General features: G+C 58.2%; 56 protein-coding genes (1 of these 56 only partly in view). 22 read left to right on the forward strand and 34 right to left on the reverse strand.

The genetic code is table 11. The features are described from left to right. Window positions 1-569: 569 nt before the first annotated feature. From RX972_RS15430 to RX972_RS15440, 3 genes are all read right to left on the reverse strand, one after another. A complete protein-coding gene (locus tag RX972_RS15430) occupies window positions 570-2246 on the reverse strand; it encodes a GMC family oxidoreductase (protein WP_316876745.1) in 1677 nt (558 codons plus the stop codon). A 15-nt stretch (window positions 2247-2261) separates the two neighbouring features. Then, a complete protein-coding gene (locus RX972_RS15435) occupies window positions 2262-3299 on the reverse strand; it encodes an ABC transporter substrate-binding protein (protein ID WP_099268333.1) in 1038 nt (345 codons plus the stop codon). 289 nt (window positions 3300-3588) lie between these two features. Further along, window positions 3589-4542, reverse strand: coding sequence for a LysR substrate-binding domain-containing protein (locus RX972_RS15440; protein WP_316876693.1), 954 nt, complete (start codon window positions 4540-4542; stop codon window positions 3589-3591). A gap of 108 nt (window positions 4543-4650) precedes the next feature. On the opposite strand from RX972_RS15440, the gene RX972_RS15445 reads away from it, so the two are divergent. From RX972_RS15445 to RX972_RS15455, 3 genes are all read left to right on the forward strand, one after another. Next, complete coding sequence (locus tag RX972_RS15445; RefSeq protein ID WP_316876695.1) at window positions 4651-5736, forward strand: tartrate dehydrogenase; 1086 nt, start codon at window positions 4651-4653, stop codon at window positions 5734-5736. A 471-nt stretch (window positions 5737-6207) separates the two neighbouring features. Further along, window positions 6208-7038 (forward strand): DUF1206 domain-containing protein, encoded by an 831-nt coding sequence (locus RX972_RS15450; protein ID WP_027899336.1) that lies wholly within the window; start codon window positions 6208-6210, stop codon window positions 7036-7038. A gap of 111 nt (window positions 7039-7149) precedes the next feature. Next, window positions 7150-7479 carry a hypothetical protein gene (locus tag RX972_RS15455; protein ID WP_027899337.1) on the forward strand — a complete coding sequence of 110 codons (330 nt, stop codon included), beginning with the start codon at window positions 7150-7152 and terminating at the stop codon, window positions 7477-7479. A gap of 153 nt (window positions 7480-7632) precedes the next feature. Here the strand turns inward: RX972_RS15455 and RX972_RS15460 are convergent, their stop codons facing one another. The 4 genes from RX972_RS15460 to RX972_RS15475 form a co-directional block, all read right to left on the reverse strand. Further along, complete coding sequence (locus tag RX972_RS15460) at window positions 7633-8730, reverse strand: SMP-30/gluconolactonase/LRE family protein (protein ID WP_316876697.1); 1098 nt, start codon at window positions 8728-8730, stop codon at window positions 7633-7635. 139 nt (window positions 8731-8869) lie between these two features. Beyond that, window positions 8870-9607 carry an SDR family oxidoreductase gene (locus RX972_RS15465; RefSeq protein ID WP_231671281.1) on the reverse strand — a complete coding sequence of 246 codons (738 nt, stop codon included), beginning with the start codon at window positions 9605-9607 and terminating at the stop codon, window positions 8870-8872. Between the two features lie 226 nt (window positions 9608-9833). Next, entirely contained in the window at window positions 9834-10094 is a 261-nt protein-coding gene (locus tag RX972_RS15470; RefSeq protein WP_027901457.1) for a hypothetical protein, read from the reverse strand. Window positions 10095-10182: 88 nt separating this feature from the next. Then, window positions 10183-10617 (reverse strand): GNAT family N-acetyltransferase, encoded by a 435-nt coding sequence (locus tag RX972_RS15475; protein WP_027901458.1) that lies wholly within the window; start codon window positions 10615-10617, stop codon window positions 10183-10185. A 193-nt stretch (window positions 10618-10810) separates the two neighbouring features. Between RX972_RS15475 and RX972_RS15480 the strand changes: the two genes are divergently transcribed. Continuing rightward, window positions 10811-11458 carry a flagellar biosynthesis protein gene (locus tag RX972_RS15480; protein ID WP_316876699.1) on the forward strand — a complete coding sequence of 216 codons (648 nt, stop codon included), beginning with the start codon at window positions 10811-10813 and terminating at the stop codon, window positions 11456-11458. Between the two features lie 63 nt (window positions 11459-11521). Here RX972_RS15480 and RX972_RS15485 read toward each other — a convergent pair whose 3' ends face one another. After that, the gene (locus tag RX972_RS15485) at window positions 11522-13621 is read right to left on the reverse strand and encodes a TonB-dependent siderophore receptor (RefSeq protein ID WP_316876747.1); all 2100 of its coding nucleotides are present in this window, start codon (window positions 13619-13621) and stop codon (window positions 11522-11524) included. A 333-nt stretch (window positions 13622-13954) separates the two neighbouring features. On the opposite strand from RX972_RS15485, the gene RX972_RS15490 reads away from it, so the two are divergent. After that, window positions 13955-15595, forward strand: coding sequence for a methyl-accepting chemotaxis protein (locus RX972_RS15490; protein ID WP_027901461.1), 1641 nt, complete (start codon window positions 13955-13957; stop codon window positions 15593-15595). Between the two features lie 55 nt (window positions 15596-15650). Here the strand turns inward: RX972_RS15490 and rtcA are convergent, their stop codons facing one another. From rtcA to RX972_RS15510, 4 genes are read right to left on the reverse strand one after another with little or no spacing between them, the layout of a single operon-like run. Next, window positions 15651-16679: an RNA 3'-terminal phosphate cyclase gene (rtcA, locus tag RX972_RS15495; RefSeq protein ID WP_316876701.1), complete on the reverse strand. Its 1029-nt coding sequence runs from the start codon at window positions 16677-16679 to the stop codon at window positions 15651-15653. Window positions 16680-16703: 24 nt separating this feature from the next. Then, window positions 16704-17498, reverse strand: coding sequence for a nucleotidyltransferase domain-containing protein (locus tag RX972_RS15500; protein WP_316876702.1), 795 nt, complete (start codon window positions 17496-17498; stop codon window positions 16704-16706). A gap of 30 nt (window positions 17499-17528) precedes the next feature. Continuing rightward, window positions 17529-18869 carry a PBS lyase gene (locus RX972_RS15505; protein WP_316876704.1) on the reverse strand — a complete coding sequence of 447 codons (1341 nt, stop codon included), beginning with the start codon at window positions 18867-18869 and terminating at the stop codon, window positions 17529-17531. A gap of 4 nt (window positions 18870-18873) precedes the next feature. Beyond that, window positions 18874-20100, reverse strand: a complete 1227-nt coding sequence (locus RX972_RS15510; RefSeq protein WP_027901465.1) for an RtcB family protein — start codon at window positions 20098-20100, stop codon at window positions 18874-18876. A gap of 275 nt (window positions 20101-20375) precedes the next feature. On the opposite strand from RX972_RS15510, the gene rtcR reads away from it, so the two are divergent. Both rtcR and RX972_RS15520 read left to right on the forward strand, forming a co-directional pair. Continuing rightward, window positions 20376-21986: an RNA repair transcriptional activator RtcR gene (gene rtcR, locus RX972_RS15515; RefSeq protein WP_316876749.1), complete on the forward strand. Its 1611-nt coding sequence runs from the start codon at window positions 20376-20378 to the stop codon at window positions 21984-21986. Between the two features lie 36 nt (window positions 21987-22022). Further along, entirely contained in the window at window positions 22023-22769 is a 747-nt protein-coding gene (locus tag RX972_RS15520; RefSeq protein WP_231677000.1) for an NUDIX hydrolase, read from the forward strand. Window positions 22770-22781: 12 nt separating this feature from the next. On the opposite strand, the gene RX972_RS15525 is transcribed toward RX972_RS15520, so the two are convergent. Beyond that, a complete protein-coding gene (locus RX972_RS15525; RefSeq protein WP_316876708.1) occupies window positions 22782-23678 on the reverse strand; it encodes a serine hydrolase domain-containing protein in 897 nt (298 codons plus the stop codon). Between the two features lie 176 nt (window positions 23679-23854). Between RX972_RS15525 and RX972_RS15530 the strand changes: the two genes are divergently transcribed. Next, the gene (locus RX972_RS15530) at window positions 23855-24262 is read left to right on the forward strand and encodes an SRPBCC family protein (protein ID WP_027901468.1); all 408 of its coding nucleotides are present in this window, start codon (window positions 23855-23857) and stop codon (window positions 24260-24262) included. 125 nt (window positions 24263-24387) lie between these two features. Beyond that, on the forward strand, window positions 24388-25239 hold the full coding sequence (locus RX972_RS15535; RefSeq protein WP_027901469.1) for a CAP domain-containing protein: 852 nt from the start codon (window positions 24388-24390) through the stop codon (window positions 25237-25239). A gap of 130 nt (window positions 25240-25369) precedes the next feature. Here RX972_RS15535 and RX972_RS15540 read toward each other — a convergent pair whose 3' ends face one another. From RX972_RS15540 to RX972_RS15555, 4 genes are all read right to left on the reverse strand, one after another. Next, entirely contained in the window at window positions 25370-25501 is a 132-nt protein-coding gene (locus RX972_RS15540) for a YHYH domain-containing protein (RefSeq protein ID WP_122395202.1), read from the reverse strand. 89 nt (window positions 25502-25590) lie between these two features. Continuing rightward, window positions 25591-26028, reverse strand: coding sequence for a YqaA family protein (locus RX972_RS15545; RefSeq protein WP_122395154.1), 438 nt, complete (start codon window positions 26026-26028; stop codon window positions 25591-25593). Between the two features lie 25 nt (window positions 26029-26053). Then, on the reverse strand, window positions 26054-28108 hold the full coding sequence (locus tag RX972_RS15550) for a PAS domain-containing sensor histidine kinase (RefSeq protein ID WP_316876712.1): 2055 nt from the start codon (window positions 28106-28108) through the stop codon (window positions 26054-26056). Between the two features lie 577 nt (window positions 28109-28685). Further along, complete coding sequence (locus RX972_RS15555) at window positions 28686-29522, reverse strand: IclR family transcriptional regulator (RefSeq protein ID WP_122395151.1); 837 nt, start codon at window positions 29520-29522, stop codon at window positions 28686-28688. Window positions 29523-29772: 250 nt separating this feature from the next. On the opposite strand from RX972_RS15555, the gene RX972_RS15560 reads away from it, so the two are divergent. The 12 genes from RX972_RS15560 to moaA all read left to right on the forward strand — a co-directional run bounded on the left by RX972_RS15560 (window position 29773) and on the right by moaA (window position 41843). Continuing rightward, window positions 29773-30801, forward strand: a complete 1029-nt coding sequence (locus RX972_RS15560) for an ABC transporter ATP-binding protein (RefSeq protein ID WP_316876714.1) — start codon at window positions 29773-29775, stop codon at window positions 30799-30801. After that, entirely contained in the window at window positions 30798-31670 is an 873-nt protein-coding gene (locus RX972_RS15565) for an ABC transporter permease (RefSeq protein WP_122395149.1), read from the forward strand. Before RX972_RS15560 ends, RX972_RS15565 begins: the two co-directional genes overlap by 4 nt. A 3-nt stretch (window positions 31671-31673) precedes the next feature. Then, window positions 31674-32468, forward strand: a complete 795-nt coding sequence (locus RX972_RS15570; protein ID WP_027901476.1) for an ABC transporter permease — start codon at window positions 31674-31676, stop codon at window positions 32466-32468. A gap of 24 nt (window positions 32469-32492) precedes the next feature. Next, complete coding sequence (locus RX972_RS15575; protein ID WP_316876717.1) at window positions 32493-32783, forward strand: (2Fe-2S)-binding protein; 291 nt, start codon at window positions 32493-32495, stop codon at window positions 32781-32783. After that, complete coding sequence (locus tag RX972_RS15580; protein WP_099268312.1) at window positions 32780-34150, forward strand: NAD(P)/FAD-dependent oxidoreductase; 1371 nt, start codon at window positions 32780-32782, stop codon at window positions 34148-34150. The genes RX972_RS15575 and RX972_RS15580 overlap by 4 nt, the downstream gene beginning before the upstream one ends. 5 nt (window positions 34151-34155) lie before the next feature. Beyond that, a complete protein-coding gene (locus RX972_RS15585) occupies window positions 34156-35289 on the forward strand; it encodes an NAD(P)/FAD-dependent oxidoreductase (protein ID WP_231671300.1) in 1134 nt (377 codons plus the stop codon). Window positions 35290-35322: 33 nt separating this feature from the next. Further along, entirely contained in the window at window positions 35323-36375 is a 1053-nt protein-coding gene (locus RX972_RS15590; protein ID WP_316876719.1) for an ABC transporter substrate-binding protein, read from the forward strand. A 260-nt stretch (window positions 36376-36635) separates the two neighbouring features. Then, window positions 36636-37976 carry a sodium:proton antiporter gene (locus RX972_RS15595; RefSeq protein ID WP_316876721.1) on the forward strand — a complete coding sequence of 447 codons (1341 nt, stop codon included), beginning with the start codon at window positions 36636-36638 and terminating at the stop codon, window positions 37974-37976. Window positions 37977-38152: 176 nt separating this feature from the next. Next, entirely contained in the window at window positions 38153-38605 is a 453-nt protein-coding gene (locus RX972_RS15600; protein ID WP_099268308.1) for a response regulator, read from the forward strand. Next, window positions 38589-39611 carry a sensor histidine kinase gene (locus RX972_RS15605; RefSeq protein WP_231671254.1) on the forward strand — a complete coding sequence of 341 codons (1023 nt, stop codon included), beginning with the start codon at window positions 38589-38591 and terminating at the stop codon, window positions 39609-39611. The genes RX972_RS15600 and RX972_RS15605 overlap by 17 nt, the downstream gene beginning before the upstream one ends. Window positions 39612-39967: 356 nt before the next feature. Then, the gene (locus RX972_RS15610; protein ID WP_099268306.1) at window positions 39968-40786 is read left to right on the forward strand and encodes a formate/nitrite transporter family protein; all 819 of its coding nucleotides are present in this window, start codon (window positions 39968-39970) and stop codon (window positions 40784-40786) included. A gap of 58 nt (window positions 40787-40844) precedes the next feature. Further along, entirely contained in the window at window positions 40845-41843 is a 999-nt protein-coding gene (gene moaA, locus RX972_RS15615; RefSeq protein ID WP_027901483.1) for a GTP 3',8-cyclase MoaA, read from the forward strand. Window positions 41844-41966: 123 nt separating this feature from the next. Here the strand turns inward: moaA and RX972_RS15620 are convergent, their stop codons facing one another. The 14 genes from RX972_RS15620 to phnC form a co-directional block, all read right to left on the reverse strand. Next, window positions 41967-42314 carry a thioredoxin family protein gene (locus RX972_RS15620; RefSeq protein WP_316876723.1) on the reverse strand — a complete coding sequence of 116 codons (348 nt, stop codon included), beginning with the start codon at window positions 42312-42314 and terminating at the stop codon, window positions 41967-41969. A 99-nt stretch (window positions 42315-42413) separates the two neighbouring features. Further along, window positions 42414-43163, reverse strand: coding sequence for a phosphonate metabolism protein PhnP (gene phnP / locus RX972_RS15625; RefSeq protein WP_316876724.1), 750 nt, complete (start codon window positions 43161-43163; stop codon window positions 42414-42416). Then, window positions 43154-43720 (reverse strand): phosphonate metabolism protein/1,5-bisphosphokinase (PRPP-forming) PhnN, encoded by a 567-nt coding sequence (phnN, locus tag RX972_RS15630; protein WP_027901486.1) that lies wholly within the window; start codon window positions 43718-43720, stop codon window positions 43154-43156. Before phnN ends, phnP begins: the two co-directional genes overlap by 10 nt. Further along, window positions 43720-44910 carry an alpha-D-ribose 1-methylphosphonate 5-triphosphate diphosphatase gene (locus RX972_RS15635; RefSeq protein WP_316876728.1) on the reverse strand — a complete coding sequence of 397 codons (1191 nt, stop codon included), beginning with the start codon at window positions 44908-44910 and terminating at the stop codon, window positions 43720-43722. Before RX972_RS15635 ends, phnN begins: the two co-directional genes overlap by 1 nt. After that, window positions 44904-45620, reverse strand: coding sequence for a phosphonate C-P lyase system protein PhnL (phnL, locus tag RX972_RS15640; protein WP_027901488.1), 717 nt, complete (start codon window positions 45618-45620; stop codon window positions 44904-44906). The genes RX972_RS15635 and phnL overlap by 7 nt, the downstream gene beginning before the upstream one ends. A gap of 22 nt (window positions 45621-45642) precedes the next feature. Further along, window positions 45643-46461, reverse strand: coding sequence for a phosphonate C-P lyase system protein PhnK (phnK, locus tag RX972_RS15645; protein WP_027901489.1), 819 nt, complete (start codon window positions 46459-46461; stop codon window positions 45643-45645). Further along, complete coding sequence (locus RX972_RS15650) at window positions 46458-47342, reverse strand: alpha-D-ribose 1-methylphosphonate 5-phosphate C-P-lyase PhnJ (RefSeq protein WP_316876729.1); 885 nt, start codon at window positions 47340-47342, stop codon at window positions 46458-46460. The genes phnK and RX972_RS15650 overlap by 4 nt, the downstream gene beginning before the upstream one ends. Beyond that, window positions 47339-48415: a carbon-phosphorus lyase complex subunit PhnI gene (locus RX972_RS15655; protein WP_316876731.1), complete on the reverse strand. Its 1077-nt coding sequence runs from the start codon at window positions 48413-48415 to the stop codon at window positions 47339-47341. Before RX972_RS15655 ends, RX972_RS15650 begins: the two co-directional genes overlap by 4 nt. Then, on the reverse strand, window positions 48415-49023 hold the full coding sequence (gene phnH, locus RX972_RS15660) for a phosphonate C-P lyase system protein PhnH (RefSeq protein ID WP_027901492.1): 609 nt from the start codon (window positions 49021-49023) through the stop codon (window positions 48415-48417). Before phnH ends, RX972_RS15655 begins: the two co-directional genes overlap by 1 nt. Beyond that, window positions 49023-49478, reverse strand: coding sequence for a phosphonate C-P lyase system protein PhnG (gene phnG, locus RX972_RS15665; RefSeq protein ID WP_316876733.1), 456 nt, complete (start codon window positions 49476-49478; stop codon window positions 49023-49025). The genes phnH and phnG overlap by 1 nt, the downstream gene beginning before the upstream one ends. A gap of 14 nt (window positions 49479-49492) precedes the next feature. Beyond that, on the reverse strand, window positions 49493-50200 hold the full coding sequence (phnF, locus tag RX972_RS15670; RefSeq protein ID WP_027901494.1) for a phosphonate metabolism transcriptional regulator PhnF: 708 nt from the start codon (window positions 50198-50200) through the stop codon (window positions 49493-49495). Between the two features lie 206 nt (window positions 50201-50406). After that, window positions 50407-51204 (reverse strand): phosphonate ABC transporter, permease protein PhnE, encoded by a 798-nt coding sequence (gene phnE / locus RX972_RS15675; RefSeq protein WP_099268296.1) that lies wholly within the window; start codon window positions 51202-51204, stop codon window positions 50407-50409. Between the two features lie 58 nt (window positions 51205-51262). Then, the gene (gene phnD / locus RX972_RS15680; RefSeq protein WP_027901496.1) at window positions 51263-52267 is read right to left on the reverse strand and encodes a phosphonate ABC transporter substrate-binding protein; all 1005 of its coding nucleotides are present in this window, start codon (window positions 52265-52267) and stop codon (window positions 51263-51265) included. A 69-nt stretch (window positions 52268-52336) separates the two neighbouring features. Next, entirely contained in the window at window positions 52337-53170 is an 834-nt protein-coding gene (gene phnC / locus RX972_RS15685; protein ID WP_316876736.1) for a phosphonate ABC transporter ATP-binding protein, read from the reverse strand. Window positions 53171-53535: 365 nt separating this feature from the next. On the opposite strand from phnC, the gene RX972_RS15690 reads away from it, so the two are divergent. Continuing rightward, on the forward strand, window positions 53536-53937 hold the full coding sequence (locus RX972_RS15690; protein WP_316876738.1) for a DUF4124 domain-containing protein: 402 nt from the start codon (window positions 53536-53538) through the stop codon (window positions 53935-53937). Between the two features lie 33 nt (window positions 53938-53970). Here RX972_RS15690 and RX972_RS15695 read toward each other — a convergent pair whose 3' ends face one another. From RX972_RS15695 to RX972_RS15705, 3 genes are all read right to left on the reverse strand, one after another. After that, the gene (locus RX972_RS15695) at window positions 53971-54975 is read right to left on the reverse strand and encodes an alpha/beta hydrolase (protein WP_316876740.1); all 1005 of its coding nucleotides are present in this window, start codon (window positions 54973-54975) and stop codon (window positions 53971-53973) included. Between the two features lie 140 nt (window positions 54976-55115). Further along, window positions 55116-56447: an OprD family porin gene (locus tag RX972_RS15700; RefSeq protein ID WP_027901502.1), complete on the reverse strand. Its 1332-nt coding sequence runs from the start codon at window positions 56445-56447 to the stop codon at window positions 55116-55118. A gap of 62 nt (window positions 56448-56509) precedes the next feature. Next, window positions 56510-57397, reverse strand: partial view of an MFS transporter gene (locus RX972_RS15705; RefSeq protein WP_316876741.1) — the 3' portion only. Its footprint extends 648 nt past the window's final position; only the last 888 of its 1536 coding nucleotides appear in the window; the start codon falls outside the window, past its right edge — the gene reads right to left on this strand; it ends in the stop codon at window positions 56510-56512.

Consider the following 57397-nt stretch of genomic DNA (forward strand, 5'->3'; position numbering starts at 1 on the left):
CCGAATGAATTCGGTCCCACAGGATTCTGCGTCTTGCCCGAGTTACCGGTAGGAGCGAATTCATTCGCGAAAAGGCCAGTACATCCACAGCCTGTGTGTTGCCTGAAATACCGCCTCCCGAATGAATTCGGTCCCACAGGGTTCTGCGTTTTCCCCAGCTTACCGGTAGGAGCGAATTCATTCGCGAAAAGGCCAGTACATCCACAGCCTGTGTGGTGCCTGAAATACCGCCTCCCGAATGAATTCGGTCCTACCAGGTTCTGCGTCTTGCTCAGGCCAAAGGTAGGAGCGAATTCATTCGCGAAGGGGCCGGGACATCCGCAGGCTGTGTGTTGCCTGAAATACCGCCTCCCGAATGAATTCGGTCCTACCGGGTTCTGCGTCTTGCCCAGGTCAAAGGTAGGAGCGAATTCATTCGCGAAGAGGCCGGGACATCCACAGCCAATGTATTGCCTGAAATACCGCCTTCCCGAATGAAGGGGAGCGCCACCCCGGTCGGTCACACAGGTCGTCATTGTCATGATGGGAAAAGCTGTGTCTGTACCGACGCCTCGCGAACAAGTTCGCTCCTACCCGGCCTTGATCAAATCTGCGATCCGCTCGGCAATCATGATCGTGGGTACGTTGGTGTTGGCACACGGGATGGAGGGCATCAACGACGCATCACATACCCGCAAGGCGGTGACGCCAATCACTCTCCCATCACTGAGGGTGACGGCCTGTGGATCATCGGCCCGACCCATGCGACAAGTGCCTGATGGATGCCAGGTGCCACCGACATTTCGCCGGACAAACCCGGTCAGGGCCTGATCATCGGCGAGCAGTTTTTTCAGCGTCACTCCCTGAGTGACCAACCCGTGAACAAGCCACGTCCGAAACGGCCCGGCCACGTCCAGCAACAGGCTTAATGCGCCGCGCAACATGCCATTGATCAAGCCTGGCTGAGCGACTTTGGCGACCCGGGGCGAATAGCTGGACGGGAACGCCACGCTACGCAAGGCACCGAGTTGGGCGGCTGACAGCGTCCCGGCCCCAAACTTCAAGGCCTGCTTGAGGCGCTCCAGGTCCCGTGGATCAGAAAGCATGTTGAAGTCCACCTCCGGTTCCTGAGCTGGATCACTGGAGACCAGTCGCACACAGCCCCGGGAATAGGACTTGTTGACCCAGAAAAACATCGTGCCCAATCGATACCCCAGCGAGTGCCAACCGGATCGGGACAGAATCGCGCCATGCATGTCGCAAGGCACCGTATCCGGCAAACCCGAGGAAAAGCGCACAATGGCCTGCTCGTGGTGCTCGTTGACGAAAGCCGTGCGCCCCGCCTTGTTCAACAACGCAGACACCGCAATCGATGGATGCTCCATCAGATTGCCGCCGACTCCCGGACGATCCGCCACCACAAAAATCCCCAGTTGAATCAGCTCATCGGCAGGACCAATACCGCTGCGCATCAAAACTGCCGGGCTGTGGATCGCCCCGGAACAGACGATCACTTCTTTGGCGAATAGATCCATTGAGGTGCCATCCGCCTGCACAATACGCGCCCCTATCGCCTGATGGGACTTGAACAGCACGCGGTCGACCAGGCATTCAGTGCGCACTTTCAGATTGCTGCGCTGGCGGACCTCATCGGACAGATAACAGACCGACGTGGGAATGCGTTCCCCTTCCGGGCTGACGCCAATTGCCCCAACGAATACGCCCGGCTCCCAGGGCCCGTTCTGATCAGCTTTGGTAGCCAGTCCGGCCTCGCCCAGCACCGTCATCACTGCTTTGACGAAGGGAGAGAGAAACTCCTGCGCGGTGCGGCGGATCCGCAGTGGTCCTTGCTTGCCGTGCAACGGGCCTTCGAAATCAGTATCGTTTTCCAGCTTGCGAAAGTACGGCAGGCAATTGTCCCAGTTCCATCCCTCGGCACCGAGTCGCTGCCACTCGTCGTAGTCATCGGGCGCGCCGCGATTGGTCATCAAGGCATTGATTGCAGAGCCACCGCCCAGCAACCGTGCCTGTTCATAGCGACGTTCGGTGGAACGCTTGCCCATCAGCGCCGTCAGCTGTCGCCAGATATTGCGCGTGTCCAGGTAAGCACGCCCGGGATAGCGGCTGCGAATCTCGGCAGGCATGTTACCCGCCGAGATGTCCCGCCCCGCTTCCACCAGGCACACACGTTTGTCTGCATCCTCGGACAGCCGCGCAGCCAGCACACAGCCTGCCGAACCGCCGCCCAGAATCAGGTAATCGAGCACTTTCAAGATGCCGACCTACTGAACAAACTTGAGCCAGCGATCCTTGGCCGCAATGCCAGCGGCCGACGACCACCATTCTTCAGACATCAATGCCTGCCTGGCGGCGTTGTCCGGTGAGCTCGGTAACTCTTTGGCCCGCTCGGCAGTCAACTTGCCGGTGCCAAACGCAGCAGGGTTACCTGGCCCGTAATCGATATACATCGGCAGGTTGGCCTGCAGGTCCGGAGAGAGCGCTTCGTTGACGAACTTCACAGCAGTTGCGTAGTTCGGCGCGCCTTTGAGGATGCACAATTGGGTGTTTTGCAGAATGCCGTCGTTATAGGTAAAGGCGACGTCAGGATTGTCCTTGCGAACCGCACTGGCGCGACCGTTCCAGATCATCAGCATGTCGACCTCGCCATCGTTGAGCAGTTGTGCCGATTGCCCACCGGAGCTCCACCACACGGCGATATCCGGCTTGATCTGCTCCAGCCGTTTGTAGGCGCGATCAACATCCAGCGGGTAGAGTTTGTCACGAGGCACGCCGTCCGACAGCAGTGCCGCCTCCAGGGTCCCCATCGGGTCGTTACGTAATGAGCGCGTCCCCGGAAAATCCTTCACATTCCAGAAGTCGGCCCAGCTCTGCGGCACCTTCTTCAATGTTTTGGTGTTATAGCCCAGGACTGAAGAATAGAACTCATAAGCGACGGAGTAAGGCGTGCGATAGGCCTCCGGCATGGCTTGAACATTGGGCATCTTGCTCAGGTCGAGTTTTTCGATCAGCCCTTCGTTGCCGCCGCGGATGCAGTTGGACGGCGGCGTATCGATCACGTCCCAGACCGGCTTGCCCGCCGATCCCTGAGCCTTGACCATGGGCAAGGCGTCGGGAACGCTGTCTTGTTTGATGGTGATGTTCAGGCGCTTGGCTGCCGGATCAAGAATCGCCTTGGTCTGGGCTTCCTGATAAACCCCGCCTTGGGAAACGAAGGTGATTTCTTCTGCCGATACCGACATCGCGCACGATATCGAAACGCACAACAGGGATAAGACTGAACCCAATGAAACGGTTTTCATGGCAAATCTTCCTGAACGTAGAATGATTCGGCAGCTTAAAAACCCTTTTTCTGAACACCCTGCAAATCCAACGCATGCTCAGGTTTAAGTTTTATTGTTACCGAGCGGGTCGGCAGGACGTTACAAGAGCCGGGGCCTGTCCGGCAATGCACCAATAATCATTACTGACATGATCTGTCGTTATGACGAATCTGTGGGCGACTCTATGCTGGTCCTGAAGGACTGCGTACGCTCTGTGGGAGCAGAGCTTGCTCGCGATATGAACACCGCAGTTTCAAGCCAGACCGCATCATCGTTCATCGCGAGCAAGCTCGGCTCCCACAAAGACCTCTTCGCTACGTGCCGCAAACGGCAGTCGTTTAGCCAGTTCCTGCGCAAGGTAACGGGTGAACAGCGAGATGCGCTGCGGGATGTGGCGTCGGTGCTGGTACATCGCATAGATATCGCCGCGCGGCGGTTGATAATCGTCCAGTACCGCCACCAGCCGCCCACTTTCCAGATGCGCCTGCACATCCCAGCGGGAACGCAAAATCAAATCGTGGCCGTCAAGCGCCAGATTCATCGCCACTTCCCCGTCGTTGCTCGACAGCGTGCCACCGACCTTATGGGTGAAATCCTGACCGTCTTTCTGGAAACGCCAGATCGCGTAATCACTGCCGAACTGACGCAGCACGATGCAGTTGTGCTCGGCCAGATCCGCTACACGCGTCAACTTCGGCCGACCTTCCAGATATTGGGGTGACGCACAGAGAATTCGCGGATTCTCTAGCAGGCGGATACCGATCAGCCGCGAGTCCGGCGGCTCGCCCATGAACACGCCGATGTCGAACTGATCATCGAGCAAGCTGACCGGCTGGCTGGTCAGTTCCAGGGAAATCTCCAGTTCAGGATGCAGCCGGGCAAAGCTGGATACCACCGGTGCCAGATGCCGTCGCCCGAAACCCAGCGTGGCGTTGATTCGCAAACGACCATGCAACGTCGGCTGGCGACTGTTCAGGGCGCTTTCCAGCTCTTCGAGCTGCCGCAGGATCGGCCGCCCTCCCTCCAGATAGAGCACGCCCTCGGGGGTCAACGACAACCGGCGGGTGGTGCGCTGTAGCAGTTGCACGCCAAGCCGGGCTTCCAGCTGGCTCAAGCGCTTGCTCACCGCGGGTAGCGACAGCCCCATCTGCCGTGCAACTTCGGTCAGGCTGCCCCGCGTGGCCACCTGCTGAAAGAAGCTCAGGTCATCGATCATGCTCATGGATTGTTTCCTTGAATCTAAGAATGGCTTTCGCGATTGACTAATTATTAATCCAGAAACACTGCATACACTGAGCTTCGTCCACCATCAACCCTGGAGTCGCAACTCATGAGCAAGGCCCATTACAAAATTGCCGTCATCCCTGGCGATGGCATAGGCAAGGAAGTCATGCCCGAAGGCGTTCGCGTGCTGAACGTGGTGGCCGCGCAGCACAACCTGGAGTTGCAGTGGGACTGGTTCGACTTCGCCAGTGCCGATTACTACCTGGCCCACGGCAAAATGATGCCGGACAACTGGTTCGAGATTCTCAAAGGCTACGATGCGATTTACTTCGGCGCAGTGGGCTGGCCGGACGTGGTGCCTGATCACATTTCCCTGTGGGATTCGCTGCTGCAGTTCCGCCGCGAGTTCGACCAGTACGTGAACCTGCGCCCTTGCCGCCTCATGCCTGGCGTGAAAGCACCGTTGGCCAATCGCAAACCGGGTGACATCGACTTCTGGGTGGTGCGTGAAAACACTGAGGGCGAATACTCCAGTGTTGGCGGCAAGATGTTCCCGGGCACCGACCGGGAAATCGTCCTGCAGGAAACCGTCATGACCCGGGTGGGCGTCGACCGTATCCTGAAATTCGCTTATGACCTGGCCCAGAGCCGTCCGAAAAAGCACCTGACGTCTGCGACCAAATCAAACGGGATTGCGATCACCATGCCGTACTGGGACGAGCGCGTTGTGGAAATGGGCAAGAAATACCCGGACGTGAACGTCGACAAGTACCACATCGATATTCTCACCGCGAACTTCGTCCTGCATCCGGACTGGTTTGATGTCGTGGTCGCCAGCAACCTGTTCGGCGATATCCTTTCCGACCTGGGTCCGGCCTGCACGGGCACCATCGGCATCGCGCCGTCGGCCAACATTAACCCTGAGCGTAACTTCCCGAGCCTGTTCGAGCCAGTGCATGGCTCAGCTCCGGACATCGCAGGCAAAGGCATTGCCAATCCGATCGGTCAAATCTGGTGCGGCGCGATGATGCTTGAGCATCTGGGCCATTCGGAGGCCGGTGCGGCAGTGCTAACCGCGATTGAAACCGTGTTGGCCATGGGACCGGAAAACGCACCACTGACTGCTGATATTGGCGGCAAGGGCAATACCGAAGCGCTGGGCAAAGCCATCGCGGCTGCGTGTGAGCGATAAGGAAAGTCGGCATTTACTATTGAACAAAACGCAAACCACTGGATAGATACGATCTTGTGTGGGGAGATTCTATGTTGGCCTGCAAGCGTTGATCCTGGTGGGAGCGAATTCATTCGCGAAGAGGCCGGGACATTCGCCGCCTTTCTGCCGCCTGAAATAGTCTTCCCGAATGAAGTGGAGCGCCACCCCGGCCGGTCCCACAGGTCGATCATGAACTGAAGATCAGCGCCAACATGTGCGGTGCTTGCCCTGGGCGGCATTCCGACGATAAACACTAACGGGGTATGTCTTCGAGCTGCGTCTCATGTATCGCGGGCAAGCACCGCTCCCACATGGGAACCGAGTTGTGTCAGGGACACTGGGCGAGCTCCTCGGGGATGGTTTGTTTAGCACCGGCTACCCACCAATTAAACCGAACCCCGCGTGCCGACATCGGTCTGCTCCTGTATCACTTTCAGGAAGATCGCCTTTATGTCCCCGCAACGCAGCCTCACTCTCCTTGCCCGAAGCGGCTATGCCGCTCGCGGTGTGGTGTATTTGATCATTGGTATTTTTGCCCTGCTCGCCGCCCAGGGTTCGTCTCAGCCCAAAGACAGCCATAGCAGCCTTGAAGCGCTGTTGAGTCAGCCTTTTGGCAACGTCATGGTTGCGATTGTCGTAGTCGGCCTGCTGGCGTTTGCAGCCTGGCGAATCCTGCAGGCCACTCGCGACGTGGATCATCACGGCACAGAATTCAAAGGTTTGGTGATTCGCACAGGCCTGCTGGTCGGCGGCGTGACCTACGGCGCATTGGCCTTTTTTGCCTTGGGTCTGTTAATCAGCGCACTCAAAAGCTCCGGTGATTCAGGGGGCAAAACCCAGGACCTGCTTGCCACGATTTTGTCCTGGGATCATTCGAATATCCTTGTTTATCTGGTGGCACTGGTGCCGCTCGGCGTGGGCATCACCCACATCATCAAAGGCTGGAAGGCGTCTTTCGAGAAGTACTTCGAAGCCGACGAAGAAGTCATGCGCTACGTCCGTCCGGTGTCGCAATTCGGCCTGATTGCCCGAGGTGTGGCATTCATCGAAATCTCTGCGTTGCTGGCCATCAGCGGCTCCAGCTATCAGGCCATGCACCCGCCGGGTCTGAAAGACGCGCTTAACGGCCTGCAGGATCTTCCCGCTGGAGGCATCGTGCTGATGATCGTGGCCTTGGGACTGATCGCATTTTCGGTATACAGCTTCGCCGAAGCTGCCTGGCGCAAGATCAATATGGACGTGCCCGATGCGCCGCATGCCGTGACCCGGCATTTCAACTGACCGTTAAGCGTCAGGTGAATTTGTTCCGAAATAATACCTATTGCTGGCCCCTCGCCTCCTAGCGAGCTTGGCAAACTTGCTTTCTTTTCAGAAGCTTAGGGGCTGGCATTTATGCGGATTCTTGTATTGACCGTAGCGACGCTCGCGCTGGCCAGCGTTTCACTGGCGTCGCAAGCCAAGGACGTTACTCAGAGCGGTCGATCGATTTGCACATGGGGGTCGGGCATCGCCGCAGGCGCCCAGGAATCGAAACTCGCCGGAATCACTTTGTACGGCGCGCGCAAGAAATTGCAGGGTCGCAAGTTCAAACAGCCCTGGATGCGCATGACCGCCATGGGCATTACCGAGCAGACCTATAAAAGCACCTCGCGACTCAAACCTGCGGCCATCAAGCAAACCTATTACGAACAGTGCATCAAGCACGAACTGGCGAAACGCTGATCCCAGAAGAGGTGTCTGTTTCGCGGCAAACACGGGTCTGTAGGGGCTGCGAAGGCTGCGATGGCGGCGTGTCAGGAGAAATGCTTCGCAGCCTTCGGCAGCGCCTACAGAGACCGAATTACGGCGTAACAACGCGGTGTCACGTGCACCCAATCAAACGAACGTCGCACCGCGCGTATTCACGAACAGCGAGTAAACCGAGTGGCTGCCCGCCATGAACAACCGGTTACCTTCGCGCCCGCCAAAGCACAGGTTCGGGCAGCGCTCCGGCAAGGAAATGTGACCGATGGCTTTGCCATCCGGATTGAACACTCGAACGCCATCGAGCTTTTCCGGATCAGCCTTGGGATCACTGTTACTGCCCCAACCACACCACAAGTTACCGCTTTCATCGCACTTGATGCCGTCAATACCGGCGAACTCCAGCCCTTCGATGTGTTTGCGACGCAAACCCAGCGTGCCGTCATCATTGACCGCAATGGCCCAGATGATCCGGTTGGGTTTGGCTCGACCTTCAACCACGTAGAGGGTTTTTTCGTCCGGCGAGAAACACAGGCCGTTCGGCCCTGCCAGATCGTCAATCACCCGGCTGACCTTGCCGCTCACGCCATCAATGCGATAGACCGCGTGGGGCAACTCCGGGGTGACTTTGTGTCCTTCGTAGTTGTTACCCGTCTGGAACGGAGGATCGGTGAACCACACTGATCCATCGCGTTTGCAGACGATGTCGTTGGGCGAATTGAAGGGTTTGCCCTCGTAATTGTCAGCGAGCACGGTGATGCTGCCGTTGTACTCGGTGCGGGTGACGCGACGGCCTTCCTTGCTGGTCGTCGAGCCTTCGCACACCAGCAAACGACCCTGACGGTCACGGCACAGGCCGTTGGAGAAGTTGGAGTTATCGCGATACACCGACAGGCCCCCAGTGACTTCATCCCAGCGCATGATGCGGTTATTGGGGATGTCGCTGAACAACAAGTAACGACCGTCGCCCACCCAGACAGGGCCTTCTACCCAACGCAGGCCTGTCGCCAGGCGCTCAACGCTGGCATTGAAAATGCGCAGGTCCATGAAGCTGTCATCGAGAATGTTGACTAGCGGATCCGGATAACGCTGACTCAATGGCTCGGCACTAGCCAGTCGAGGTAACGCCAGGCTGCCCAGAGCCGCCACACCGGCGGATACTGCCAGCGACGTTTTGAGGAATGCTCTGCGACTGTAGTCGGCGGTGGTGTCCTGTTGCGATGAGTCCATCGTGCATCTCCGTTATTTTATTGTTGGACGGGTGCTCGTTGTACAGCGGCTTAAGTCATCGTACAAGTGTTAAGGACGAGGGTTTGCCCGATATCAACGTCGCGGCAAACCCTCGCGGCCACTACAGATACCAGGTAAATCAATAAGGACTGGCAGTAGGACGAACGATCAATTCACTGACATCGACATCGGCTGGCTGCTCAACGGCGTAGGCAATTGCCCGAGCGATGGCCAGTGCCGGGATGGCGATTTTGCGGAACTCGCGCATTTCGGCGCGCCCGCCCTCATCAGAAATACTGTCGGCCAGTTCGGACTCGGTGACGCCCGGGGAAATCACCGTAACGCGGATGTCCGCACCCGCTTCCTGACGCAAGCCTTCGGAGATCGCCCTGACGGCGTACTTGGTTGCGCAGTAGACGGCCGCCGTCGGGCTCACCGCATAAGCACCGATGGAAGCGATGTTGATGAACTGCCCGGATTGCTGCTTCTGCATCAGTGGCAGGCCGGCCGCAATGCCGTGCAACACGCCACGAATGTTGACATCGATCATCTGGTCCCACTCGGAGACTTTCAACGCATCCAGCCTGGACAGCGGCATGACCCCGGCGTTATTGACGATCACATCGACGCGGCCAAACTCCTTCACGGCATAGTCGACGAAAGCTTGCACATTGGCTCGATCGGTCACGTCTACGGCCTGATACTGCGCGCTGCCACCGGCGGCAACCAGTTCTTTGCAGAGGTCTGCCAGGCGCTCGGTACGCCGCGCACCGAGCACAACGTGCGCGCCCTTCTCGGCCAGCAGCCGCGCCGTGGCTTCGCCAATACCGCTGCTTGCGCCGGTGATTACCACGACTTTGTTTTTGATGTTCGACATGATTGTTGTCCTTATCCGAATGATGAGCCGGTAGCTCGATACGCATTCAGAGTAAGGCGATAACGCGGGAGCAATTAGACCGATCCTTCGGAGTGATTGCCTGATTCTGCTGTGGGGTTTGCGGAGAAAACAAAGGCCAGTAGAACCTGCTCTAGCCGGTCCTGCTGGCCTTCTTTTTGACGCACTACGCAAGGGTGTCAGGGATGGAGACCTGACACCCTGCTTATCAGTTCTTCTCAGGTGTCTTGAGCGACTCTGGAACCTGAGTGGTTGGCACGAAGGTTTTATCTTCTTCTGCCTTGGCTTCCTTGGACTCGGCCTGCGCTTCTGCAGCCTTGGCATTTTCCTTGGCTGCATCGGCGGCCTTGTCCTGTGCTTTCTCAGCGTGCTGCTGGGCTTCCTGCGCCTTGTCTTCGGATTTCGGATCGCAGGCGGCCAGGCCAATGGTGGACGCCAGCATCAGACTGTAGGCAAGAGTTTTAAGCATGGGGTGAATGTCCCTGATTGAGAATGTACTGCTTCGAACCGCAGGCTAGAGCGTTGGTTCCATACAAGCAGCACGTTCCCTGCATCCATCACGCGTTGTCGTTACCGGTCCGGATGAAAGAGTAGCGGTCAATGTCTGTCCTTAATTGCCAACCTTGCCTGACCCAATAATCGGCGGCAGTGTGATTGGTTTTCAAGACATCGATGTGGCACTTGAAAATGCCTTCGCGTTCGAGACTTGCGAGGCAGCGCTCCACCAACTGATTGGCAATGCCCTGGCGCCGGTAATTATCCAGCACCAGCAAATGCTGCAAATACCCTCTTCGGCCATCGTGGCCGCACATGACGCACGCAACCAGTACGGAATCCACTTCAGCAACGAAGCTCATTCCGGGGTTGCGTTGCAGATACCTGGAGGTCGAATCGCGAGAGTCTGCATCCCTGACCGATACCCCGGGGGTGCTGCTCATGAGTGCAATGACTGCGTCGTAGTCGTCCATGGTCATGATGCGAATGGTGAACATTGATAGCGCTCGTCAGGCATGGATGTCGGCGCACGAGGCTAGCAGAAATCCGGGACGGTAATGTTGCACTTGTGCTGCGGGTAAGGAATGGACATGATGCCGACGCTAAAAAGGCACAATGACATCACCGCATAGCCACCCGAAGTGGCAGTACGCGCATTAACAATGGATAGAGACAATGACTGGAGCCGTCATGAAACACCTGAAAATCGCCGCCCTGCTGATGTTTTCCACCGTACTTTTTGGCTGTGTCAGCAGCCGCTCTGTCATAGAGGTACAGACGCCACAAAGTGCAAATGGTACAGGTCAGAAGGTGACGATTAGCGCGATTGATGAGCGTCGTTTCGAAACCGCACCAAAGCAGGCCGATACCCCGTCACTGAAAAACGCTGAAGAAATCTCCGACAAGAAAATCACTGAGCGCGCCATCGGCAGAAAGCGCAACAGTTACGGTATGGCCATGGGTGACGTGCTGCTTCCTGAAGGCAAAACCGTTTCTCAGCTCATTGCCAAAAGCGTCGCTGAGGGCTATCGAAAGGCCGGTTATCAAGTGGTTGAGGCTGCAGAAAAGAATGGTGAAGCCCAGGCCGTGAACGTGCATATCACAGAATTCTGGTCGTGGTTTTCGCCCGGTGCGTTTTCAATTGCCGTCAACAACAAGGCGCGCCTGAACATCACCTCAACGGGTCAGCCTTCCCCAATCAGTCTCATCACTGACAAGCGTGAATCCATGCAACTGGTCGTGGAGAGTGACTGGAAAGTCATCACCGAAGAAGGTCTACAGGCGATCACCGAGGCAACAGTCAAAGAACTGTGCGCCAAAGGGTCCTGCAAGAAGTAAAACGGTAGGGCAATCCGGGAACTGTCAGGTGCAATGCCGACAGTTCCCAGGGATCAAGCGCAGTTAGAACGTTACGCTGGCAGTCAAACGCGCAGTGCGCGCTTCGCCGACGTTGATCTGTACTTCGCTGCTACCAGTACCTGACGGGTAGTACTCTTTGTCGAACAGGTTATCGACGTTCAACTGCAAACGGGTCTTGTAGTCTTTGGTTGGCAAGTCCCAACGCAGGAAAGCGTCAGCAACGGTGAAGCTGTCCATGAAGAAAGTGTTTGCGTTGTCGCCCGCGCGCTCGCCAACGTAACGTGCACCGCCACCGACATGCCATTGGCCGGTCTGCTCAGGGAAAGCCAGATGGTGTGTCAGATACAGGCTGGCGGTATGCATCGGCGCGTTGCTGAGGCGTTTGCCTTCATTCGTCGGATCGTCAAGCACTTCGGTGTGGGTGTAGGCGTAGGTGCCGATCATGTCCCAGCGCTCGGCCAGTTTGCCTGTGACGTCAAGTTCCAGGCCTCTGGAGCCTGCTTTGCCTGTTAGCTCATTGGTGGTAATGGTACCGACCGTGACTGGAGTGACTACGTTTTTCTTGACGATATCAAACACAGCAACGTTGACGTTCAACCGATCTGAAGGATTATACTTCAAGCCAACTTCGTAGCTGCGTCCTTCTTCGGGATCAAAGGTCTTGTTGTCATCTGAGACGGTTTCATTAGGTACAAACGATTCGCTGTAGTTGCCATATAGCGAAAGCGCCTCGGTGGGTTGATAGACGACACCGACAAACGGAACGAAGGCGTCGCCATTGTCGTCACGACCCACTACGCGGGTAACCAACCCCTGATCACTGTATTGATCGTAGTGCTGCTGACGTCCACCAAAGACCAGAATCCACTGGTCATTCAAATGCCAGTTATCCTTGAAATAAACGGACGTTGAGGTCAGCTCATTGCGAGCATTACTTTGAGTTGGACTGACAAGGCTAGGCTCATCCAGACGCCCATATCGCGGGTCATTGATGTCGATTGGCGCACCAGCCCTATTGCGATAGGTCTTGCCTCGATACTTGTCTAGCGCTTCGTTATCCACTCCCACCAAAATGTCATGGCGCTGGCCGAACAACTGCTGCTCGCCGATGAAATCCAGACTGGTATACCGAGTTTCGTAATCGTAGTGTCCCCCGTTGGCGGTGCGTGCCAGGCTGCTTCCAGTCAACCTACCGGGCTGCGCAATCGCCAGACTATACCGATCATTGTTCCAGCCATACGTCACCCGGGTCTTCCAGTCGTCATTGAGCTGGTATTCAAACTTCGCGGTGGCGGTTTCGCTGATGCCGACGGTCTTGGCCCAGCGTTCATCCAGGCGATCCTTGTAGCTGGCCGCTGCGGGCCTGCCATTGGCGAACACGGTGCCGCGGTCGAACGGGCTGGAATAGTCGTTGTATTCGTAAGCAAGGGTCAGCTTGGCGCGCTCGCCGGTCCAGCTCAGGGATGGCGCTACCAGCGTGTGTTCGTTGACCCCGTAGTTGCGCCAGTAATCTTCGTGGCCGCGCTCGGCAACCAGCCGGTAAGCAAGCCCGGTATCTTCAATCGGCCCGGTAGTGTCGACGCTGAACGTGCCGCCGCCTTCGCTGTAACCGGAGCCGGTGATGGTGGTGCTGCGGGTGTATTGCGGCTGCTTGCTGACGACGTTGATCAAACCGCCTGGTTCGATTGCGCCGTACAACAGCGACGCCGGCCCCTTCAATACTTCAACGTGGTCAGTGGTCGCCCCAAGGTTATGCCCTACCACCGAGCGAATACCGTCGCGCAAAATAGCCCCGTCATCGTTCGTGCCGAAGCCACGCTTGATCAGAGCGTCCTTGGTATTGCCGAGGGTGTTGGACTGCGACACCCCGCTGACAAACTTCATCGCATCGTCCAGCGACTTGACCTGAAAATCGTCAAGGGTCTGCTGGGTGACCACGTTCACTGACTGTGCTTCATCCCTGATCGGCACTTCCGATTTGCTTGCGGTGCTGCTGGTAGAGCGCACATAAGGGCTGCTCTCGATATCGCCCGCAGCCTGAATATCGGTGGCAGGCAGCTCGGTGACAGTGTCTTCAGCGTGGGAGAAGGCAGGCAGCAACACACAACCGAAAGCCAGGGAAACGCAATAGGCGCGACGCATTGGGATGAACACAGAGGACAATTCCGGGCATTAATGGGAATGGCTATTATCTACGAATCATTTCCAAATGTGTACTCTCCCCCAGCGCGATCGTGACGACGTATCGTCGCAGGTGCCAGAGGCCTGGCTTTTATGAACGCCAGGCCAATAGGCAAACCAAGGTCGCTTACGCCTCTTGCTCTAACCCGCTCATCCAGAAAAAACTTCGCAGGATTGAATCCCTCTTAAGGACAGGAAAGTTTTGCCGATAGGTTTGGATAACATACTCGCTTCCTACAGGCAGAGCGGGTCATCTCCCTTCGTTCTTTCGAACTATTCCTGCAGGAAATGCCGATGAGCTGGCTTCATGATGCAAAACTGTCGACCAAACTTCTTACCGCCTTCGGGCTTTGCGCATTCATCACCCTGGGCGTTGGCGTACTTGGCAGCCGGGGTGTTTCTCAGCTCTCCGATAGCCTGAAACTGGTATTCAGCAATAACCTGGTGTCGGTGTCTAAAACCGCAGAGGCGAAAGCCAAAGCTGTGGAGCAATCGCGTGACATGTATCGCCTGTACATCGCCACCAGCACCAATGCACCGCAGAACGAAAAAGATGAACTGTTGGCTTCCATGAAGGCCAATCAATTGGCGAGCGAACTGGCCTATTCGACTTACCGCAAGACGCCCCTCGCCGATGACGAACGTCTGGCTGGCGACAAAATGGACAAGGATTGGCCGGTTTACCAGGAATTTGTGCAGAAGTTTGTGGCACTCATGAAAGCCGGTGATGTTGAGGGTGGCAACGCTTTGCTGCGTGGTGATCTGCAGAAAAGTTATCGGATTGTCATGGATGAACTGACGCTCATGGTTGAATCCAACAATCGTCAGATCGGCGAAGGTGCAGCGGACGCCGACGCCATGGAGTCCTCAGCCACGACGGCGCTTTACACCGGCATAACCCTGGCGTTCATTGCCGCCTTTGCTCTAGGGTTATTCATCAGTCGCCTGATCAGTCGCCCCATCGCAACAGCGGTGACCAGTGCTCAGCGCATTGCCAATGGAGACTTGACCCAGAATATTGTCAGCACCGGGCGCGATGAGGGAGGCCAGTTGCTCAGCGCGTTGAGCGATATGCAAATCAGTCTGAAAGGCACCATTCAGCAAATCTCCAGCGCCTCTGACCAATTGGCCTCCGCAGCCGAAGAATTGACCGCGGTCACCGATAATGGCAGCCGTGGCCTGGTACGCCAGAACGACGAAATCCAGCAAGCAGCCACCGCTGTTACCGAGATGACGTCAGCAGTCGAGGAAGTCGCACGTAACGCGATTTCCACATCAGAAGCGTCTAAATCAACCAGCCTGCAAGCCACCAACGGTCGCGACAAAGCCCGAAGTGCAGTGACCGCCATCAATAACGCCACCACTGAAATCGCGTCCTCCACCACCATGGTCGAAGACCTGGCCGTACAAGTCCGTGATATTGGCAAGGTACTGGATGTGATTCGCGGGATCGCCGAGCAGACCAACCTGCTGGCCCTCAACGCGGCCATCGAAGCCGCTCGCGCAGGCGAGCAAGGTCGTGGTTTTGCCGTGGTAGCAGACGAAGTTCGCGCCCTGGCGGCGCGCACCCAGGCTTCGACCGGGGAAATCGAGGGCATGATCAATTCGGTACAAACCAGCGCTGACCAGGCCGTTCGCGCCATGGGTAAAAGCCAGTCTCTGGTAACCGATACCCAAAGCCTGGCTCAGGCTACCGGTGAAGCACTGGAGCAGATCGCTGAAGGCATCTCGCAAATCAACGAGCGCAACATGGTCATCGCCAGCGCGTCAGAAGAGCAAGCCAACGTGGCACGTGAAGTGGACCGCAACCTGGTCAATATCCAGGACCTGTCGACCCAGACCGCTGCTGGCGCGCACCAGACCAACGCTTCTACTCAAGAGCTGTCGAATCTGGCGCTGTCGTTCAATAATCTGGTCAGCCGCTTCCGTTTGTAAGCAGCACATCGGGCAGCGCGGCTCGAGCGAGCCGCGCTGCTGAACCGCTACGCGTTTAGACGATGGATTTGCACTCCACCCGCAGCAGGTTTTCAGCCTGTTGCTGGCAGCCGAAACGCACCGGCAGAAAGCGCTCAATGACAGAAATGTTGCTCTGCAAATGCTCCGTCATTGAGGGCGTGGTGAAGCTTCCAGCACCCGCGATTGCCATGGGCAGCAGTAATTGATCCGCCAAATGCTCGCCAACGGCCGCAGGGCTGCCCAGCCAGTGCCGGGCCTGCTCTACCGCACCTTGCGCCACCACCTCGGCACGCAGTCTTGACTGACCAAAAGCACTGAACAGCTCAGTGACCTGTTCGCAGGCGAACTCCAGCATCAGGACGTTACCCGGGCCACGCTCATCAGCCAGCACGACACAGTGCCGGGCTTCAGAGGCGATATCCAGACTCGTCCCGGCGTGCAGCAGTTCACGTTCTGCAACCTGCCTGGCCAGCCCGGCAATCAATGCGATAGCCCGCGATTCAAGCAACCTGCCTCGATCCGCCAGATGCAACGGCTTCAGCATCGAGGGCTTGATATGCACTTCCAGCTCACCGCCACCGGCCGGTACAAACCCATGACGCAACAGGTTCAGCTCCACGTCAGCGCCCATACGCCGCAATAGTGGCAACCACGCTCGCTCGATGAAGTCCGACGGCGGCGCCAACAGGTTATGAGTGCCACCGGAGATCGTCACCCTGCTCGGCTCCGAAGCTTGCAACAGCGCAGGCAGCAAGGTCTGCAGCACCAATGTGCAACTTCCGGCCGTACCAATGGCGAAGCGGTAATCGCCACCACGGACAATGCCTGGCTCGAAACGCAGACGCTGGGAACCCAACTCCGCACCCGAGACGCTGGCCCCACAGACCTGCGCAGCGGCAAGCACAGCGGTCAGGTGTTGGCGCAGCAATCCCGGACGGCTGCGCCGGGCCCTGATGTTTTCGATCTGCAACGTCCGACCGGTCAACATCGACAAGCTCAAGGCACTGCGCAACACCTGACCGCCGCCAATGGATCCATCCAGTTCAATCATGTCCTGCTTCATCTGTTTCACCCTTCTGCGTGTGTTTCACCCTTCTGAATAGTGCCGAACCATTTGCCGCAGGTATTCGTCCAGTAATCCATTGTCTTCAACCGTACGCTTCAGCACGGGCACCGGACGCCCAAGCTCTGCCGTGATGAAGGCATGCAACGCGACTCGCCGCGGGCCATAAGCGGCCTCATCGGCATTGCGCTTGAGAACCAGCAGCTCGGCAACTTCATCAAGCAGCGCTTGATCGTCAACCGTGGTCAACAAGTCAGCGAACGTCATGGGCGGCCTTCCCCTGCCTTGGTCGATCCAGCGCACCGCCAGCAACGGACGAAGCACGTAGAAGTACTTCTTGAGCCGCACCTCGTCACCTTGCAGATAACCGCGAAAATTCTTCTTCGCCATCGACAGGTAATGATTGCGTGCTGCTGGCGGACTGTAGAACGCCTCCGCCAGCTCGCGCAGACGCCGGGTCGCATCAGCTTCGCTGCGATAAACCAGCGGCGAGTCGAGCCATTCCAGCAACGTCGGATTGGACTTGCGCAGCAGGCCAAGGGTCTTGCGTAATTCCCAGCCACTGGTGTCCAGTTCGTCATCCAGCGGACGCTCGATCACATCCCGAGGCGCGTCGACCTGAACGAACCATTCCGGGCGCTCGACGTACACAAAACGCACATCGTAATCGCTGTCAGTGGACGCAAAACCCCAGGCGCGACTGCCTGATTCACAGGCATACAGCACTGTGACGTTATGCTCGCGCTCTATGCGCTTCAGCTCATCCAGCACCCGTTCGCGCATGGCGCTACTGAGGGGATGAGCGACTGCATCTTCCATTCCCATAATCCTGTCCTTCATGTTTCATATTTAACGCAGGCGACGTACCGTGCCTGACTTCAAATCACCTGAATCTTCCATAGCCTGTAAACGCTGCAATAGCGCCTCGCGCTGCGCTTTCGGCGTAACCGGATCCACCAGCGTGTACTGAGCGTCACACCAGAGGACGATATGATTTAGCCAGGCATCAGCATCCACCGTGGCCTGATCGTAACGTCGCAGCAGATACTGCAACTGAAGCCACACGGGCTTCAGGCCCAATAACGCCCCACGACGCTGATCACTCAGGACATGCCAGTCGCTGTCCAGGCGCTGATCGAGTTGCGCATCGAAACGCGACCAGGTCTGGTGACTCAACAGCTGCACCGCGCCGCGGAACACCTTGTCTGACTGATCGTCCAGCGCCGCAAGTTGCCGCTCCAGCCCCGCTTCCCCCAACAATTGCAGCGCCTGCACACGAACAACGGCGACAGGCGACTCCAATGCAGCCTGCAGCACCGAAGCAGGCAGCGGCTCATCCAGCTCTTTCGCCAGCCCGAGCAACCCCAGCCATTCGCGCTTGCTGGACGGAACGTCCTTGTCCAGTCGCGACCGCAATACTTCCCGGCTGTCCACGGCGTAACGCGGCGCAGCCCATCGAGCCAGACAGCGAACGGCCGAGGAGCCATCAAGCAGGCCAGCCTGCAAATGCTCACGCGGATCCTCCAGCATGCTCAACAAGCCTCGCAGCGCTTGCACGCGCAGACTGGCCGCCGATGATTGCAGTGCTCGCTCAAGCAACGGCACAGCGTCTGTGATCGGCAAGTCACCGCAGGCAGTGACCGCCTTTTGCCTGACCGTGACGTCCTCGTGCATCAAAGCGGCAGCCAGAAACGGCGGCCGATCCACACAATGCTCAAGCATCAGGTCGAAGACAAACCGCGCCGCCTTGCCGCGGCATGAAGCAAACGCTTGCCCGACCTGCACACGCAATTGCGGCAGTGATAACAGGCTGCGGGCCTTGAGCAAGGTGTCGCGATGATCAACGCGCTGCTTGTCTCCCAAGGCCAACAGCGGCGTCAGGGCTTGCAGCAACAGGTCAACACGCTCGACAACCAGAAACTGCTCAAGCGCCTTTTGTGCCTGTTGCCGGACCTGCGGCACCCAATCATTCAAGCGTTCCAGGATCGCGAGCAGCGCCTCAGTGGAGGCCTGCCCGGCAAGCCTTTGCACAGCTGCCTCCCGGACAAAACCATTACCGAACCGGCTCAGCGCCACCAGGGCTCTGGCCGCATCATGAGTTTCCTGGATTTCCCGAACATACCTGGCCTCAAGGTCAGTTAGCTGGTAATGCCAGTCTCGCAGGTGTTCGAACGTCATCACCTCATTCATCGCCCTATCCTTTAACGCATACGACCTGTCGCAAGGTATGCAGCACTTCCACCAGCTCACGCTGGGCGTGCATGACCTTATCGATGTCTTTGTAGGCCATTGGAATTTCGTCGATCACTGCGGCGTCCTTTCGGCACTCAACGTGAGCCGTGGCGCGAATCTGGTCTTCCACAGTGAACGTGTTCTTGGCTCTGGTCCGGCTCATGGTGCGCCCGGCACCGTGGCTGCAAGAGCAGAAGGCCTCTTCATTGCCCAAACCGCGGACGATGAAGCTCTTGGCCCCCATGGAGCCGGGGATAATCCCCAGTTCGCCCTTCTTCGCCGACACCGCACCTTTGCGGGTGATCAGCACCTCTTCACCAAAATGCTGCTCTTTTTGCACGTAGTTGTGATGGCAGTTGACGGCTTCCAGCGCCACTTGAAACGGCTTGCTGATCACCTGACGTGTGGCCTGAATCACTGCCTGCATCATCAGTTCTCTGTTCTGCCGGGCAAAATCCTGCGCCCATCCCACAGCTTCCACATAGTCATCGAAGTGCTGACTGCCCTCTTCGAAATAAGCCAGATCACGATGCGGCAGATCCGCAATGTGTTGCCGCATGTCTGCCTGTGCCATCTGAATGAACAGGTTACCGATGGCGTTCCCCACCCCGCGGGAGCCGCTGTGCAACATGAACCAGACACGGTTGGCCTCGTCCAGGCAGACCTCGATGAAGTGGTTGCCGGTGCCCAGCGTTCCCAGATGCTGGCGGTTGTTGGTGTTAGCCAGCGAAGGATATTTATCGGTAATCAACTTGAAGCGCGGATACAGCGCGCCCCATACGTTATCCGCCTGTTGCGGGATCTCGTCCCAGGCGCCTTTGTCCCGACGGGAACGAGTCGATGTCCGGCCATGAGGCACCGCTTTTTCGATGGCGCTGCGCAGCCCGGCCAGGTTGTCCGGAAGGTCCGCCGCCGTGAGCGAGGTTCGCGCGGCAATCATGCCGCAGCCGATATCCACACCGACAGCCGCCGGAATGATCGCGCCCACCGTCGGAATCACACTGCCAATCGTGGAGCCCTTGCCCAGATGAACGTCCGGCATGACAGCCATGTGTTTGAAAATGAACGGCATACGCGCCGTGTTCATCAATTGCTCTTTGGCTTCGTTCTCTACCGGCACGCCCTCGGTCCACATTTTGATGGGTTTACCGTTGATGACTTCCAGCAGTTGGTAGGTGTTCGTTTCCATGATCTCTACTTCTATTCAATGGCCGCTATTCATAAAGATGGGCCTGGATTGCATTCCGGCGGTTGGCGTTCAGCGCTACAACTGCCCCTTGCTATGAACAGGTAATTGCAGCGGGCATGCCAACATCTAGAAGAAGGCATGCAATCTTTTATAACTAATTGTTTTTAATAGAAATATATTTTTAAACGGGCAAATGTGCAAAAACCGCAAGACAGTTCAGGCCCGATTTATCTATCCTTCTGTATCGCTTCTTATCTTTTGAGATAGACATGCCTGTGACACATACTGTAGCCATCGGCTTCATCGGCTCAAAACTCGACCGCGTCGGCAAGGGTGCCAACCGCTGGAATCACTGGCGTCCCAGCGTTGGCCTGTGCCAGCAAGAAGATATGCAGATTCACCGACTGGAGCTGATTCACGGTGTGACCGCCCGGGACGTCAGTCTGGCGCAGCGGGTGGCCGAGGATATCCGGCAAATATCCCCGCAGACTGAAGTTCGCCTTCACCCCATGACGCTTCGCAACGCCTGGGACTTCGAGGAGGTATATGGCGCGCTGCATGACTTCACCACCGCCTACGATTTCGACACTGACAATGAGCAATACCTGGTGCACATCACCACCGGGACTCACGTCGCACAGATATGCTGGTTCCTGCTCACCGAAGCCCGTTACCTGCCCGCCCGACTGATTCAGACTTCCCCGTCTCGGCGAGACAATGATGAAGCGCGAGCCACCGGCACCCATTCGCTGATCGATCTGGACCTCTCGCGTTACGACCGTATTGCGTCACGCTTCACCCATAAAAGACTGGAGGGCCTCGCGTTTCTCAAGTCAGGCATTGCTACGCGCAATGCTGCGTTCAACCGCTCCATTGAGCAGATCGAACAGGTCGCCGTGCGCTCCAAGGCACCGATGCTGCTGATTGGTCCGACCGGCGCAGGCAAATCGTTTCTGGCAAGACGCATCTACGAACTCAAGCGCAGCCGACACCAGATCGAAGGACGCTTCGTCGAAGTGAACTGCGCCACCCTGCGCGGTGATGGCGCCATGTCGACCTTGTTCGGGCATATAAAAGGCGCGTTTACCGGCGCTCTGGCTGCTCGCGAAGGCCTGTTGCGGGCAGCCGAAGGCGGCATGTTGTTTCTGGACGAAATCGGTGAACTGGGCGCAGATGAACAAGCGATGCTGCTCAAGGCCATTGAGGAGAAACGTTTCCTGCCCATGGGCTCGGACAAGGAAGTGGCCAGCGACTTCATGATTATTGCCGGCACTCACCGCGACCTGCGCGACCGGGTGGCGCAGGGGCTATTCCGCGAAGACCTGTACGCGCGGATCAACCTCTGGACGTTCAACCTGCCAGGCCTGGCCAAGCGACGGGAAGACATCGAGCCGAACATCGACTTCGAGCTGGAACGCCACGCCCGCGAACATGGGCGCTTGATACGCTTCAACCGCGAAGCCCGGCAGCGCTATATGGCGTTCGCCAATCATGAGGACTCGATATGGTCTGGCAACTTTCGCGAGCTGTCAGCCTCGATCACGCGCATGGCGACGCTGGCTGACAGCGGACGCATCGATGAAACTCAGGTCGAAGAGGAACTGCAGCGCTTGCGCTACGCATGGGCGCTGAACGACGATCAGAACGACGGACAGGATGAGCCATCGCCGATACTGGACGAAGGTATCGAACTGGATCTGTTTGACCGTTTGCAGCTGGAGGCGGTGCTCAAGGTGTGCCGCAATGCTCGAAGCCTGTCGGATGCCGGACGCAAACTGTTTGACGTCTCGCGTCTGAACAAGGCGAACCCCAATGACGCAGATCGTCTGCGCAAGTATCTGGCGCGTTTTGGCATTGAGTGGAAGCAAATCAATGGACAGGATTAAACTCACCGCACTGACCTACGTCATCCAGGACTTTCAATGAAGTACAAGCTGAACGATTACAACGGTGTGATCATCGATCCGACGTCTTTCTCTTTTGAAAAAGCCGATCTTGAAATCGCCATCAAAGGCTTTCTGCTGTACATGGAAACCGAAAAGAAGGGTCTTGCGTGGATCACTTTGCCCATCGCCCGATGCGCGAGTGTCGAGCAGTTCGTGGCGCACGGTTTTATCTTTCACAGCTGCCTGCCCGAAAGCCTCACGCTGGTTCGCAAGCCCCAGGAATCAACTTACGTGCCGTTCATGCCGACACACATCGTGGGTGCCGGGGCCATCGTGATCAATCAGCACAACGAGATTCTGGTGGTCAGGGATCAAGGCGCTACCAGCTTCAATTTGCCCGGCGGGCACGTGGATCCTGGAGAGCGCATTCAGGACTCTATCGTCCGCGAGGTTCTGGAAGAGACCGGCGTCGAGGTCAGCTTCGATGCGATCCTCGGCTTCACGACCCGGCATCCCTACGAGTTCGGCAAATCCAATATTCACTTCATCTGCCGCCTCAAACCGCTGACCGAAGCCATTAATGTCATCGACACCGATGAAATTGCCGAAGCCAAGTGGGTCTCGGTTGAAAGCTATCTGGCAGACGAAAAGAACGGCCTGACCAATCGCGAGATCGTCAGCCAGATCGCTGACAGCAAAGGGCTGACAATCGCTGACTTTCAGAGCAACAGCGGTCGATTCAAAAAGCAGGAAATCTTCATGGCGGTAGAGGCGAAGCTGTAAATTGCCGAGCTATCACTGGGCGAGGCCAAGAGCTGCTCTCACATGGCTTACCATTTCTGCTTCGACCAGAGCCTCGTCCGCACTTTCATGAAAAACTGCACAGGTCGCAGTGCTCCGACCGTGAGTGCAGCGATACACCGCCACAACGCTACCCGGCCCTACGCCGTTGTGGCCGCTCAATGTCAGGCCTCCCGCTACGCCGCCACGCATCAAGCCCAGGCCGTAACCCGGAGTCAGCCACGGACGGCCTGGCAACGGACCACCCAGCACAAGCGCTGCCTGCATGTCTTCCAGTAGCCCGTGCGGCAGCAGGTTGCCCGACAGCAAGCGATCCAGAAGCAGCGCCGCGTCTGCCAATGGCCCGATCAATAAACGGTGATAAACCCAGCCGGGGTCGTAGCCAGGGGCGATGCCCTGACACGCAACCTGCATGTCTTCCCCGGCGTTTGCCAAACGCGCCCGCGTAATCCCCAATGGAGACAGCACGCGCTGAACGAGTGCCTCTTCAAGTGAAAGCCCCGTCAATCGCTCGATCAACCGGGTTACAAACAGATAGCCAACATTCGAATAGCGCCAGCCTTCGCCGGGCGTGTAGCGCAATCGGGTGGCGTCCAGGCGCAGCAGCATTTCATCCGCAGGCCAGGGACGCGCACCGCTGGCCACCGCAGTATGGTATTCCGGCAATTCGCTGTAGTCTGCGAGACCCGCTTGATGACGCAATAATTGCCGCAGGGTAAAAGGGCCCTCAGCAACCTGATCGTCAAGCCCCACAAGACCATCACGAACCAGCGTCAGCGCTGTTGCGGCCAGGACGGTCTTGGTGAAGCTCCACCACGGGATGACTGTCTCAAGCGCTTCGGGCGGTTCGGTCACGGCCGGGGAACCGTTGGTTATGAGCGAGAACGACATGGGCAATAGCTCTGGGACTTTTGCGCAAGGATAAGCTGCAGCTCCAATGCACGCTAGACGGTCAGGGACATGGAACCGGATGGCTTACATGAAGATCCACAGCGAGATAGCCGCCACGGTGTCAGTCGCAACGCAATTGCGTTTACTATCCCCTCATTCCCTCAGGAGCAAATCCCATGGCAACGGCCTCTGCAAATATTCGTGTACCCGTATCAGCCGATAAAGTATGGCAATTGGTGGGTGGTTTCCTGTCCCTGCCGGACTGGCTGCCGTTCATTGCCAGCAGCGAAGCCTCTGAAGGCGGACGTGTCCGGACGCTGACCACAGCCGACGGCGCAGTCATTGTCGAGAAGCTGCAGACTTTCGACGAAGCCAACCGTACCTACAGCTATTCGATCGTGAAAGGCCCGTTCCCGGTGACCAACTATCTCGCCACCGTCGTGGTCGCAGCAGCAGGCGATCACGAGGCATTGATTACCTGGTCAGGCAGCTTTACCCCTGACGGTATCTCCGACGCAGAGGCTGAAGCACTGTTTCTTGAGGTCTATCAAGGCGGGCTGGACGCTCTTAAAGCCAATTTCTGACCCTCGAAGACCTGCGGTACTGAACTGACAGCGCTCTTGAGCCTCAATATTGCTTCGATAAATGGCATTTCGCAGCACAGCGCAAAATCGCGCATCATGGGCGCGGTCAGTTCAAGGAGACATTAATGCGCGTTACTTTATCTTTTTTGCGTTTTGCCACCTTGTCACTGGGATTGGTATTTACCGCCACCGCGGTGGCATCGGAAGAGTCTCAACTGGTCGATTCCATCAACAATTTCCGCAACCAGTCACAGCGTTGCGGCGATCAGGTTTCACAAGAGTTGCCTCCACTCAACGTAGACACCCGGCTGGTACTTTCAGCTACCAGCCCGGTAGATTTACAGGAAGCCATGGCCCGCGCCACTTATCCGATGGTCAATGTGCAGGCGATCAGCCTGTCTGGCCCTCGGGATGCACAGTCGGCCATGAACACCATCCAGGAAAGCTTCTGCCGCGTCGTGCTCGACCCACAGTTTGTCGATATCGGTGTGAGCCGCGAAGGACGCGACTGGCGCATCGTGCTGGCCCGGCCCTTACTGACCGCGCGTCTCGGAGACTGGCAGGCTGAAGGTCAAAAGCTGTTGGCGCTGATCAACACTGCGCGAGCACAATCTCGCCAATGCGGCGCTCAGGCCGTGGCTGCTGCCAAGCCGCTGACCTGGAACCCGGCACTGGCCTCGGCGGCGGAAAATCATAGCCGGGGCATGGCCAACAACAATTTCTTCGACCACATGGACCGCGACGGTCGCATGCCAGGTGATCGGGCAGAACTGGCGGGTTATTCAGGTCGGCAGATTGGTGAGAACATCGCCGCCGGACAAGGCAGTGTCGCCAAGGTCGTCGAGGGCTGGCTGGCGAGCCCCGGTCACTGCGCCAACCTGATGAATCCGGCGTTCAGCGAACTGGGCGCGGCCTACGCGGTGGATCCCAAAAGCGATGCGGGGATTTACTGGACGGGCGTGTTTGGTGCGCAGTGATGGTTTATGACTCAGCTCAAGCCCCTGTAAGAGATCGCCGAGGTTACGAGGTCAGCGATGGCGGCGTGTCAGAAATACCGCTATCGCGGCCTCGCGTTGCTCGTGCGCTCCTACAGGATCGCTGTGGTTTTCAGTGACAGTGATAATCGCCAGTCTTGTGGTTGCGATGGCAACCCTTGGAGTCGGTGCCGCCGCTATGGGCCAGGGCGGTGACTGAAGCCATGGACAGGAATGCGACGATTACGACGGCAAGCAACTTCATAGACGGCTCTCTGCGCTGGTCAGCGCGAATGGAATGATCAGGCGCACAGTATGGCGCATTGATATCACCCAGGATAGCGCGTCGTTAATTCACGTCCAGCCCAGGGTCGCGGCCGTCAGCAGCAAATACCGCATGCCTTTGGCAAACGAGACGATCAGCAGAAAACTCCACAGCGGTTCGCGCATCACGCCAGCCACCATCGTCAGCGGATCGCCAATGATGGGTACCCAGCTCAATAGCAACGACCAACGTCCGTAACGCAGATAGAACCGCTGGGCTTTCTCCAGTTTGGCTTCGCTGACAGGGAACCAGCGTTTATGGCGAAAACGCTCCACCGAACGACCCAGTATCCAGTTCAGCAATGAGCCGAGCACGTTGCCCAGCGTCGCAACCAGCAGCAATGTTGCGACGGTGTAATGCCCGGACAGCAGCATGCCCACCAGCACCGCTTCGGATTGCATCGGCAATAGTGTCGCCGCACCGAAGGCAGCGAGGAACAACCCGGCATAGCTGGAAATCTCGAACACTCAGCCCCACCCCATCAACGGATCGTCAAACGGCCTTGATCAAGTCCTTGATCCGGGAAGCCAGCGCTTCCAGCGCGAAGGGTTTGGTCAGCACTTCGGTCAGTGGCTCAAGGTGGCATTTATCGAGCACAGCGGTTTCTGCATAACCGGTGATGAACAAGACCGGCAGACCCGGTCGACATTGCCGGCCTGCATCGGCCATCTGCCGTCCGTTGATCCCGCCGGGCAACCCGACATCCGTTACCAGCAGATCGATTCGCACGTCCGATTGCAGAATACGCAAACCCGCCTGGCTGTCGGCGGCCTCAATGGCCACGTAGCCGAGACTGCTCAGTACCTCGGTGACCAACATCCGCACCGATGACTCGTCATCCACAACCAGAACCGCCTCACCCTGCCCCGTCAGAGTTGCACGACTGACCGGCACCGCAAGTTCCGGAAGCTCCAGCTCACGCTCGTGACGTGGCAACTGCAGGCAAACCGTCGTGCCTAGATCAACCTCCGAACGAATCCTGATCTGGCCGCCCGACTGCCGGGCAAAGCCATAGATCATCGAAAGTCCAAGGCCTGTGCCCTCGCCGACCGGTTTGGTGGTGAAGAATGGCTCGAAGGCTTTGGCCGCGACTTCGGCACTCATGCCGCAGCCGCTGTCAGTGACGCGGATACTCAGGTAATCCCCCGGCAGCACTTCAGGGTCGAGATCGTGACTGTCGTCCAGGCACTCATTGCGTGTCTCGATCAGAATGCTGCCGCCGTGGGGCATGGCGTCACGCGCATTGATACACAGGTTGAGCAGCGAGTTTTCCAGCTGTGCCGGATCGATCAATGCAGCCCACAAATCTGCGTCGGCCCGAACCTGAATATCAACCGAAGGCCCGACAGTACGCCGGATCAGCTCCTCCATGTCCATGATCAAGGCATTGACGTTGGTGGGAATAGGCGCGAGTGTCTGGCGGCGCGAGAACGCCAGCAGCCGGTGAGTCAGCGCTGCCGCTCGTTGCACCGCGCCTTGAGCGACCACCAGATAACGATCAACATCCGCCACCCGGCCCTGACCCAAACGCATCTGCATCAATTCCAGACTGCCGGAAATACCCGCCAGCAAATTATTGAAGTCGTGGGCAATACCGCCGGTAAGCTGCCCGACCGCTTCCATCTTCTGCGACTGACGCAGCGCTTCCTCAACCACTTCACGCTCGCTGATGGCTTCACGAATGCGCTGTTCCAGCGTCTGGTTGAGCTCCTGCACCGCCGCTTCGGCCCGTTTCCTGGCCGTCACATCAATGGACGAGCCAATCAGACCGATGACTTCACCCGTTTCGCTGAACAACGGTGACTTGATCGACAGCCAGGTCGCTGCGGAGCCGTCAGCCAGGCTGACCTGTTCCTCCACCTGTTCAGACACCCCAGCGCTCATGATCCGCTCATCAGTGGCCATGATCACGCGTGCCTGATCCTTGTCCTCAAGGTATTCAAAGTCGGTCTTGCCGATATAAAACTCGGGAGGTTTGCCGATCAGCTCGGTGGTGCCACGGTTGGCAACCAGCATGCGCCCCTGGCGGTCCTTGGCGTAGACCACGCCTGGAACTGCTGCTGTGAAGGTGCGTAACAGCGTCGTGATCCGGTCGCGCTCGACTTCAGCCTCGCGGCGCAGCTCGATGTCCATGAGCACACCCAGAAAACGGGTCGGCTGGCGTTCCTCGTCGAACTCGACGCGGCCTTTAGCCTCAAGCCAGCGATAAGTACCATCGCGGTGCAATACACGGTACTCAGATCTGAAGACACCGCCGCGCAGCAAGGTCTGACCGATTTCGCTTTCGACGCGCGCCCTGTCATCCGGGTGGATAGAGGCCGTCACCCTCTCCAGAGGCAGGCCTTCCACGGCCTCCTGTGCAGTCAGGCCAAACGTTGCGGCATAACGCTCGTCACCGATGACATGGTTATCCTGCACATGCCAGACCCAGGTGCCGATGATCGCATCGGCATCCAGGGCGAGTTGCAGCCGCTCAACCGCATCTCTTGCCGGAAACTCAAGCGATTCGCTGTTATCTGGCCATTCATCCTTAAAATCGCTGCTCATGCCCTACCATTGTTTATCGTGATGCCAAAGCCTGGCGGCCGATTGCGGTGAATGGTGCCGGTGCGGGCGAGGTATTACAAGCCGCTGCGATGATCAGGCCAGCGCAATAAGTAGCAGCGGCGAGTAGACCGGAAGTATTGACTTGCTTGTACAAATGTCAGATGCACGAGAGCCCGTAATGCACTTGTATGCGCATCGGCTTGGGTGGTGGGTTCTTGAGAGCGGCTGATTCGGAGCTTGCAATGACAGAGCGAACAGCGGGACTTCAGGACCGGATTGCAGCCAAAGGCAGCCCTCATCAACCATAAAATAACTGCATGAATTTAAATCTTGTTCTGTAGGACATTCCCCGTCGTCCAGACTCCGCGCTGTCGCGCAGCAAACACGGATCTGTTGGGGTATCAGGTAGTTATTTTATGTTTGATGAGCGCGCTTGCCCGCGATGCGGTGCGTCAGCGGAAAATGCGCAGCCTGACCAGATCCCATCGCGGGCTAGCGCGCTCCCGAAAGTCCCCGTTTGCTGCGCGACAGCGCGGAGTCTGGACGACGGGATGCCCCTACAGAAAATGGATTTCGATCAATCCACCTGCCCAAACACCTGACTCGGCCGCCGCAACGTCGGGTCGAATGGGTTGATCCTCGCGCTGATCACTGCGGCTTCTCGCTTGAGCAACTCCACCACCGTCAATAACCGATCCGGCCCGAGGCGGTCGCTGATGGTGGCGACGCTAAGGGCGGCGACCGAGCGGCCTTCGCGGTCGAAGATGGGGACTGCGAGACCGGCCATGCCAGGCAGCGCGCCGGTATTGCGGGCGGCGTAGCCGAGGCGGCGGACATTCTCGACTTCAGAGCGCAGGAACACTTCGTCGTACAGGTGGAAATCCTTCAGACGTGGCAGGTTGTAGCGGATGACCGTGTCGCGCTCTTCTTCCGGCAGGTAAGCGAGAATTGCCAGGCTGCCCTGTCCCACGCCCAAAGCAACACGGCCACCGATGTCGCCGGTGAAGGTGCGAATCGGGTATGGGCCTTCACTGCGATCCAGACAGACTGCATCGAAGCCACTGCGCGCCAGCAGGAACAATGAATCCCCCAACGACGCCGACAGGCGCAACATGCTGGGACGCACCACGTCGCGCAGGTTGCTGGTCTTGCCTGCTTTGGCAGCCAAGGCGAAGAACTCGATGCTCAGGCGATAGCGTTTACTGCGCTGGTCCTGTTCGACCATGCCTTCATCCATCAGGCTGCGCAGCAGGCGGTGTGTGGTGGGTTGCGACAGGCCGACCTGCTGGGCAAGTTGGGTAACGCGCTCACCCTCTTCGGAGCAATCACCCAGGCAGCGCAGCACTGCGAACAACCGCGAGACCGCACCAACGCCGGCGTCCTTTGAATTTTCATTCCGCTCAGTGGAATTCATATGATCACTTATCAATAACTAATTCATTGAACGAAAGAACTGAAAGAAATATACCATCCAGTGAAATTCACCCTTTCGCCCATCCTAGTCTTCGTCTTAATCTCAGTCCACAGGGCGATTTGAACAAAACCTGGTAGCCGACCCAGATCGAGCACCAACGTCCACAGCAACTGCAAAGCTTTCATTTCGCATCTGCCCATAACAAAAACGCACCGCAACGCTGTGCGTGATGAAAAGGTGGAACGCAGCTATGGCTTTTTTGCAGCTTGAAGGTCTCTCCAAACGCTACGGCAGCATCGACGCCGTGGTCGCCACGAATCTGGCGGTGGAGAAAGGCGAATTCGTTTCTCTGCTGGGCCCGTCGGGCTGCGGCAAGACCACTACCCTGCAAATGATCGCCGGCTTCGTTGACGTCAGCGACGGTCGCATCATTCTTGATGGCCGTGACATCACTCACGCCAAACCCAGCAGCCGCGGCCTGGGGGTGGTGTTTCAGAGTTACGCCCTCTTCCCCCACATGAGCGTTGCCGACAACGTCGCCTTTGGCCTGCGGATGCGCAAAGTGCCCGCCGCAGATATTCAGCGCCGCGTGGCAACCGTGCTGGAACTGGTCCGCCTGAGCCAGCACGCCCAGCGCTACCCGCGCGAGCTGTCTGGCGGTCAGCGGCAACGGGTTGCATTGGCGCGAGCGCTGGTGATTGAGCCGCCGGTACTGCTGCTCGACGAACCGCTGTCCAACCTCGACGCCAATTTGCGCGAAGAGATGCAGTTCGAGATTCGCCGCATTCAGCGCGAAGTGGGTATTACCACGCTGATGGTGACTCACGATCAGGCTGAAGCACTGTCCATCAGCGACCGCGTAGTGGTCATGCAGGCCGGGCGCATCACCCAGATCGACGAACCGTACAAACTGTATGAACACCCACGCACCCGGTTCATCTCCGGCTTCGTTGGCAAGGCCAATATGCTGCCCGGTGATCTGGACAGCGAAGGCGCAGCGGAGGTACGCCAAGTCCCTGGCGACGGCACGCTGACCCTGAGCCTGCGCCCGGAAAAGATTGATCTGGTGGCCGCTGGCACAGGGCGCCTGCAAGGCAAGGTCATCACCCGCTACTTCCTCGGCAGCCAATGGCTGTACCGCATTGAAACCGCCATCGGCGAGTTGACCGTGGTCCGTCGCAACGACGGCGAAGCGCCCATGGAAGAAGGCACCGCAGTGGGCATGGACTGGCCAGCCGGTTTGCTGCGCGTACTGGATGCCGACGAGGTGCACCCATGAGCCTGCTGAGCGATATGCGCCGCGGCGGCCGCGGCTACTTACTGTCGGCACCGGCACTGGTGATGTTTACCTGCCTGCTGCTGGTCCCGCTGGCACTGACCCTGATCTTGTCGTTCAACGTCTTCGACTATGAGGTCGGGGTCAAAAGCGACTCTTACACCCTGGCCAACTATGGCGAGGTGCTGACCGATTCGTACTTCTACGAAATCTTCCTGCGCACCTTCTGGATCAGTGCGCTGGTCACCTTGCTCTGCGTGGTGATCGGCGTGCCCGAGGCCTATATCCTGAGTCGCATGGGCACGCCCTGGCGTTCGATTTTTCTGATTCTGATTCTCACGCCGCTGCTGATTTCCGTGGTGGTGCGCGCCTTTGGCTGGAGCCTGCTGCTGGGTGCCGACGGCCTGATCAATCAGGGCATACAAGCGCTGGGCGGCCAACCGATCAAGATGCTCTACACCCCGTTCGCCGTAATCATTGCGCTGGTCCATGTGATGCTGCCGTTCATGATCATTCCGATCTGGACCTCCTTGCAGAAGCTTGACCCGGCGGCTGAGCAGGCCGCCCTGTCCCTCGGCGCCAGTCAGGCCAAGGTGATGCGTCTGGTGGTGCTGCCTCAGGTCATGCCCGGCGTGCTGTCCGGCACGCTGATCGTCTTCGGCCTGTCGGCCAGCTCTTTTGCAATCCCCGGCCTGCTTGGCGGACGCCGTCTGAAGATGGTCGCCACAGTCGTCTACGACCAATACCTCTCGGAACTGAACTGGCCCATGGGCGCAACCATTGCGGTGGCGCTGCTGCTGGTCAACCTGCTGGTCATGCTGTCCTGGAACCGCATGGTCGAAGGCCGCTACAAGAAAACCCTGGGGGAATGAGCCATGTCTAAAAACGGTCCTTTGGCCCTGTCGTTTCATGCCCTGGTGGTGGTGTTCATGCTCGCGCCGCTGGTAGTGGTCTGCCTGGTGGCCTTTACGCCAGAGAACACCCTCAGCCTGCCGACCTCAGGCTTTTCCCTGCGCTGGTTCCGGGCGATCTTCGAGCGTGCCGACTTCATCGACTCGTTCTACAACAGCCTGATTCTGGCCTTTGTCGCCGCCACACTGGCGACGATTATTGCCGTACCGGCAGCGCTGGCCATCACCCGTCACCAATTTCCGGGGCGCAACTTCCTCAATGGATTGTTCCTCTCGCCGATCATCATTCCCCATCTCGTCCTTGGCGTGGCGATGCTGCGTTTGTTCGCGCTGATGGGCGTCAACGGCAGCTTCTTCTGGCTGACCCTGGCCCACGTGGTGATCATCACGCCGTATGTGCTGCGGCTGGTAATTGCAGCGGCCATCGGCATCGATCGCAGCGCCGAACAGGCCGCTGAATCACTGGGCGCCAGCCGCTTCACGCTGTTCCGCAAAATCACCTTGCCGATGATTCTGCCTGGCGTGGCCGGTGGCTGGCTGCTGGCGTTCATCAACAGCTTCGACGAAGTAACGCTGTCGATCTTCGTCACCTCACCTTCGACCCAGACCCTGCCGGTGCGCATGTACGTCTACGCCACAGAGTCCATCGACCCGATGATGGCAGCCGTTTCCGCGCTGGTTATCGCGCTGACCGCCGCCACCATGATCATCCTCGACCGGGTTTATGGCCTGGATCGGGTGCTGGTTGGCAAACATTAATCCGAGGCCGGGAGCACGAACCTCATGGCATTGCTCAAACGTTTGGTCGAACAAGACCGTCCGGCACTGGCCTTCACCCTCGACGGCCAGCCTGCCAGCGGGTTGCAGGGCGACACGTTGCTCACGGCGGTACTGACCAGCAGCGAACACTTGCGCGGCAGCGATTTCAGCGCCGAACCCCGCGCCGGATTTTGCATGATGGGTGCCTGCCAGGATTGCTGGGTGCGCCTGGGCGATGGTCGCCGGGTACGTGCCTGTTCGACATTGCTCGAAGGTGGGCAAATCGTCAGCCGCGATCCGGGACGGCAGCTATGAATACGAATACCGCGCAATTGGTAGTGATCGTCGGCGCTGGTCCTGCGGGCATTCGCGCTGCGCAAACCTTGCATGCCCACGGAGTGAAAGCCTGTCTGCTGGACGAGGGCCTGCGGGGCGGCGGACAGATTTATCGCCGTCAGCCCGAGAACTTCCGTCGCGATCCAAAAGCGCTGTATGGCTTTGAAGCGGGCAAGGCTATCGCCGTGCATCAGACCCTCGACGAACTGGCATCGCATATCGACTATCGTCCGCAAACGCTGGTCTGGAATGCCGAAGATCGGCGACTCGACACCCTGCAGGAGAACCATGCCGGGAGCATTGATTACAGCCATCTGATCATCGCGACCGGCGCCACCGACCGCATCCTGCCGGTGCCTGGCTGGACTTTGCCGGGTGTCTACAGCCTGGGTGCGGCGCAGATTGCCCTGAAATACCAAGGCTGCGCCATCGGCGAAAGAGTGGTGTTTGCTGGCAGTGGTCCGCTGCTTTACCTGGTCGCGTATCAATATGCCAAAGCCGGTGCGAACGTGGTTGCAGTGCTCGACAGCGCGCCCTTTTCCGCCCAGTGCCGCGCCCTGCCCGCGCTGCTCGGCCAACCGCTGACGCTGGCTAAAGGTTTGTACTACCGCGCCTGGCTGACCGCTCATGGTATCGCCGTTCATCAAGGCGCGACCTTGCAACGTATCGACGGTCATAAACGCGTCAATACCGTGCAGTGGCAAGGCAGCAACCGTGTACAAACGCTGGATTGCGACGCCGTGGCGTTCGCCCACGCACTGCGCAGTGAGACGCAACTGGCTGACCTGCTCGGCTGCGATTTTCAGTGGAGCGCCCTTAATCGCGCCTGGCTGCCAGCGCGTGATGACGCAGGACGCAGCAGCATTGCAGGGGTTTATCTGGCGGGTGACGGCGCAGGAATCATGGGCGCGGATGCAGCGGAAATGGCCGGGGAACTGGCGGCGCTGGCCTTGCTTGCCGATACCGGGCAGAACATTGATAACGCTCGTAGCGAACAGCTGAAAAGCAGACTGGAGAGCATCCAGCGCTTTCGTCACGGACTGGAAACCGCTTTCCCCTTTCCCGTTGATTGGGCCGCGAAGGTTCCGGACGAAACCATTATCTGCCGCTGCGAGGAAGTCAGCGCCGGTGATATCCGTACCGTCGTCGACGAAGGCCATTGGGAAATCAATCGGGTCAAGGCCATGTGCCGGGTCGGCATGGGACGTTGCCAGGGCCGGATGTGCGGACTGGCAGCCACGGAAATCGTCGCCCACTGCAGCGGTCGTGACCTGCAAGGCATTGGTCGGCTGCGCGGCCAGGCACCGATCAAACCGTTGCCCTTTGGCGTGGAGGCGCAGTCATGAGCGCGGTGATTGAAAGCGATGCGCTGATCATTGGCGGTGGAATCGTCGGCGCCTCAGCCGCCCTGTTTCTGGCTATGAAAGGCAAGCGCGTGACCTTGCTTGAGCGCGACTTTTGCGGCTCTCATTCCAGCGGCGTCAACTACGGCGGCGTGCGCCGTCAGGGTCGGCCGTTGAGCCAACTACCCTTGTCGCAACGCGCCCACGACATCTGGAGCGGTTTGCGCGAGCTGATTGGCATTGATGGCGAATATCAGCGCTCCGGGCACCTGAAACTGGCCCGTAGCGAAACAGACATGAACGCCTTGCGCGCTTACGCCGAAGCCAGTCGCGGCTTCGGACTGGAGCTGCAACTGCTAGATCGCGAGCAATTACGGGCGCGGTTTGCCTGGGCAGGCGATGTCGCGGTGGGCGCTTCCCTGTGCGCCGACGATGGCCACGCCAACCCCAGACTGGTGTCCCCGGCTTTCGCCCAGGCAGCCAGGCGGGCTGGCGCGCAGATTTTCGAACAGGCCAAGGTGGTTGAAGTCGGTCACGACGGCCACGCATTTGTGGTCCACACGGCCAGCGGTCTTAATCTGCGCGCGCCTTGGTTGCTCAACTGCGCGGGAGCCTGGGCCAGCGATCTGGCTGCACAATTTGGCGAACCGGTGCCGATGGTGTCGGGGCATCCGGCCATGTTGGTCACTGAGCCGCTGCCGATGTTCATGGACGTCAGCACCGGCGTCGAGGGGGGTGGCATCTATGCCCGGCAAGTCGCCAGAGGCAATTGTGTACTGGGCGGTGGTCAAGGTTTTGCGCTGGACCCGGCCCGCGCCAGGCCGGGGCAAGCGGCTGTACTGGAAATTCTGCGCAACGCGGTCGAGCTTTACCCGCCGCTGGCCGGTGCTCAGGCGATTCGCACCTGGAGCGGCACCGAAGGCTACTTGCCGGATCGCGAGCCGGTGCTCGGCCCCAGCATTCTGCAACCAGGCCTGCTGCATGGCTTCGGCTTTGCAGGTTCTGGTTTCCAGATTGGACCCGCTGCAGGTGAGGCTCTCGCCGAATACGTATGCGCTGGCCAGTCAACGATTTCCCTGGACGCTTTTTCCGTCCGCCGTTTTCAACACACTGCCCAACCCTGTAAAACCGTTAGCCATTGATTTCATTACTTTGCACAGAGGAAGGTCGCTGCAATGAAGAACGTAAAACGTATCGCATTTACCGGCTTGTCGAGCCTGCCGTTGGCGGCATTGCTGGCCGCTTCCCCGGCCCACGCCGCAACGACCCTTTATCTGGGCATGAACGGCGGCACCATGGAACGCCTCTATGCCGATCAGGTGTTGCCTGCTTTCGAGAAAGCCAACAACGTCAAAGTGGTGATCGTACCGGGAACCTCGTCGGACATTCTCGCCAAGGTTCAGGCCAGTAAAGACAACCCGCAGATGCACGTGATGTTCCTTGATGACGGCATCATGTACCGGGCGATCTCCATGGGTCTGTGCGACAAGCTACAGCCGAGCCCTTCCCTGGCTGACCTGCCGGCCAAGGCGAAGATCAAGGATGAAGGTGCTGCCGTAAGCCTCGGCGTCACCGGGTTGGCTTACAACACGAAAATGTTCAAGGAGAACGGCTGGGCCGCGCCAACCTCATGGATGGATCTGGCGGACAAGAAGTTCAAGGAAAAAGTGGTATTTCAGTCCATGGCCTCCTCCACATTCGGCCTGCATGGTTTCCTGATGTTCAACCGCATTCAGGGCGGCAGCGAAACTGACGTGGAGCCGGGCTTCAAGGCGTGGCCGAAAACCGTGGGCCCGAACATCCTGGAATACATCGCCAGTTCGGCGAAGATTTCCGAGATGGTGCAAACCGGCGAAGCCGCGCTGTTCCCGCTCACACCCACGCAGGTGACTGCGCTGAAGATCAAGGGCGTACCTGTCGAGTACGCGCCTCCGAAGGAAGGTGGTGTGGTACTGAACGTCGCCGAGTGCGCCATCGCGAAAAACGACCAGCCAGAACTGGCGCAGAAGCTTGCGGCCTATCTGTTGACGCCAGAAGCTCAGGCACCCGCGTTGGAGTTTGGTGATCAGATCCCGTCAAACCCGAAAACCCCGACGACCGAGAAGACCAAAGCTCAGGTCGAGGCGATGAACAAGTATCTGGAAACGGCAGTGACCATTGATTGGGATCAGGTCAACCAGACGCGCCCAGAGTGGAATGCGCGCTGGAACAGGACAGTGGAGCGGTAGATAAACCTCGGTACCAGCCTTGGACTACCGATAACCGTGTCATCGTTCTTCGCGGGCAAGCCTCGCTCCAACAGCGTTAAGCGATTTCTGTTGGAGCGAGGCTTGCCCGTGAAGGGGGCTGAAAAAAGTCAGATACTTTGTGACTATAGAAGCCCCCCCCTTGATGCTCTGATACAAAATGTTTCAACTATCCCTAACCTGAACAGTCACAACCCTATCGCCCCGTATTGACGGGACTCAGTTGTGAGAAAACAGGCCGGATGAGTTTCATTCTTTGTATGACCGTACTTGGCGCGTTGCTGATGATGCTCGCGCTGACTTCTTCTTATTTGCGCTGGCTGCCCGTCACGACGTCGGCTGTGTGTCTGGCATTCGGCTTTGCCATTGGCCCTGCCGGGTTGGGCATGCTGGATCTGGACTTCCGCGACGCGGCGAGCTGGCTGGAACGTCTGACCGAAGCCGCCGTGCTGTTCTCGTTGTTCAGCACCGGGATCAAACTGCGTCTGCCGCTGAACAGCAAGGCCTGGCACTCCGCTTACTGGCTGTCTGGACCGGTGATGCTGGCGACCATTGCTGGCACCGCCCTGGCGGCCCACTACCTGTTCGGCCTGTCCTGGGGCGTTTCGATCTTGCTGGGCGCCATGCTCTCGCCCACCGATCCGGTTCTCGCTTCGCTGGTGCAGGTCAATAATGCTCAGGATTCCGACCGGCTGCGCTTTGGCTTGTCAGGTGAGGCGGGGCTGAACGACGGCACGGCCTTTCCATTCGTGATCTTCGCCCTGATGTTTCTGACTCACGCCAGCGGTGACACTGACTGGATCCAGCACTGGGCCATAAAAAACCTGCTGTGGGGTGTGCCTATTGGACTGTTGGTCGGCTACGGCCTGGGCCGTGGGATCGGGCATTTGATGATTTATCTGCGCATCAAAAACGCTGACAGTGACACCTCGCCTAACGACTTTCTGGCCCTGGCTCTCATCGCCATCGCTTACGTAGTCGCCGACGGTCTGGGCGCGTTTGGCTTTCTGTCAGTGTTCGCTGCAGGGCTTGGCTTGCGTCAGGCAGAAGCACAGACAACCCGGTCCGAGGTGCCCGCCGAACATCTGGCACAACCGGTGATAGGTCACATGAGCGGCAGCATTGAACGCACTACGGTTGCCGAGAAAGGCGACCTCAGTGAATCGCAACTCGCTGCGGGCGTGATGATGGGTGACATGCTGGCGTTCTCAAGCCTGGTGGAGCGCTCAATGGAAGTGCTGTTGATCACTCTGCTCGGCGCATCGCTGGCGATCTACTGGGATTGGCGCGCCGTGGGCCTGGGCCTGGTGCTGTTCTGCTTCATCAGGCCCATTGCGGTGTGGCTTCTGATCAGCAAACGATTGCTCAACAAACGTCAGAAAGCTCTGGTTGGCTGGTTTGGCATACGCGGTATCGGCAGCCTGTTCTACCTGTGCTTTGCCTTGGGCCACGGGCTACCGGACGATGTAGCCAGTATCAGCATCAGCCTCACGCTTTCAGTAGTGGCACTTAGTATTCTGCTCCACGGTGTCAGCATTCAACCGCTTTTGGAGCGTTATGAGCGGAGCATCCGAGAGGAATAACAGAGACTTACACTCGTTTGAATGTTTTTAAAACCATTTATGAACCATTCAGTCAAGGGGCAGCCCAATCTTGCAACGACGTGCATTTGCATGAGTAGACGCTTTTTGCCTCGCGACGTAACTGGCCACTCCCACGCCAACGTTTGCGTCTCCCGTTTGAAAGGCAGGAATAAAGAATGCGCATCCTTCTAATAGAAGATGATCCGGTCCTGGCAATGATCGCCGCCGCCACGCTAGGTGCAGAGCATGAAGTAATCGGCCCTGCATACGACGTGTCTCACGCGCTGAAACTCGCCCGTGAACAGAGGGCAGACATCGCTTTCGTCGATATCAATCTCGGTGGTCATGACGAGGGCATCGCGCTGGCCCGCAGTCTTATGGAAGAGCATGGCGTCAGTTCGATGTTCATCAGCGGGCAAATCCTCACTGCCCGGGCTAACGCCGATGCAGCGTTGGGCTTGTTGCGCAAACCCTATGCGCCGCAAGACCTCAGCCTGTGCGCGAAAGTTGCTCAAGCGTTGCTGGATGGTCGGCCCCTCGCCACGCTCCCTGCTCATAACGCACTGGAGATATTCCAGCCTGCCCGGTCACGATTGCCAACGGTCAGCATCAATGAAATCCGAGCCTGAGGAGACGAGCCACCCGGCAGCACTCGGTGAACGGGAATTCCGGGAGCTGGCTGACCACGCACCGGTGATGATCTGGCGAGCCAGAAGCGACAAACACTGCGACTGGTTCAACAAGCCCTGGACAGACTTTACCGGCAAGACCCAGCAGCAGCTTTGCGGCTATGGCTGGAAGGACGATATTCATCCCGAAGACCTGGGCGCTTGTGTCGATGCTTATGACAAGGCATTCGACGAGCGAGCACCTTTCAAAACACCCTACCGGGTCAGGCGTCATGACGGGCAATACCGCTGGATGCTGGACAGTGGTGCACCGTTTTACCGCGACGGAGAGTTCGCGGGTTATTTCGGCAGTTGCGTCGATATCACCGAACAACGGGAAATGGCGGAAAATCAGCAGGCGCTGCTTGCCGAGCTCAATCATCGGGTCAAGAACAACCTTCAGTTGATCATCAGCCTGTTGCAACTTTCCAGCCTGCGCGCCAAGGGTGACGAAGCAAAAAACCTGATGCAGTCGGCCATATCACGAGTGGTAGGGATTGGCGCCGTCCAAGAGCAGTTACACCGCAACAGCCAGAATCAGGTCGACCTCGCACAACTGCTGCCTGATCTGGCGCGGGGCGTTATCGACACCCAGTACAGCAGGCCTATCGCGCTCAGTCTTCAAACCCGGCCGGTTTACGTTTCCCTGCAAATAGCGTCCAACATGGGTTTGATTCTCAACGAGCTACTGGACAACGCGATCAAGCACAGCAACGGCAGTGGTATCGACCTGCAAATAGAGCCAATGGATACGCAAACAGCGCGGATCTGCATCTGTGATCAAGGCCCCGGATTCAGCGATGAGGTGTTAACTTCCTTCTCCGCGTCAGGCACGCCCTTGGCCTTGAGCCTTGTGGATGCACTGTCCAAACGCTGCGGCGCGACCGTGCAACGCAGCAACAAACAACTCGATAAGGGTCATGGCGCACAGGTTGAGCTCATGTTGAAGCTTACTCCCCTCAACTGAGCCATGCCGCTAACCCCTTGTTGCACGGGGCCTGTAGACCAGTGATTGAGTCTATCGATCACCTCATCGGAACAAGCGATTGGACTGCGGCATTTCGACTCAGTAGCTTGCTTACTAATTCGGTGAACCAGCCCAGCTTGCCCGGACCGCCCGCGAGCGACCGCGTTGTACCGTGCGCAGCCCGCCGCTGAACATGCCGCGAACCACTCTTCTGAATCACAGGACTTCGCCAACGTGCCCAAGCGCATGTTGCGCAACCCGACAGGACGCCAGAACCCCAAATATTGACCGGTGACTGCCAGCAGTCGCGGGCCCCGCGCTCGCACCCTGAAAGTTGCCCTGCTTGAGCCATGATTATGTCCGTGAATACCCCGCAACAGATTGCCGAACTGACCGTCGAAGCAGGCGTGAAGAAAGCCCACCTGCCCATGCTCTCAGTCCTGATTCTGGGCTTTCTGGCCGGGGCATTCATTTCCCTCGGCTTCCTGCTGGATATCCACGTCAGCACGATGATACCGGCGCAGTGGGCTTCATTCGGTAATTTGCTCGGGGCTGCTGTTTTCCCCATTGGCCTGATCCTGGTGATTCTTGCGGGCGGCGAGTTGCTCACCGGCAACATGATGAGCCTGCCGATGGCAATGTTCGCTGGGCGCATCAAGCTGTCGGCGGTGGCACGCAACTGGTTGCTGGTGACAGTGGCCAACTTGCTGGGAGCCCTGTTTGTCGCGTTTTTCTTTGGTCACCTGCTGGGCTTGACTGAAGGTCCGTTCCTGGCAAAAACCATCGCCATCGCTACCGGCAAAGTCAACGCAGATTTCACCCAGGCATTCATTTCCGGGATCGGCTGCAACTGGCTGGTTTGTCTGGCCGTGTGGCTGTCCTACGCCAGCAAGGATGTTGCAGGCAAGATCCTCGGCATCTGGTTTCCAGTGATGGCCTTTGTGGCCATCGGTTTCCAGCATGTCGTGGCCAACATGTTTCTGATTCCTGCGGCAATATTCGCCGACGCCCTGAGCTGGACCCAGTTCGTGGATAACTTTGTCGCGGTATTTCTAGGTAACGCGGTGGGTGGCGCAGTATTTGTGGGTCTGGCTTACTATGTGTCCTATAGCGAAACGCTGACATCGGCCGATAACCCTGTAGCGTCACCGGCGGCCAGTTCGCAAAAAATATGAAACTTGCCACGCACAGTGCTGTTATATGGCTGTTGGATAAAGTATTGAGAAGGTGGAAATGTCAGACCGTATCCTGATGGACAGCTTTGCACGCAAGGTCGATTACCTGCGGATGTCAGTGACAGACCGTTGCGACTTCCGTTGCGTGTATTGCATGGCCGAGGAAATGACATTTCTGCCGCGCCAACAGATTCTGTCGCTCGAAGAGATTTATCAGGTAGCTGAACAGTTTGTCGCCCTTGGCACACGCAAGATTCGACTGACCGGCGGGGAGCCGCTGGTTCGATCCGGAATTGTCGGGCTTTGTCAGCAGATTGCCGCCCTGCCCGGCTTGCGTGAGCTGTGCATGACCACCAATGGCTCGCAACTGGACAAACTTGCTCAGCCGCTGTTCGACGCCGGAGTTTCCCGACTCAACATCAGTCTGGACAGCCTTGACCCGGTGCGCTTCAAGGAAATGACCCGCACGGGTGACCTGAGCAAGGTCATAGCCGGGATCGATGCAGCCAACGCTGCGGGTTTCGTGCACACCAAGCTCAACTGCGTGGTGATGCAAGGTCGCAACGATCATGAGATCAATGACCTGGTGGCCTTCGCCATCGACCGCAAGCTGGATATTTCCTTCATCGAAGAGATGCCGCTGGGCATCATCAGCGATCACAGCCGCGCCGAGTCCTTCTACTCAAGTGATCAGGTACGCGAACGGATTGCCGAGCGCTATACGCTGATCAATTCCGCTGAATCCACTCAAGGTCCTTCACGCTACTGGCGCCTGGCGGAAGCACCGGACATTCGTGTCGGCTTCATCTCCCCCCACAGCCATAACTTCTGCGCGACCTGCAACCGGGTACGGTTGACCGTTGAGGGTCGGCTGCTCCTGTGTCTGGGCAATGAACACTCTGCGGACCTCAAAGCCGTGCTGCGTGCCAATCCAGGCCAACCGGAAAAGCTTGAGAAAGCGATCATCGACGCCATGCAGTTGAAGCCGTGGAGCCACAACTTCAGCGTCAACGATGAAGTGCAGGTGGTGCGGTTCATGAATATGACGGGTGGATAGGAAAGATCGGAGAACCGGCACTCAATCTGTCGCGAAGCAAATGTGGGACTTGTAGGAGCCAACTTGTTGGCGAGGTGGTGTGCCTGACATACCGCATCAAGCGACTCGCGAACAAGTTCACTCCTACAGGCGGCATGTTCTGTCAGCCCTGGCCCCCCCCCCTTCAAACGCCTCTTCGATATCACTGACATTCCCGGGCCGTACCAGACGACTCAGTTCAACACCATCACGCATGAAAATCAGCGTCGGCCACAGCTTTACCCTGAATGAGCGGCCCAGTGGTCGCCCACTGCCGTCTTCGATTTTCAGATGACGTACGTCGGGATAGTCCGCAAGCACCTTATTGACCAGCGGCTCGACAGCCTTGCAGAAGCCGCACCAATCGGTCCCGAACTGGATCAGGGTCGCCCCCGCAAAGGCATCGACTTCGGCGCGACTCGGGGCCGCTGTAGCGTAAGGCTGAATGCTCATAGGTAAATCTCCGCACACTGCAAATGACCATCATGACGATGACCGCGTGATCAATCTGTCACGTTTGAACGGTCGTGTATGACGAAGTTCGACCGCAGATCAAACCTGCATACCGTCCCTGGCGACGACCACCTGCTCCGGCAACTCATCCTCGTGCTCCTTCAACCACGCATCCAGCGTATGGCCGATATGGGTCAGTACGGCCTTGCCCGGTTGCAGTTGCTCGATGATCTCAAGCGCAAGATTCAGATCGTTGTGGTTACGCGGGGCTTGTGGTTGCGGCGGCATTGAGCAGTCCAGGACCAGTACATCCAGCGGTTGACGTTGCAGATAATCGCGCGTTGCGTCAGGCAAACCTACTGTGTCGGTGAGATAAGCAACGCGCCTGCCCTCGCCTTGCAGCAGATAGCCCAGGGTGGGTTTGGAGTGCAGCAGCGGCAATGCGGTGACGGTCAGGCTGCCAAGCTCACGGGTCTCGAAAGCATCGAACGGCTGGCTGAAATCAAGAATACCCGGGTGTTTGTAAAGGTCGGACAGGCCTTCCGGATCCTTTGGCCCGTGTACCGGAATGATCAGTCCCTGCCCCCAACGCAAATGCAGCAGGCCCTGGGCGTGATCAGCATGGTAATGGGTCTGCAGGATGCCGCTCAGCGTACGGGGTGGAAAACGCTCGGCAAGATCGGTCAGCCCGCTGTCGATCAGCCAGCGTTGATCGCCACACTCGATCAAAGCGCTGCACGGTAGACGCCGCAAGCGATGATCGGCCATGGCTGCCAGACACGCCGGGCACTGACAGCCATACACCGGAACCTGACGAGCATCTGCGGTGCCCAGCAAAGTCAGGCGCATGCGTGCTCACGGGCGATGTGTTGCAACAAACGCTCGGTGGTCTGCTCCAGCGCTCCCGAGTTGTCGAGCAGGAATACCGCTGAATCGCTGTCCAGCAACTCCACAGTGAAACGGGAATTGCGTTGCAGCCTCGCTTCGATGTCAGCCACTGATTCCCTGCCTCGGGCCAGCAATCGCTGGCGCAAGGTGTCGTCATTGACCGTCAGCAAGATCGCCAGCAAATCAGGGTAGCGCTGACGGGCCTGAGACAGATGCGCGCGGGAGCCGTTGACCAGAACGTCCAGCCCAGCGGCCAGCCACTCATCGACCTGTTTCGGAATGCCGTAATGCAAGCCGTTGGCCTGCCAGCTCAAAGCGAATTCACCCTGCGCCTGCATGGCCATAAACTGCTCGACGGTCACCGCCTGCGCGGACTCACCGACGGCCTCCGCCGAACGCGTGATGACGCGCTGTACCACCCGACAACCGCGCCGGGTCAGTTCATCGCGCGCGCTATCCAGCAGGCTGTCCTTGCCCGAACCGGACGGCCCGATGAGATAGATCAACCTGCCTGCCATCAATACACCCTCTTGCCTTGTCGCCAGACCTGCTGAATAACCGGCAGCGTACCTTGATTCCGGACATTATCCGCCCGGCTCTTATCAGCACGGCTCTTATCAGCACGGACTTGAACCAGATCGGCTCGCAACCCGACCCGGATTTCCCCGCGATCATCCAGCCCGGCTGAAACGGCCGGAGCCCGACTGACCATTGCGACTGCCTGGGGCAGCGTACAGTAATCGCCCTGCCCGGCCAGCGTGAACGCGGCCTGCAACAGGCTGGCCGGATAATAGTCGCTGGAGAGAATATCCAGTAGCCCTTCTTTTGCCAGATCGACGGCTGCCACGTTGCCGGAGTGAGATCCACCGCGTACCACATTGGGTGCACCCATCAATACGCTCATGCCCAGACGCCGACAACCCTGCGCAGCCTCCATGGTGGTGGGGAATTCAGCGATGCTCATGCCGTAGCCTGCGGACTCCTCGACATGAGCCAGTGTCGCGTCGTCATGGCTGGCCACCGACAGCCCTCGCGCCAGGCAATCCTCGACGATAGCGCGACGAAAACGATCGCTGTACTCACGGGAATTGCCCACCTGCTCAACGATGAACTCGTCCATTTGCGCGGTCGTCAGTTGATATTTGCCCATGTAGTACTCGCGGTACTTGGACTCAAGCGCGAACTGGCGCTGACCCGGCGAATGGTCCATCACTGACACCAGTTGCACCAGTGGCTGCGCTACCAGATCGCGGAACACGCTCAAGGTATCCGGGTGGCAGACTTCACAACGCAAGTGCAGGCGGTGCTCGGCACGGGTCAGGCCTGCCGCGTTAGCGTGGGCAATCGCTTCAAGCATCGCAGGCAGTTGCTGCATGCGCTTGCCCTTGGGATTGACGTCACCGATAGACAGCGCGTCGAACACCGTGGTGATGCCCGATGCAATGATCTGCGCATCATGGCTGAGCACGGCCGACGCCGAAGGCCAATCTACGCCGGGGCGTGGCGACAGGTGTTTTTCAAGGTTGTCGGTGTGCAGTTCGACAAGGCCAGGCAGCAGGAAATCGCCTTGCAGGTCCTGCGCCTGAGGCGCCTGGCTACGCCCGGTTTGCATCTCAACGATCAAGCCATCGCGCAATACCACGGTGCCGTTGAACACCTGATCGGCGGTTACCACTTGAGCATTGGTGAGAATCTGTTCGGTCAGCATTGCTGCAACTCCTTGGCGGTCAGGTCCACCGGGGTCATGTCCAGATAGCGATCGGCAACCGCTTCACGGGCGGTGCGGTCATGGAAGATGCCAATCAACGCGGCACCGGCATGTTTGGCTTCATTCATCAGTTCCAGCACCACCTGGCGATTGCTGTCATCCAGCGATGCGGTGGGCTCGTCCAGCAGCAGCACGGGCCAGGGCACCATGAAGCCGCGGGCGATATTAATGCGCTGTTGTTCACCGCCGGAAAAAGTCCCCGGTGCCAGTTGCCACAGGCGTTGTGGAATGTTCAGGCGGGTCAGCAACTGTTCAGCGCGGGCTTTGGCGTCGGCTTTTGACCAGCCCCGTGACAGCGCAGGCTCCATGACCACATCCAGACTGGAAACCCTCGGGATCACCCGTAGAAACTGGCTGACGTAACCCAACGTCTGGCGCCTTACCGCCAGCACTTGCCGGGGCTCTGCACCCACCAGCTCCAGCCATTCACCGTCATGCTGCACGCGGATGCTGCCGCCAGCGGGCAAATAGTTGGCGTATAGCGTACGCAGCAAAGTGCTTTTGCCCGCGCCGGAGTCGCCATGCAGCACCAGGCATTCCCCTTCGCGTACTTTGAAATTCATGCCGCGCAGCACGTTGAGCACGACACCGTTCTGCTGGTGCAATGTGAAAGTTTTCGAGAGGTCGCGGACCTCGATCAGCGTATTCATGAGACGTCCCCCAAAAGGCGATTCACGGCTGCAGCACCGAAGACACCAGCAACTGCGAATAAGGATGCTGCGGGTCATCGAGGATCTGGTCGGTCAGACCGGTTTCCACTACCCGCGAGCGACGCATCACGATCAAACGGTCGGCCAGCAGTCTGGCGACGGCCAGGTCATGGGTGACGATCACCACCGCCAGGTCCAGCTCACGCACCAGGGCGCGCAGCAAATCCAGCAAGCGCGCCTGCACCGAGACGTCGAGGCCGCCGGTAGGCTCATCCATGAACACCAGTCGCGGGCTGGACACGAGGTTGCGAGCGATCTGCAAGCGTTGCTGCATGCCACCGGAGAAGGTCCGCGGCAGGTCGTCGATGCGCAGCGGATCAATCTCCACCTGAGTCAGCCAGTCAATGCCGGCTTCCCGCAGCGCCTGATAATTGCGCACGCCCTGAGCCATCAAGCGCTCGCCGATATTGGCTCCGGCGGACACGCCCATTCGCAGACCATCACGCGGGCTTTGCTCGACGAAACCCCATTCGGTGCGCAGCAAGGTGCGGCGCTGGGCTTCGCTGGCGCTGTACAGATCAAGCATCTGCCCGTCTTTGCCGCGATAATCGATGCCACCCCGGTCTGGCGGGCAGCGGCCACTGAGTAGCGAGAGCAAAGTGGATTTACCGGAACCGGATTCACCGACGATGCCCAGCACCTCCCCCGGATACAGCTCGAAATTGACGCCTTGGCAGCCTTTGTCCGGGCCATACAGTTTGGTCAGGTCACGAACCTTAAGCAGCGGCTGCGTGCTCTCGGGCAGTGACGTAATGTTGTGGCTGGCTTGCGCGCTGATCATTGGCTCGCCTCCTGTTGCTGGCTGACGCGCTGAGCGCAGTAATCTGTGTCGGAACAGACGAAGCTCTGGGTTCCTGAATCATCAAGAATCAGCTCGTCGAGATAGGAATCGTGGCTGCCGCAAATGGCGCAGCTGTGCTCCCAGCGCTGGATCTCGAACGGGTGATCCTCGAAGTCCAGGCTCACCACTCGGGTGAACGGCGGCACGGCGTATAGGCGTTTTTCCCGCCCCGCCCCGAACAGCATCAACGCCGGGCTCATGTCGAGTTTTGGGTTGTCGAATTTGGGGATCGGCGACGGGTCCATTACGTAGCGTTCATCGACCATTACCGGGTAGGCGTAGCTGGTCGCGATGTGCCCGAACGTGGCGATGTCTTCGTAAAGTTTGACGTGCATGACCCCGTAGTCATTGAGGGCGTGCATGGTCCGGGTTTCGGTTTCCAGTGGTTCAATGAAGCGCAGCGGTTCGGGAATCGGCACTTGATAGACCAGAATCTGATCCTCACTCAGGGGCGTTTCCGGAATCCGGTGGCGGGTCTGGATGACGGTTGCTTCAGGCGTGCGCTCGGTAGTTTCAACACCGGCGGTGCGGGCAAAGAAGCGCCGGATCGACACGGCATTGGTGGTATCGTCCGCGCCCTGATCGATGACCTTGAGCACGTCTTCAGCGCCCAGAATCGCTGCCGTCAGTTGCATGCCCCCCGTGCCCCAGCCATACGGCAGCGGCATTTCACGACCACCGAATGGCACCTGATAACCGGGAATGGCCACTGCCTTGAGCAACGCACGGCGGATCATGCGTTTGGTCTGCTCATCCAGATATGCGAAGTTGTACGCCTCGTCGCGCTGGGGCTGGGGTTTTGCCTGCTGATAAGCATTCATGGCTTGGGCTCCTTCTGTGCAGGCGCACGCAGTTTACGAATCAGCCCCAGTTCGGACTGGAAGTCGACGTAGTGCGGCAATTTCAGGTGCGAAACGAAACCGGCAGCCTCGACGTTGTCGCAATGGGCCAGGACAAACTCTTCCTGCTGCGCCGGAGACTGGATTTCTTCGTTGAACTCTTCAGCGCGTAAAGAGCGATCTACCAGCGCCATGGCCATCGCCTTGCGCTCTGCGTGGCCGAACGCCAGACCGTAGCCCCGAGTGAATTGCGCCGGTTCAGTGGCCGAACCGACGAACTGGTTGATCATTTCGCACTCGGTCACTTCGATGGCGCCAATGGCAATCGGGAAACCCAGCTCTTCAGGTTCGATCCAGACATCGACTTCGCCAATCCGGATTTCCCCGGCAAACGGGTGATTGCGGCCGTAACCGCGCTGGGTGGAATAACTCAGGGCCAGCAGAAAACCTTCATCGCCACGGGCCAGGGCCTGCAAGCGCTGAGCACGATTGGCCGGGTACTCCAGCGGCTCTCGGGTGATGTCGGCCACGTCTTCGCTGCTGTCGGCTTCGTCCTTCATCAAGCCTTCTTTAGCCAATAACCCCAAGACACGCGGGCAAGGCTCAAGAACGGCGTTGTCCTGCACCTGCGGCCCCGGGTATTCGCCATCTGCCAGCAAGGTGAAGTCCAGCAGGCGATGGGTGTAGTCGAACGTCGGGCCAAGCAGTTGCCCGCCAGGCAGGTCCTTGAAGGTGGCCGACAAACGACGATTGAGCTGCATGTCCGACGTATTGATCGGCAAGCTGGCGCTGAAACGCGGCAGTGTCGTGCGGTAGGCACGCAGCAGGAAGATCGCTTCGATCATGTCCCCCGCCGCTTGCTTGATGGCCAGCGCAGCCAGTTGCTCGTCGTACAGCGAGCCTTCGGTCATCACGCGAGCAACGGCCAAAGGCAATTGCTGACGGATCTGCTCGACGCTGAGTTCGGCAATGGATATATCGCCCCGGCGTTTTTTGGCCAGCAGGCGGTGAGCATTATCGATGGCCTGTTCGCCACCTTTTACGGCGACGTACATCAGGCACGCTCCTGTGCAAGTTGTGTGACCCGGGTGCTGCGCGGCAGGCCGAGCAGATCGCTGTCGGCGACAAAGAACACGTCCAGCCCTCGGGGAAAATCGTTGTGTTGCTCGCGCTGGTTCCAGAACGTGTCGCTCAACGGCAAGGCCACTTTGTTTTCGCTTTCAATACCCGGTCCCTGCCAGCTCATGGAGCTACCGCCGCCCAGACTGGGCAACTGGATCAACAACGTGCAGGACTGATCCGGGTAACGGTCGTTACCCAGGTCGAAGCCGGACAGATCCTGTAGCTGGCTCTCGTCGAGCAAGGCGAATCGCGCATGGCGGCGCTCAGTGACAATCGGGCAGCCGCAGTGAAAAGCCAGATTGGCGCGAATCGCCGGCGTATCGAAAGCCGGAGCCAGCCACAGAGCGGTGTCGATATCCAGCAAGGCAAGGCACAAGGCATGGGTGGCTGAATCAAGACCGGTAAGTGCGGGCGGTCGCTGGGCCGCCTGCAAGGTGTGGATGACACCAGGGCCTGCCAGCGCTTTGAGGGCCGCGCGAAAACTGCGCTGTGCGTCGAGTACCGGGTCGGCGAATGCCGGTTGCAACAGTGCTGCATTCATCAGTCTTCTCCTCTGACAAGGGTAAAGAATTCCACTTTGCTGGCGGCGGTTTCGGCATCCTTGTCAGCGCGGCGCTTGAGCTGGGCGCGGGCCATCGGCTCGATCAGTTCGCTGAGCCAGTGTTGTTGCTGCGCGCCTTGCAGGTGGGCATCGGCCAGTGCGGCCAATTCGGCGCGGGGTTTGTCGCGCCCGGCCAGATAGCTGTAACCGGTACGGCCATCAGCCAGGCGTACGACACAACGGGTCACGCTCATTTCACCGACATTGAAGGCCGCGCCGGTGCCACCCATGCGGCCACGCACCAGCGTCATGCCGATTTCCGGGGCGCGAATCAGTTGGTATTCGGCGTCACGCAACGCCGATTCGTGACGGCTCAACTCGTCACCGACGGCGCGAGCGAGTACACCGATCCAGCGTTGACGTGCGGCAATAGCGGGGTCTGTAGCAGGGTTCATATGAGGCATCTCCATCAAACGATGAACTGATACTGGAAGCGGTCAGAGCGACTGGTGGAGCGTGACAACTCCACCGGATGGCCGCTGCCGTCGCGGGAAACAGTGAGAACGGTGAGCACTGGCAGATGACGCGGCATCATCAACAGATCCGCCTCTTCACGACTGGGCAGACGCGCCCCGACCAGACTCAGGGTTCGAGTCAGCGGCAAGTCGCGATCCGCCAGGAACTGGCGCAGCGAGCCGCGTCGGTAACTGGCCAGCAACTCGCTGCGGGTGGCGCAGAAACGATGGCGAATCAGGCTCACCGGATGGCCGTCGAGTTTGCGCAAGGTGTGCAGTTCGATCAGCGGCGCGTATTGATCCAGCTGCAAGTGTTCGGCGTCTTCAGCGCTGGCCGGGCACTCCTGACGCTGCAGCAACGTGGCATCGACGCCAACGCCCTGCGCTGACAACGACTGGGTATAAGCACTGTCTGCACGCATGGGATAGATCAACGGACGCTGCAATACCTGCGTGCCTTTACCCTGCCGCCGCAACACACTGCCCTCGCGCACCAATTCATCGATGGCACGGCGGATGGTGTGACGGTTGACTTCAAAACGTGCAGCGAGCTGAACTTCAGGAGGCAAGTAATCCCCCGAGGTGTAACTGCCGAGCTCGGCGCGCAGAATGTTGGCGAGCTCCAGGTACAGCGGCTCGGCTTGTTGTCTAGACATGTCCATGGTTAAAAAACACCTCAATTTCATCAAGCAATGCAGAACTTGCTGACCACACTGGATCTCTTGTGGGCGATGCTTGGTCTGGGCGGCATTCCGACGATAGGGGCGCCGCAATATCGGGCAGATCGCGTCCAGCCTTATCGTCGGAATGCCGCCCAGACCAAGCACCGCTCCCACAGGTGATATCAGGACCAACGTGAAACCTCCCCCTAAATAAACTGCTTGCGCAAACGCTGGGACACGATGTCGATGACACTGACCACCACGATGATCACCAGCAACACTGCGCAGGTCTGGGTGAACTGGAACGCGCGGATGTTTTCCCAGAGGATCACGCCAATCCCGCCCGCGCCGACCATGCCCACGACTGTTGCCGAGCGAACGTTGGACTCGAAGCGATACAGCGCGTAGGAAATCCACAACGGCATGACTTGCGGGATCACGCCGTAAATCACTTCCTGCAAGGCGCTGGCACCGGTGGCACGCACACCTTCGACTGGACCTGGATCAATCGCTTCCACGGCTTCGGCGAACAGCTTGGCCAGTACACCTGTGGTACTGATCCAAAGCGCAAGAACGCCAGCAAAGGGACCCAGGCCGACCGCCACCACAAACAACATGGCGAAGACCATTTCATTGATGGAGCGAAAGGAGTCCATGACTCGACGCAGCGGTTGGTGAATCCACCAAGGGGTGATGTTTTCAGCGCAAAGGATGCCCAGCGGCACCGAACAGACAATCGCCAGTACCGTGCCCCATAGAGCAATCTGCACAGTGACGATCATTTCCTTGAGGTACGAGCGCCACTCGTGGAAGTCAGGCGGGAAGAAATCGGCGGCGAAGGTCGCCATGTTTCCCGAGTCGCGGTACAGCGCCAACGGGTTCATCTCGGCGCCCTGCCAGGCCCAGGCCAGCATGGCCAGAAACAGGCCCCAGCCCAGGTACTGCGGCCAACTGCGTTTGCCGGCTGCCTGGGTGTAAGCCGCATGGGTAGTCGTGCTCGTCATTGTCGGATCTCGTTAAGCAGGAGGTGGGCGTGCCCGACAAGAGCACGCCCCGGATCAATCAACCCGCACTTGCAGTGTTTTTCTTCTCAAGCTCGGTCAGGCGTTCCTGCAACTTGCTCAAGCCCGCATCGATGTCCTTGAGGCGTTTGGCTTTCTCGTCGGCATTGAGGCTGGTGCTGGCGAGGGTTTCGGTGCGCTGCTTGAACAGATCAAGCTGACGGATCGGCAGCAGTTGGTCATCGCTGGACTTGAGGAACTTGCCCAGTTGCATGCCCTTGAGGACGGCTTTCTCTTCGTCGGTGTTGCCGTAATCGGCAAAGAACTCACGAATCTTGTTTTTGTTCTCGTCCGACAGCGCTTTGCTCCAGACCATTGGGTCGGCCGGAATCAATGGCGACTTCCAGATCACTTTGAGCTTGGCAGCCATATCCGGCTGGGTGACTTCCAGGCGATCCCAGCTTTCAGTGTTGAAGGTCGCAACATCCAGCTGGCCCTTGGCAACGCTGAGAGCGTTCACTTCGTGGCTGGAATTCAAGGTGCGCTTGAAGGCCGTAGCGGCGTCGACGTTGTTCTTGGCGAACACGTAGTAACCCGGTACCAGATAACCGGAGGTGGAGTTTGGATCACCGTTACCGAAGGTCAGGGTTTTGGCATTCTTGAGCATGTCTTCGACGGTGTTGATCGGGCTGTCCTTGCGGGCAATGATCACGCTCCAGTAGCCCGGCGCACCGTTGGCGGCCGAAGTCTGAGCGAAGATTTCACCGTTGGAGCGGTCCACCGCTTCCATGGCTGCCTTGTTGCCCAGCCAGGCCACGTCGACCTTGTTGAAACGCATGCCCTGGATCAAGCCTGCATAGTCCGAGGCGAAGGTGGCGTTGATTTTCAGCCCGGTCTTCTTGCCCATGTCATCCAGAAACGGCTGCCAGATGCTTTTCAGGTTCTGCGAAGACTCGGTAGACATGATGCCGAAGTTGATGACTTTCTCGTCGGCGTGGGCAGTGCCCAGCAGGCAACTGCCCAGCAACGCGGCAGACGCAACGACGCGACCGATACGGTTCAACATGGAAGCACTCCTCAGTTTGGGTTTGGCTGTTTGTTGTGTTCGGTTTTTTTAAAAGTAATGGGAGGCGGCTCAGTTGCGAGCCAGCACCAGACGAGGTGGGGCAATGATGCGTCGACCCTCTTCAGCAATCATCAGGCTGGTGTCCACGTCTGCGCCGTACAGATCATTGAGGAACTGGCTGCTGAGATTTTTCCCGTCACCGTCGAAATGAATCCGTCCGCCTTTAAGCGCCACGGCGCGAGGGCAATAGCGCACGGCGTAATCCACCTGATGCAGGGTGACGACTACGGTCTTGCCGTCAGTGCGATTGATATCGGCGAGGATTTCCATGACCTTGCGAGCGGACTCAGGGTCCAGCGAAGCGATAGGCTCGTCAGCGAGGATCACCTCGGCACGCTGGGTCAACGCCCGGGCAATCGCGACTCGCTGTTGCTGGCCCCCCGACAAGGTCGAGGCACGCTGTGCGGCCAGATCCACAAGACCGACGCGGTCCAGTGACTGCAAGGCGCGTTGTTTTTCTTCGGTATTGAACAGGCCGAGATTGCCGCGCCAGCCGGGCATGCGCCCCAGGCAACCCAGCAGCACGTTATCGAGCACGCTGAGACGGTTGACCAGATTGAACTGCTGAAAGATGTAGCCGATATCGGAACGCAGCTTTCGCACCTTGCCGTTGAGGCGGCCAGCAGCCTGCACCTCTCGGCCCAGCACCTGCACGCTCCCGCCATTGCCACGATCACAGCACGCCAGCCCGGCAAGGTGACGCAACAGCGTGGATTTGCCGGAACCCGAAGCACCGATCAGGGCGACCATTTCTCCGGGTTGTATAGACAATGCCAGATCAACCAGCGCGGGCTTGCGCGCAAAAGTCTTGTTCAGACGCTCGACATGGATGGCTGGGTTCATGGGCTTCTCTGTCTGGTTGTTGTGAGTTGCAACTGACAGTGCGCCTGGGGTGTTTCAACGGGGTGAACTGGAAGTGACGGTTGAGTAACCGTTTTGTGAAAGGTTGAGGTGTCGCAAGATGCTTCCGACGCAAGTGTCAAAAGCCGGAAACGATACCGCCCGGCTCGCGATCATCCGGACGACTAGCCTTCGGTGACCTGATATCCAGTCGGTGCACTAACCGTTTACTTTATGCGTACGAGACAGGCATAGCGTTCGGAACCTGGTTTGAACCAGCTAAAGCCAGATGCCGTATCGCAAGCGCAAAAATATCTGGGGCTTGCACAGCACAAATGGTAGCTTTGCGCCACCTACGGAGAGACTTCATGAAAGGATATTCACTGGCGCTAGCCATCACCGCCCTGCTCGCCAGCGGGATTGCTCGCAGCGAGATATTCAAATGCACTTCGCCTGAAGGCAAGGTGAGCTTTGCGTCAGTCCCTTGCAGCGAAGACAACGCTGCGACGTCCGTACAAAGACAAGGCCCACCCAAAATGCTGCGTCAGGGTGAGCCCGTGGATCACGCGCACAAGATCAATCTGAAGGCTACCGAGTTCCTGAAAGTCAGCGGCCGGACCAAGGTCACTGTCTATGAGACGGAGAGCTATAAGCTATATCAAAAGAACCGCCGGCCTCCCCCGACTGCAAAATCGCTGTGCGAAAGTCCGCGGTATGACAGCCAGTGTTTTGATCCTTCGGGCGGTCAGTCAGGGAAGAAAGGTAAATAAGTCCTCAGGACCGCCTGGTCGCGCTACGACGGCTTACTTCCCACCCAACCCTGAAATCAACGCCTTGTTGAACCCCACCGGATCCTCCATCTGCGGTGCATGCCCCATCCCCGGGAACTCAACCAGTTTGGCGCCGGGAATCATCTTCGCGACGTCCTTGCCCAGTACTTTGTAGTTACCCAGCTTAGCCTTGAGCTCCGGCGAAACGATGTCGCTGCCGATGGCTGTCGTGTCCGCGTCGCCAATCATCAGCAAAGTCGGAACGGTGAGTTTCGGGAATTCATAAAACACCGGCTGAGTGAAAATCATGTCGTAGATCAGCGCCGAGTTCCACGCCACCACTTCCTTGCCCGGCCCCTTGCTCAGACCGGCAAGCATGTCCACCCACTTGTCGTATTCGGGCTTCCAGCGGCCGGCGTAATAGGTGTTCTGCTCGTATTTGCGAATGCCTTCGGCCGTGACTTTCAGCTCACGCGCATACCATTGATCCACGGTGCGATACGGCACACCCAACGCTTTCCAGTCTTCCAGGCCAATCGGATTGACCATGACCAGTTGTTGAGTCTGCTGCGGATACATCAGGGCATAACGGGTGGCGAGCATGCCGCCAGTGGAATGACCAATGATGGTCGCCTTGTCGACGCCCAGTTTGGAGAGTAGCGCATGGGTGTTGGTCGCCAGTTGCTGGAAGGTGTATTGGTACTGCTCGGGTTTGCTGGAAGTACAGAAGCCAATCTGGTCTGGCGCGACCACACGATAGCCCGCGCTGCTCAAGGCCTTGATGCTGTCTTCCCAGGTTGCGCCGCAAAAATTCTTGCCATGCATCAACACAACGGTTTTACCGTTGGCCTTGCCTTGGGCGGCGACATCCATGTAACCCATTTCGAGCTTTTTACCCTGAGATTCGAATTCGAATTTGCTCAACGGATAAGGGTATTTAAAACCCTCAAGTTGCTTGCCATAGCTGGGTGTGTCGGCCATCGCCCCGACGGGTAATGCCAGAGCCAGCATGAAACCGGCAATATTTGCAGCACGCATGTGCAATCTCTCCTGAGCAAAAATATTCAGCCCAAGGTGATACACCGCGCCTAGTGTTGCGGGCAAGTGATGAAACATGAAGTAAGAGTTAAGTGCGGCTCCCTGTTCTGAATAAACAAGGAGCCGTGTCCCGGTCGGGATCAGAGAATATCCAGCGGATACGTCACGATCACCCGATGCTCATCGCTGTCACGCTGGGTAGTGACCTGAGTACGTAGCGAGGCATGCCGCAACTGGATGCCGAGCTTTTTAAGAGGCCCGGATTGCACCACATAGCCCAGCGTCAGGTTGCGCTCCCACTCCTTGCGATCACCGTCCGGCGTACGGATGTTGGAGCCGCTTTCGTACATGCCCAGGAACGTCAGCCCCGGAACGCCAACCTGAGCGAAGTCATAACCGTAACGAACCTGCCAGGTACTTTCACCGGCACGCTGGAATTTGCCGATCATTGATTCGGTCATGAAGTACGCGCTGGAACCGTCACCCTGATTGAGCCAGACCGCATCGCTGTCGCCGCTGACTTGCTGGAAACCGGCAGACAGGCTATGACCGGCAATCATATAAGTGAACAGCGCACTGGAAAGACGGCTGTCAACTTTGCCTTTGGTGACGCCATCGCCGTAATAACCGAACGTGTAGAACGCCGGATCATTGCCATTGGCGCCATCAGAGCTGTTGTCGAAGTAACGCAGGTCCGAACGCAATACGCCTGGCCCTACGGGCATGTCGTATTTCAAGCCGAGAAAGTGTTGTTTGTAAAAGTCTTTCAAGTTGCCGTAGTAATACTGAACGGTCAGGTCTTTAGTCGGTTTGTAATCCACACCGCCGTAATAGAACTTGTTAACGAACTCGCCGCTCACCGCGTTATTCGCGCCAGGTATCGACATCCCCATCTGGTTACTCGACCCACGACCTTTCACATGTTCCAGTTGGCCGAGGGTAAAGGTGAAGTTATCCAGATCTTTGGATTGAACCTGACCGCCATTGAAAGTCTGTTGCAGCATGCGGTCGGTGGAGATCACCACCGGCAGCATAGGCACCAGTGTGCCGTAGCGGAACTCGGTTTTGGACACCAGTGCCTTGGCGGTCAGGCCAATGCTGCCGAACTCATCTACCGCCCGGCCATCGCTGTCAGTCGGAAACACGTTACCGTTGAATGCCGTGCTGGTCGGGTTGTAATGGCGGCCTTTACCGGAATCCAGACGAATACCGAGCATGCCCAGCGCGTCTACACCGAAACCTACAGTGCCCGGGGTATAACCGGAACGGAAATCAAAAATGAAACCCTGGCCCCACTCCTGAGTGTAATTAGGATCCGCAGTACCACTGCGGTTGTCCGCGTTACTGAAGAAGTTACGTGCCAGAACACTGGCCTTGCTGTCTTCGACAAAACCGGCACTGAACGCCTGTTGGGCCATGACCATTCCACAAATACCAGCCACCACGCGGGGTGAGCGATAAATAAGCTCCATCGAGATATCCTTAGCTGTAAGTAAGTGTTGTAAGCAGTCAGGAGTGGGCAGTGAGTTTCTTATTATTTCGACGCAGTAGATTGAGTAGCAGCTAACAACTTAACGGGCGCCAGGCGAACTAAAATCAGTAATGCGATAACACCCAGCCCGGCACACATCAACAAACCAACACCCACCGAACGCGCCAACGCATCACGCGCCAGCTCCAGTAGTTGATGATTCCCACCAACGGCCGGGGTTGAATTGAGTAAAACCTGCGGGTCGATATAGCGAGCCAGTTCTCCTTCCTGGCCCGCCGCCAGAAACACTCGATTCAAATGGCTCACGTACAGCAGGTTGACCAGCACGCCCATGGCCGCTGTGCCCAGCAAACCACCGACCAATCGCAATGACTGAGTCAAGGCGGTTGCAATGCCGAGAAACTGCCGCTCAGCCAGGGTCTGGGTGAAGACGGTCAGGTTGAGCAAGATGAATCCCAGACCCACACCGGCCAGCAGAATCAACACCAGCAAGGTATTGAAAGAAGCCTGTCGCCCCGCCAGCGACAGCCCGACGCACGCCAGCAGCAAGGCGACGAACCCGGCCAGCGGCAACAGATTGGGGTTACGCAGCCGGGTCACGATACGGCTGTTGACGATCGCGCCAAGAGTGATACTCAACGCCAGCGGCGTAATCAACAAACCAGCGTCCTTGGGCGAGTATCCGTAGCTGCCCTGCAGCAACAGCGGCAGGTAAAACAGCAAGGTAAACATGATCGCGCCGGCCAGCATCGACAGCAAAAAAAGAATGCGCAGGCTCGGCACTGCAAACATCGCCGGGGGCAGTAATGCGGATTTGCAGCGACGCTCCCAGAACCAGAGCGCTGCGACAGAGAGCAGGCAAATCAAACCCAATGCGGCGCTTAATGCCGTGCTGGAATGCCCCATCCACTCAGCCCCCAGTTGCAGACT

It is taken from the genome of Pseudomonas syringae group sp. J309-1 (assembly GCF_032582135.1).
Lineage (GTDB): Bacteria > Pseudomonadota > Gammaproteobacteria > Pseudomonadales > Pseudomonadaceae > Aquipseudomonas > Aquipseudomonas quasicaspiana.

Coding starts and splice junctions, on each gene's coding strand:
- moaA (WP_027901483.1), top strand. CDS start 40,845: ATGTCAGACCGTATCCTGATGGACAGCTTTGCACGCAAGGTCGATTAC.
- RX972_RS15475 (WP_027901458.1), bottom strand. CDS start 10,617: ATGTTCACCATTCGCATCATGACCATGGACGACTACGACGCAGTCATT.
- RX972_RS15480 (WP_316876699.1), top strand. CDS start 10,811: ATGAAACACCTGAAAATCGCCGCCCTGCTGATGTTTTCCACCGTACTT.
- RX972_RS15485 (WP_316876747.1), bottom strand. CDS start 13,621: ATGCGTCGCGCCTATTGCGTTTCCCTGGCTTTCGGTTGTGTGTTGCTG.
- RX972_RS15540 (WP_122395202.1), bottom strand. CDS start 25,501: ATGAAGTTGCTTGCCGTCGTAATCGTCGCATTCCTGTCCATGGCTTCA.
- RX972_RS15700 (WP_027901502.1), bottom strand. CDS start 56,447: ATGGAGCTTATTTATCGCTCACCCCGCGTGGTGGCTGGTATTTGTGGA.
- phnF (WP_027901494.1), bottom strand. CDS start 50,200: ATGGACATGTCTAGACAACAAGCCGAGCCGCTGTACCTGGAGCTCGCC.
- RX972_RS15510 (WP_027901465.1), bottom strand. CDS start 20,100: ATGGAAACGAACACCTACCAACTGCTGGAAGTCATCAACGGTAAACCC.
- phnH (WP_027901492.1), bottom strand. CDS start 49,023: ATGAATGCAGCACTGTTGCAACCGGCATTCGCCGACCCGGTACTCGAC.
- RX972_RS15555 (WP_122395151.1), bottom strand. CDS start 29,522: ATGAATTCCACTGAGCGGAATGAAAATTCAAAGGACGCCGGCGTTGGT.
- RX972_RS15465 (WP_231671281.1), bottom strand. CDS start 9,607: ATGTCGAACATCAAAAACAAAGTCGTGGTAATCACCGGCGCAAGCAGC.
- RX972_RS15690 (WP_316876738.1), top strand. CDS start 53,536: ATGAAAGGATATTCACTGGCGCTAGCCATCACCGCCCTGCTCGCCAGC.
- phnN (WP_027901486.1), bottom strand. CDS start 43,720: ATGGCAGGCAGGTTGATCTATCTCATCGGGCCGTCCGGTTCGGGCAAG.
- rtcA (WP_316876701.1), bottom strand. CDS start 16,679: ATGAAGCAGGACATGATTGAACTGGATGGATCCATTGGCGGCGGTCAG.
- RX972_RS15570 (WP_027901476.1), top strand. CDS start 31,674: ATGTCTAAAAACGGTCCTTTGGCCCTGTCGTTTCATGCCCTGGTGGTG.
- RX972_RS15435 (WP_099268333.1), bottom strand. CDS start 3,299: ATGAAAACCGTTTCATTGGGTTCAGTCTTATCCCTGTTGTGCGTTTCG.
- RX972_RS15695 (WP_316876740.1), bottom strand. CDS start 54,975: ATGCGTGCTGCAAATATTGCCGGTTTCATGCTGGCTCTGGCATTACCC.
- phnE (WP_099268296.1), bottom strand. CDS start 51,204: ATGACGAGCACGACTACCCATGCGGCTTACACCCAGGCAGCCGGCAAA.
- RX972_RS15600 (WP_099268308.1), top strand. CDS start 38,153: ATGCGCATCCTTCTAATAGAAGATGATCCGGTCCTGGCAATGATCGCC.
- RX972_RS15505 (WP_316876704.1), bottom strand. CDS start 18,869: ATGAATGAGGTGATGACGTTCGAACACCTGCGAGACTGGCATTACCAG.
- phnD (WP_027901496.1), bottom strand. CDS start 52,267: ATGTTGAACCGTATCGGTCGCGTCGTTGCGTCTGCCGCGTTGCTGGGC.
- RX972_RS15450 (WP_027899336.1), top strand. CDS start 6,208: ATGTCCCCGCAACGCAGCCTCACTCTCCTTGCCCGAAGCGGCTATGCC.
- RX972_RS15490 (WP_027901461.1), top strand. CDS start 13,955: ATGAGCTGGCTTCATGATGCAAAACTGTCGACCAAACTTCTTACCGCC.
- phnC (WP_316876736.1), bottom strand. CDS start 53,170: ATGAACCCAGCCATCCATGTCGAGCGTCTGAACAAGACTTTTGCGCGC.
- RX972_RS15550 (WP_316876712.1), bottom strand. CDS start 28,108: ATGAGCAGCGATTTTAAGGATGAATGGCCAGATAACAGCGAATCGCTT.
- RX972_RS15610 (WP_099268306.1), top strand. CDS start 39,968: ATGTCCGTGAATACCCCGCAACAGATTGCCGAACTGACCGTCGAAGCA.
- phnL (WP_027901488.1), bottom strand. CDS start 45,620: ATGAATACGCTGATCGAGGTCCGCGACCTCTCGAAAACTTTCACATTG.
- RX972_RS15560 (WP_316876714.1), top strand. CDS start 29,773: ATGGCTTTTTTGCAGCTTGAAGGTCTCTCCAAACGCTACGGCAGCATC.
- RX972_RS15500 (WP_316876702.1), bottom strand. CDS start 17,498: ATGGAAGATGCAGTCGCTCATCCCCTCAGTAGCGCCATGCGCGAACGG.
- RX972_RS15655 (WP_316876731.1), bottom strand. CDS start 48,415: ATGTACGTCGCCGTAAAAGGTGGCGAACAGGCCATCGATAATGCTCAC.
- RX972_RS15520 (WP_231677000.1), top strand. CDS start 22,023: ATGAAGTACAAGCTGAACGATTACAACGGTGTGATCATCGATCCGACG.
- RX972_RS15470 (WP_027901457.1), bottom strand. CDS start 10,094: ATGCTTAAAACTCTTGCCTACAGTCTGATGCTGGCGTCCACCATTGGC.
- RX972_RS15620 (WP_316876723.1), bottom strand. CDS start 42,314: ATGAGCATTCAGCCTTACGCTACAGCGGCCCCGAGTCGCGCCGAAGTC.
- RX972_RS15595 (WP_316876721.1), top strand. CDS start 36,636: ATGAGTTTCATTCTTTGTATGACCGTACTTGGCGCGTTGCTGATGATG.
- RX972_RS15635 (WP_316876728.1), bottom strand. CDS start 44,910: ATGCTGACCGAACAGATTCTCACCAATGCTCAAGTGGTAACCGCCGAT.
- RX972_RS15580 (WP_099268312.1), top strand. CDS start 32,780: ATGAATACGAATACCGCGCAATTGGTAGTGATCGTCGGCGCTGGTCCT.
- phnP (WP_316876724.1), bottom strand. CDS start 43,163: ATGCGCCTGACTTTGCTGGGCACCGCAGATGCTCGTCAGGTTCCGGTG.
- RX972_RS15460 (WP_316876697.1), bottom strand. CDS start 8,730: ATGGACTCATCGCAACAGGACACCACCGCCGACTACAGTCGCAGAGCA.
- phnK (WP_027901489.1), bottom strand. CDS start 46,461: ATGATCAGCGCGCAAGCCAGCCACAACATTACGTCACTGCCCGAGAGC.
- RX972_RS15605 (WP_231671254.1), top strand. CDS start 38,589: ATGAAATCCGAGCCTGAGGAGACGAGCCACCCGGCAGCACTCGGTGAA.
- RX972_RS15590 (WP_316876719.1), top strand. CDS start 35,323: ATGAAGAACGTAAAACGTATCGCATTTACCGGCTTGTCGAGCCTGCCG.
- RX972_RS15455 (WP_027899337.1), top strand. CDS start 7,150: ATGCGGATTCTTGTATTGACCGTAGCGACGCTCGCGCTGGCCAGCGTT.
- RX972_RS15440 (WP_316876693.1), bottom strand. CDS start 4,542: ATGAGCATGATCGATGACCTGAGCTTCTTTCAGCAGGTGGCCACGCGG.
- RX972_RS15445 (WP_316876695.1), top strand. CDS start 4,651: ATGAGCAAGGCCCATTACAAAATTGCCGTCATCCCTGGCGATGGCATA.
- RX972_RS15565 (WP_122395149.1), top strand. CDS start 30,798: ATGAGCCTGCTGAGCGATATGCGCCGCGGCGGCCGCGGCTACTTACTG.
- RX972_RS15650 (WP_316876729.1), bottom strand. CDS start 47,342: ATGAATGCTTATCAGCAGGCAAAACCCCAGCCCCAGCGCGACGAGGCG.
- phnG (WP_316876733.1), bottom strand. CDS start 49,478: ATGAACCCTGCTACAGACCCCGCTATTGCCGCACGTCAACGCTGGATC.
- RX972_RS15575 (WP_316876717.1), top strand. CDS start 32,493: ATGGCATTGCTCAAACGTTTGGTCGAACAAGACCGTCCGGCACTGGCC.
- RX972_RS15535 (WP_027901469.1), top strand. CDS start 24,388: ATGCGCGTTACTTTATCTTTTTTGCGTTTTGCCACCTTGTCACTGGGA.
- RX972_RS15525 (WP_316876708.1), bottom strand. CDS start 23,678: ATGTCGTTCTCGCTCATAACCAACGGTTCCCCGGCCGTGACCGAACCG.
- RX972_RS15530 (WP_027901468.1), top strand. CDS start 23,855: ATGGCAACGGCCTCTGCAAATATTCGTGTACCCGTATCAGCCGATAAA.